Annotated in this window: 56 protein-coding genes, 1 pseudogene and 1 riboswitch (2 of these 58 cut by a window edge); of the genes and pseudogenes, 17 read left to right on the top strand and 40 right to left on the bottom strand. The window is 61.9% G+C overall.

Annotation, left to right across the window (positions count from 1 at the left end; translation table 11 throughout):
* The 7 genes from HJC00_RS14265 to HJC00_RS14235 all read right to left on the bottom strand — a co-directional run.
* Window positions 1–960 carry the 5' portion of a Gfo/Idh/MocA family protein gene (locus HJC00_RS14265; protein WP_221164224.1) on the bottom strand. The gene continues 174 nt to the left of window position 1, outside the view, so only the first 960 of its 1,134 coding nucleotides appear in the window; the start codon lies at window positions 958–960; its stop codon lies off the left edge, out of view.
* Between the two features lie 8 nt (window positions 961–968).
* A complete protein-coding gene (locus tag HJC00_RS14260) occupies window positions 969–1,730 on the bottom strand; it encodes a sugar phosphate isomerase/epimerase (RefSeq protein WP_210631003.1) in 762 nt (253 codons plus the stop codon).
* A gap of 39 nt (window positions 1,731–1,769) precedes the next feature.
* A complete protein-coding gene (locus HJC00_RS14255; protein WP_221164223.1) occupies window positions 1,770–4,229 on the bottom strand; it encodes a glycosyl hydrolase 2 galactose-binding domain-containing protein in 2,460 nt (819 codons plus the stop codon).
* Between the two features lie 326 nt (window positions 4,230–4,555).
* Window positions 4,556–5,662, bottom strand: a complete 1,107-nt coding sequence (locus HJC00_RS14250) for an ABC transporter ATP-binding protein (RefSeq protein ID WP_210631001.1) — start codon at window positions 5,660–5,662, stop codon at window positions 4,556–4,558.
* Window positions 5,663–5,666: 4 nt separating this feature from the next.
* The gene (locus HJC00_RS14245) at window positions 5,667–6,611 is read right to left on the bottom strand and encodes a carbohydrate ABC transporter permease (protein ID WP_221145257.1); all 945 of its coding nucleotides are present in this window, start codon (window positions 6,609–6,611) and stop codon (window positions 5,667–5,669) included.
* Window positions 6,604–7,509, bottom strand: a complete 906-nt coding sequence (locus tag HJC00_RS14240) for a carbohydrate ABC transporter permease (RefSeq protein WP_097599962.1) — start codon at window positions 7,507–7,509, stop codon at window positions 6,604–6,606. The genes HJC00_RS14245 and HJC00_RS14240 overlap by 8 nt, the downstream gene beginning before the upstream one ends.
* A gap of 149 nt (window positions 7,510–7,658) precedes the next feature.
* Entirely contained in the window at window positions 7,659–8,891 is a 1,233-nt protein-coding gene (locus HJC00_RS14235) for an ABC transporter substrate-binding protein (RefSeq protein ID WP_210630999.1), read from the bottom strand.
* A gap of 453 nt (window positions 8,892–9,344) precedes the next feature.
* Between HJC00_RS14235 and HJC00_RS14230 the strand changes: the two genes are divergently transcribed.
* The 3 genes from HJC00_RS14230 to HJC00_RS14220 all read left to right on the top strand — a co-directional run bounded on the left by HJC00_RS14230 (window position 9,345) and on the right by HJC00_RS14220 (window position 12,649).
* Window positions 9,345–10,388 carry a LacI family transcriptional regulator gene (locus tag HJC00_RS14230; protein WP_210630998.1) on the top strand — a complete coding sequence of 348 codons (1,044 nt, stop codon included), beginning with the start codon at window positions 9,345–9,347 and terminating at the stop codon, window positions 10,386–10,388.
* Window positions 10,389–10,924: 536 nt separating this feature from the next.
* Complete coding sequence (locus tag HJC00_RS14225; RefSeq protein ID WP_221164222.1) at window positions 10,925–11,539, top strand: C39 family peptidase; 615 nt, start codon at window positions 10,925–10,927, stop codon at window positions 11,537–11,539.
* Between the two features lie 33 nt (window positions 11,540–11,572).
* Window positions 11,573–12,649, top strand: a complete 1,077-nt coding sequence (locus tag HJC00_RS14220; protein ID WP_221164221.1) for a D-alanine--D-alanine ligase family protein — start codon at window positions 11,573–11,575, stop codon at window positions 12,647–12,649.
* Window positions 12,650–12,660: 11 nt separating this feature from the next.
* On the opposite strand, the gene HJC00_RS14215 is transcribed toward HJC00_RS14220, so the two are convergent.
* From HJC00_RS14215 to gndA, 4 genes and pseudogenes are all read right to left on the bottom strand, one after another.
* Window positions 12,661–13,278, bottom strand: coding sequence for a trans-aconitate 2-methyltransferase (locus HJC00_RS14215; protein WP_221164220.1), 618 nt, complete (start codon window positions 13,276–13,278; stop codon window positions 12,661–12,663).
* A gap of 98 nt (window positions 13,279–13,376) precedes the next feature.
* Window positions 13,377–13,880, bottom strand: a pseudogene (locus HJC00_RS14210) (GNAT family N-acetyltransferase).
* Between the two features lie 23 nt (window positions 13,881–13,903).
* Window positions 13,904–14,398 (bottom strand): GNAT family N-acetyltransferase, encoded by a 495-nt coding sequence (locus HJC00_RS14205; RefSeq protein ID WP_210630994.1) that lies wholly within the window; start codon window positions 14,396–14,398, stop codon window positions 13,904–13,906.
* Between the two features lie 181 nt (window positions 14,399–14,579).
* Window positions 14,580–16,031 carry an NADP-dependent phosphogluconate dehydrogenase gene (gene gndA / locus HJC00_RS14200; protein ID WP_221164219.1) on the bottom strand — a complete coding sequence of 484 codons (1,452 nt, stop codon included), beginning with the start codon at window positions 16,029–16,031 and terminating at the stop codon, window positions 14,580–14,582.
* 204 nt (window positions 16,032–16,235) lie between these two features.
* Between gndA and HJC00_RS14195 the strand changes: the two genes are divergently transcribed.
* From HJC00_RS14195 to HJC00_RS14185, 3 genes are all read left to right on the top strand, one after another.
* The gene (locus HJC00_RS14195) at window positions 16,236–17,027 is read left to right on the top strand and encodes a helix-turn-helix domain-containing protein (protein ID WP_210630992.1); all 792 of its coding nucleotides are present in this window, start codon (window positions 16,236–16,238) and stop codon (window positions 17,025–17,027) included.
* Between the two features lie 69 nt (window positions 17,028–17,096).
* Window positions 17,097–17,495, top strand: coding sequence for an SRPBCC family protein (locus tag HJC00_RS14190; protein ID WP_221164218.1), 399 nt, complete (start codon window positions 17,097–17,099; stop codon window positions 17,493–17,495).
* The gene (locus HJC00_RS14185; protein WP_210630990.1) at window positions 17,496–17,855 is read left to right on the top strand and encodes a VOC family protein; all 360 of its coding nucleotides are present in this window, start codon (window positions 17,496–17,498) and stop codon (window positions 17,853–17,855) included.
* 108 nt (window positions 17,856–17,963) lie between these two features.
* On the opposite strand, the gene HJC00_RS14180 is transcribed toward HJC00_RS14185, so the two are convergent.
* The 7 genes from HJC00_RS14180 to HJC00_RS14150 form a co-directional block, all read right to left on the bottom strand.
* Window positions 17,964–18,656 (bottom strand): PAS domain-containing protein, encoded by a 693-nt coding sequence (locus tag HJC00_RS14180; RefSeq protein WP_210630989.1) that lies wholly within the window; start codon window positions 18,654–18,656, stop codon window positions 17,964–17,966.
* 180 nt (window positions 18,657–18,836) lie between these two features.
* Window positions 18,837–19,772: a lipid A biosynthesis lauroyl acyltransferase gene (locus tag HJC00_RS14175; RefSeq protein WP_210630988.1), complete on the bottom strand. Its 936-nt coding sequence runs from the start codon at window positions 19,770–19,772 to the stop codon at window positions 18,837–18,839.
* Between the two features lie 6 nt (window positions 19,773–19,778).
* Complete coding sequence (locus HJC00_RS14170) at window positions 19,779–20,807, bottom strand: zinc-binding dehydrogenase (protein ID WP_210630987.1); 1,029 nt, start codon at window positions 20,805–20,807, stop codon at window positions 19,779–19,781.
* A 56-nt stretch (window positions 20,808–20,863) separates the two neighbouring features.
* Complete coding sequence (locus HJC00_RS14165; protein ID WP_221153532.1) at window positions 20,864–22,150, bottom strand: beta-ketoacyl-ACP synthase; 1,287 nt, start codon at window positions 22,148–22,150, stop codon at window positions 20,864–20,866.
* A gap of 10 nt (window positions 22,151–22,160) precedes the next feature.
* Complete coding sequence (locus HJC00_RS14160; RefSeq protein ID WP_210630985.1) at window positions 22,161–23,366, bottom strand: beta-ketoacyl-ACP synthase; 1,206 nt, start codon at window positions 23,364–23,366, stop codon at window positions 22,161–22,163.
* Window positions 23,363–23,845: a 3-hydroxyacyl-ACP dehydratase FabZ family protein gene (locus tag HJC00_RS14155; protein ID WP_210630984.1), complete on the bottom strand. Its 483-nt coding sequence runs from the start codon at window positions 23,843–23,845 to the stop codon at window positions 23,363–23,365. The genes HJC00_RS14160 and HJC00_RS14155 overlap by 4 nt, the downstream gene beginning before the upstream one ends.
* A gap of 117 nt (window positions 23,846–23,962) precedes the next feature.
* Window positions 23,963–24,241 carry an acyl carrier protein gene (locus tag HJC00_RS14150; RefSeq protein ID WP_003540486.1) on the bottom strand — a complete coding sequence of 93 codons (279 nt, stop codon included), beginning with the start codon at window positions 24,239–24,241 and terminating at the stop codon, window positions 23,963–23,965.
* A 287-nt stretch (window positions 24,242–24,528) separates the two neighbouring features.
* Between HJC00_RS14150 and HJC00_RS14145 the strand changes: the two genes are divergently transcribed.
* On the top strand, window positions 24,529–25,248 hold the full coding sequence (locus HJC00_RS14145; protein ID WP_221164217.1) for a Crp/Fnr family transcriptional regulator: 720 nt from the start codon (window positions 24,529–24,531) through the stop codon (window positions 25,246–25,248).
* 42 nt (window positions 25,249–25,290) lie between these two features.
* On the opposite strand, the gene HJC00_RS14140 is transcribed toward HJC00_RS14145, so the two are convergent.
* The 6 genes from HJC00_RS14140 to cobA form a co-directional block, all read right to left on the bottom strand.
* Window positions 25,291–25,719, bottom strand: a complete 429-nt coding sequence (locus HJC00_RS14140; protein WP_221153529.1) for a L,D-transpeptidase — start codon at window positions 25,717–25,719, stop codon at window positions 25,291–25,293.
* 149 nt (window positions 25,720–25,868) lie between these two features.
* Entirely contained in the window at window positions 25,869–26,069 is a 201-nt protein-coding gene (locus HJC00_RS14135) for a hypothetical protein (protein WP_210630981.1), read from the bottom strand.
* 92 nt (window positions 26,070–26,161) lie between these two features.
* Window positions 26,162–27,142: an adenosylcobinamide-phosphate synthase CbiB gene (cbiB, locus tag HJC00_RS14130; protein ID WP_221164216.1), complete on the bottom strand. Its 981-nt coding sequence runs from the start codon at window positions 27,140–27,142 to the stop codon at window positions 26,162–26,164.
* On the bottom strand, window positions 27,139–28,146 hold the full coding sequence (cobD, locus tag HJC00_RS14125; protein ID WP_221153527.1) for a threonine-phosphate decarboxylase CobD: 1,008 nt from the start codon (window positions 28,144–28,146) through the stop codon (window positions 27,139–27,141). The genes cbiB and cobD overlap by 4 nt, the downstream gene beginning before the upstream one ends.
* Entirely contained in the window at window positions 28,143–29,450 is a 1,308-nt protein-coding gene (locus HJC00_RS14120) for a cobyrinate a,c-diamide synthase (protein ID WP_221153526.1), read from the bottom strand. The genes cobD and HJC00_RS14120 overlap by 4 nt, the downstream gene beginning before the upstream one ends.
* Window positions 29,447–30,286 carry a uroporphyrinogen-III C-methyltransferase gene (gene cobA / locus HJC00_RS14115; protein WP_221153525.1) on the bottom strand — a complete coding sequence of 280 codons (840 nt, stop codon included), beginning with the start codon at window positions 30,284–30,286 and terminating at the stop codon, window positions 29,447–29,449. The genes HJC00_RS14120 and cobA overlap by 4 nt, the downstream gene beginning before the upstream one ends.
* Window positions 30,287–30,572: 286 nt before the next feature.
* Between cobA and HJC00_RS14110 the strand changes: the two genes are divergently transcribed.
* Window positions 30,573–31,016, top strand: coding sequence for a DUF805 domain-containing protein (locus HJC00_RS14110; protein WP_221153524.1), 444 nt, complete (start codon window positions 30,573–30,575; stop codon window positions 31,014–31,016).
* Window positions 31,017–31,130: 114 nt separating this feature from the next.
* On the opposite strand, the gene HJC00_RS14105 is transcribed toward HJC00_RS14110, so the two are convergent.
* Both HJC00_RS14105 and HJC00_RS14100 read right to left on the bottom strand, forming a co-directional pair.
* On the bottom strand, window positions 31,131–32,081 hold the full coding sequence (locus tag HJC00_RS14105; protein ID WP_221153523.1) for a nucleoside hydrolase: 951 nt from the start codon (window positions 32,079–32,081) through the stop codon (window positions 31,131–31,133).
* A 70-nt stretch (window positions 32,082–32,151) separates the two neighbouring features.
* Complete coding sequence (locus HJC00_RS14100) at window positions 32,152–32,571, bottom strand: cobalamin biosynthesis protein (protein WP_210630974.1); 420 nt, start codon at window positions 32,569–32,571, stop codon at window positions 32,152–32,154.
* A 99-nt stretch (window positions 32,572–32,670) separates the two neighbouring features.
* Here HJC00_RS14100 and HJC00_RS14095 point away from each other — a divergent pair, with 99 nt between their 5' ends.
* The 3 genes from HJC00_RS14095 to HJC00_RS14085 all read left to right on the top strand — a co-directional run bounded on the left by HJC00_RS14095 (window position 32,671) and on the right by HJC00_RS14085 (window position 34,715).
* Window positions 32,671–33,456 carry a TSUP family transporter gene (locus tag HJC00_RS14095; protein ID WP_221153522.1) on the top strand — a complete coding sequence of 262 codons (786 nt, stop codon included), beginning with the start codon at window positions 32,671–32,673 and terminating at the stop codon, window positions 33,454–33,456.
* Between the two features lie 99 nt (window positions 33,457–33,555).
* Entirely contained in the window at window positions 33,556–33,921 is a 366-nt protein-coding gene (locus HJC00_RS14090; protein ID WP_247241727.1) for a nuclear transport factor 2 family protein, read from the top strand.
* Entirely contained in the window at window positions 33,921–34,715 is a 795-nt protein-coding gene (locus HJC00_RS14085) for a helix-turn-helix domain-containing protein (protein WP_210630971.1), read from the top strand. The genes HJC00_RS14090 and HJC00_RS14085 overlap by 1 nt, the downstream gene beginning before the upstream one ends.
* A gap of 5 nt (window positions 34,716–34,720) precedes the next feature.
* On the opposite strand, the gene cobO is transcribed toward HJC00_RS14085, so the two are convergent.
* The 4 genes from cobO to cobU are packed head-to-tail and all read right to left on the bottom strand — an operon-like array spanning window position 34,721 to window position 41,103.
* Window positions 34,721–35,356, bottom strand: a complete 636-nt coding sequence (gene cobO / locus HJC00_RS14080; RefSeq protein ID WP_210630970.1) for a cob(I)yrinic acid a,c-diamide adenosyltransferase — start codon at window positions 35,354–35,356, stop codon at window positions 34,721–34,723.
* A complete protein-coding gene (gene cobN, locus HJC00_RS14075; RefSeq protein ID WP_221153520.1) occupies window positions 35,356–39,516 on the bottom strand; it encodes a cobaltochelatase subunit CobN in 4,161 nt (1,386 codons plus the stop codon). The genes cobO and cobN overlap by 1 nt, the downstream gene beginning before the upstream one ends.
* Before the next feature lie 3 nt (window positions 39,517–39,519).
* The gene (gene cobW / locus HJC00_RS14070) at window positions 39,520–40,575 is read right to left on the bottom strand and encodes a cobalamin biosynthesis protein CobW (protein WP_221153519.1); all 1,056 of its coding nucleotides are present in this window, start codon (window positions 40,573–40,575) and stop codon (window positions 39,520–39,522) included.
* A 6-nt stretch (window positions 40,576–40,581) separates the two neighbouring features.
* A complete protein-coding gene (gene cobU / locus HJC00_RS14065) occupies window positions 40,582–41,103 on the bottom strand; it encodes a bifunctional adenosylcobinamide kinase/adenosylcobinamide-phosphate guanylyltransferase (protein ID WP_221145282.1) in 522 nt (173 codons plus the stop codon).
* A 331-nt stretch (window positions 41,104–41,434) separates the two neighbouring features.
* Window positions 41,435–41,832: riboswitch (cobalamin riboswitch) on the bottom strand.
* Between the two features lie 226 nt (window positions 41,833–42,058).
* Between cobU and HJC00_RS14060 the strand changes: the two genes are divergently transcribed.
* Entirely contained in the window at window positions 42,059–43,849 is a 1,791-nt protein-coding gene (locus HJC00_RS14060) for a chloride channel protein (protein WP_221153518.1), read from the top strand.
* Window positions 43,850–43,855: 6 nt separating this feature from the next.
* Here the strand turns inward: HJC00_RS14060 and HJC00_RS14055 are convergent, their stop codons facing one another.
* Together HJC00_RS14055 and HJC00_RS14050 are read right to left on the bottom strand one after the other, a co-directional pair.
* Window positions 43,856–45,034: an adenylate/guanylate cyclase domain-containing protein gene (locus tag HJC00_RS14055; protein ID WP_405048789.1), complete on the bottom strand. Its 1,179-nt coding sequence runs from the start codon at window positions 45,032–45,034 to the stop codon at window positions 43,856–43,858.
* A gap of 265 nt (window positions 45,035–45,299) precedes the next feature.
* Window positions 45,300–46,754 (bottom strand): cobyric acid synthase, encoded by a 1,455-nt coding sequence (locus HJC00_RS14050; protein ID WP_221164215.1) that lies wholly within the window; start codon window positions 46,752–46,754, stop codon window positions 45,300–45,302.
* 646 nt (window positions 46,755–47,400) lie between these two features.
* On the opposite strand from HJC00_RS14050, the gene HJC00_RS14045 reads away from it, so the two are divergent.
* On the top strand, window positions 47,401–48,399 hold the full coding sequence (locus HJC00_RS14045) for a glycine betaine ABC transporter substrate-binding protein (protein ID WP_210630964.1): 999 nt from the start codon (window positions 47,401–47,403) through the stop codon (window positions 48,397–48,399).
* A 32-nt stretch (window positions 48,400–48,431) separates the two neighbouring features.
* A complete protein-coding gene (locus HJC00_RS14040) occupies window positions 48,432–48,779 on the top strand; it encodes a hypothetical protein (protein WP_210630963.1) in 348 nt (115 codons plus the stop codon).
* A gap of 45 nt (window positions 48,780–48,824) precedes the next feature.
* Here HJC00_RS14040 and HJC00_RS14035 read toward each other — a convergent pair whose 3' ends face one another.
* Both HJC00_RS14035 and HJC00_RS14030 read right to left on the bottom strand, forming a co-directional pair.
* Complete coding sequence (locus tag HJC00_RS14035; RefSeq protein ID WP_011425752.1) at window positions 48,825–48,980, bottom strand: entericidin A/B family lipoprotein; 156 nt, start codon at window positions 48,978–48,980, stop codon at window positions 48,825–48,827.
* Between the two features lie 99 nt (window positions 48,981–49,079).
* On the bottom strand, window positions 49,080–49,979 hold the full coding sequence (locus HJC00_RS14030; protein WP_210630962.1) for a LysR family transcriptional regulator: 900 nt from the start codon (window positions 49,977–49,979) through the stop codon (window positions 49,080–49,082).
* A 114-nt stretch (window positions 49,980–50,093) separates the two neighbouring features.
* Between HJC00_RS14030 and HJC00_RS14025 the strand changes: the two genes are divergently transcribed.
* A complete protein-coding gene (locus HJC00_RS14025) occupies window positions 50,094–50,306 on the top strand; it encodes a hypothetical protein (RefSeq protein WP_210630961.1) in 213 nt (70 codons plus the stop codon).
* 100 nt (window positions 50,307–50,406) lie between these two features.
* On the opposite strand, the gene HJC00_RS14020 is transcribed toward HJC00_RS14025, so the two are convergent.
* Window positions 50,407–51,015, bottom strand: a complete 609-nt coding sequence (locus HJC00_RS14020) for a LysE/ArgO family amino acid transporter (RefSeq protein ID WP_221153516.1) — start codon at window positions 51,013–51,015, stop codon at window positions 50,407–50,409.
* 100 nt (window positions 51,016–51,115) lie between these two features.
* Here HJC00_RS14020 and HJC00_RS14015 point away from each other — a divergent pair, with 100 nt between their 5' ends.
* Window positions 51,116–52,009, top strand: coding sequence for a LysR family transcriptional regulator ArgP (locus tag HJC00_RS14015; RefSeq protein ID WP_221145292.1), 894 nt, complete (start codon window positions 51,116–51,118; stop codon window positions 52,007–52,009).
* A gap of 137 nt (window positions 52,010–52,146) precedes the next feature.
* On the opposite strand, the gene greA is transcribed toward HJC00_RS14015, so the two are convergent.
* Window positions 52,147–52,629: a transcription elongation factor GreA gene (gene greA / locus HJC00_RS14010; protein WP_221153515.1), complete on the bottom strand. Its 483-nt coding sequence runs from the start codon at window positions 52,627–52,629 to the stop codon at window positions 52,147–52,149.
* Between the two features lie 242 nt (window positions 52,630–52,871).
* Here greA and HJC00_RS14005 point away from each other — a divergent pair, with 242 nt between their 5' ends.
* Window positions 52,872–53,591 carry an MgtC/SapB family protein gene (locus HJC00_RS14005; RefSeq protein ID WP_221164214.1) on the top strand — a complete coding sequence of 240 codons (720 nt, stop codon included), beginning with the start codon at window positions 52,872–52,874 and terminating at the stop codon, window positions 53,589–53,591.
* Between the two features lie 23 nt (window positions 53,592–53,614).
* On the opposite strand, the gene HJC00_RS14000 is transcribed toward HJC00_RS14005, so the two are convergent.
* The 4 genes from HJC00_RS14000 to HJC00_RS13985 form a co-directional block, all read right to left on the bottom strand.
* The gene (locus tag HJC00_RS14000; protein ID WP_210630956.1) at window positions 53,615–53,800 is read right to left on the bottom strand and encodes a DUF3008 family protein; all 186 of its coding nucleotides are present in this window, start codon (window positions 53,798–53,800) and stop codon (window positions 53,615–53,617) included.
* Window positions 53,801–53,885: 85 nt separating this feature from the next.
* Window positions 53,886–54,047, bottom strand: coding sequence for a DUF2945 domain-containing protein (locus HJC00_RS13995; protein ID WP_405048788.1), 162 nt, complete (start codon window positions 54,045–54,047; stop codon window positions 53,886–53,888).
* A 50-nt stretch (window positions 54,048–54,097) separates the two neighbouring features.
* Window positions 54,098–54,331, bottom strand: a complete 234-nt coding sequence (locus HJC00_RS13990; RefSeq protein WP_210630954.1) for a DUF2171 domain-containing protein — start codon at window positions 54,329–54,331, stop codon at window positions 54,098–54,100.
* Between the two features lie 458 nt (window positions 54,332–54,789).
* A protein-coding gene (locus HJC00_RS13985; RefSeq protein ID WP_221164213.1) for a hypothetical protein crosses the window boundary here: on the bottom strand, window positions 54,790–55,345 show its 3' portion. The gene runs 71 nt beyond the window's last position; only the last 556 of its 627 coding nucleotides appear in the window; its start codon lies beyond the right edge, outside the window; it ends in the stop codon at window positions 54,790–54,792.

Genomic DNA, 55,345 nt, shown 5'->3' with positions numbered 1-55,345 from the left:
CATTGCCATATCGGCAAGGCCAGCCGTGCGGTAATTGGCCCGCGAGCCGCTCGGACTTTCCTGGTTGATCTTGCCGAAGGGGTGCTCCCAGGGCTCGAGCGGCTTGATGTCCTTGTCGCGACCGCTGGCCTCTACGGTGCCGCCGAAGAAGTTCGGGTCCGGTACGTAGAGAGAGCCGTCGGTGCCGTAGAGTTCCATATTCGCATGGCGATGCGACCACACATCCCAGCTTGCCGACAGCGTCACCGTGGCGCCGCTGACGAATTCGAGCAGCGCCTGGATCGTCGTCGGCGTTTTGACCGGGATGATTTCGCCGTGGCGCGGCTGGCTGGTGATCGTCCGGGTCGCCGATGCCATCGAGGTCATGGCGCCGACGCGCTTCACTGGGCCGATCAGGTTGATCAGATTGGCGATGTAATAAGGACCGAGATCCAGGATCGGGCCGCCGCCCGGCAGGAAGAAGAAATCCGGGTTCGGATGCCACATCTCCATACCGGGGCTCATGACATAGCAGGCTCCCGAGGTCACCCGGCCGATGCCGCCATCGTCGATGAACTTGCGGGCGAGCTGATGGGCGCCGCCGAGGAAAGTGTCCGGCGCGCAGCCGACGGCAAGGTTCTTCGCCTTGGCGATGCGGCGAAGCTCTTCGCCCTGCTCCAGCGAAAGCACCAGCGGCTTTTCCGAATAGACGTGTTTGCCGGCTTCGAGGATCGCCTTCGACACCGGAAAATGCGCATCCGGGATCGTCAAGTTGACGACGACGTCGATCTCGTCATTGGCGAGAAGCTCGTCGATCGTCTGTGACTTGACGCCATATTCCTTGGCGCGGGCCTCGGCGGCCCGCACGTTGATATCGGCGCAGGCCAGCACCTTCAGCCCCTTGAAGAGCGGTGCCAGCGAGAAGTAGGTGGTGGAGATGTTGCCGCATCCGATGATGCCAACGCCAAGTTCCCTGGTCATGATTTGCCTCAATAAGTCTGGAAGGATGCAATCGAACGGCTGATGTTGCGGTCGATGTCTTTCGGATTGTCATGTTCGACGACGAAGTGCTTCGCCTTGGTGCCGCGCAGTGTGGCAATCAGCTTGGCCCATTCGACCTTGCCGTGGCCGACATCGGCCCAGCCGTCTTCATCCGTCGCTTCACCGGCCGGCGCGATGTCCTTGACGTGGACTGCGGTAATGCGCGAGCCGAGCGTGTCGATCCAGGCAAAGGGATCGGCGCCGCCCCGGATAACCCAGGCAATATCGGCTTCCCAGGAAATGTCGGGCGCGCCTTCGAAGATGCGCTCGATCGGCAGCGAGCCGTCAGCCAGCTTGACGAATTCGAAATCATGATTGTGCCAGCCGAACTCGTAGCCGGCATCCTTATAGGGCTTGCTCATTTCCTGTAGACGCTTGCCGAAGGCGAGCCAACCGGCTCCGTCCGAGGGGCGCTGGTCGGCCGCCAGATGCGGGGCATAGATCGAATCCATGCCGAGTATCCTAGCGATGTTGAGCGACTTCTGGACTTCCTTCTCCAGAAAGTCGGGACTGAAGTGTCCGCTCGCCATCACCAGGCCGTTCTTGTCGAGATCGGCGCGAAGGCTCTTCAGTCCCGCATCGTCGAGATCGGCATAGATGCCGCCGAACCCCTCGACCTCCGCATAGCCTGATTTGCCGAGCTTTTCGAAAATCACAGAATAGGGCTGGAAGTTGCGCGCACTGTAGAGCTGGTAGCTGAGTTTCGTCATCTTATTCTCCTTGGGCCTCGTGCCCATTTCTTGGAAGGATCAATCCGCCGATTGGCAGGAATGCAGGTCGTAGAAGCGGAATTCCGGCGGCTTGCCACGTTCGAGCTGATGTGCCGGGGTGAAGGTGATACGACGGCTCTCGCCTGCTGCAAGGTCGAAGGCGTTGTCGGAATATTTGCCGTCCGTCTCGCTTTCGATCATCACGAAGAGCGCAAGTCCCCTGGCGGTGACACTGATGTCGACGACGCCGCTCGCCTCGACATATTCATGGGTGACGGTCAGGCCCGAGGGTTCCAGCTCCAGCGCCTTATAGGTGCCGTTGACATGGTGCCCCCCGCCGCCCATGCCGTTCGACGCGGTGAAATGCCAGGCAAGCAGCGTTCCCTCGGCAATCTCGGACACGTCGATGGTCGCAGCCGTCACCGCCGCGTCCGGCGAACACAGGGCTTGCACGTCTTTCAGGTGCTTCCGCTCGCCCTTCATCGTCAGAAGCGAGATCGAAAGATCGACGCTGACATCGTTGAGCGTGTCATTGACCAGCGAGAAGCGGATCGTCTTGCCGTCGTCGGCGGGAATGGCCGCGACCGCCACCGGCTGGAAGAAGCGTTTCACCAGGTAATGCATCGCCTTCCAGCGCCCGCCATAGTCGAGGCTCGACCATGAGGCGACAGGCCAGGTATCGTTAAGCTGCCAGTAGATCGTGCCCATGCAATGGGGCTTCAGCGACCGCCAATATTCCACCGCGGTCTTGATCGCCAATCCCTGTTGAATCTGGCTGAGATAGACGAAGTTCGGGAAATCCTTGGGGAAGCGGAAATAGCGGAACATCGTGCCGGCGATGCGCTCGTTGCCGCCCGCATTCTTCTGGTGCAGCTCCATGACGGGGGAAGCGACGTTCATGTCCTTCTCCTCGGCATAGGTTCTGATGACGGGCAGCGAGGTATAGGACTGGAAGCCGAATTCCGAGCAGAAGCGCGGCCGCACCGTACGGTAATTGTCGAACGATTTGTTCTCGTGCCAGACCGACCAGTAATGCATGTCGCCGGAGCCGTCGGCATGCCAGGCATCGCCGAAATCGAGATAGCCTGATGCCGGGCTCGACGGCCACCAGAGCGCCCCCGGCAGCGCCTTCTTCACCGCCTGTTCGATCGTCCGGTTGAGGCGGTCGTAGGAGACGAGGTAGCGGTCGCGGTCCTTCCGCGATTCCTCGAACCATGTCAGCGCGCCCACCAGTTCGTTATCGCCGCACCAGAGCGCGATCGAAGGATGCGAAGAGAGCCGGCGCACCTGGTAATCCACCTCGATCGCCACATTGCCAAGGAAGTCTTCGGTCGAGGGATAGAGGTTGCAGGCGAACATGAAGTCCTGCCAGACCATGAGGCCCAGCCGGTCGCAGAGATCGTAGAAATAGTCCTGCTCGTAGAAACCACCGCCCCAGACGCGGATCATGTTCATGTTGGCCGCTTTGGCCGATTGCAGTAGGTCCTCGGTCTTTTCGGGCGAAGACAGCGAGAACAGCGCATCGGCCGGAATCCAGTTGGCGCCCCGGCAGAAGACCTCGCGGCCGTTGACCTTGAAAGCGAAACGGCTGCCCGCCGCATCCGGCGTGGTGATCAGTTCGATGGTGCGAAGGCCGAGCTGCTTCGTCACCACCTCGTCGGACAATTCGACGGAGAGCGTATAGAGCGCCTGTTCGCCATTACCGGAGGGCCACCAGAGACGCGGATTGTCGATATGGAAGAGGTGGTGGACATCCGTCTCGCCCTTGACACCGACATCGAGACGGATGCGCTCGCCGTCAAGATCGAAATAGACCTGGGCGATGCCAGCATGCTTGGCAAACAGGCTCGCCGTCACCATGAGGTCGACCGAGCCGTCATTATTGTGGATCTGGCGGGTGACGACATGTTCGATGCGCGCCGTCTCGATCTTTTTCAGCGCGATCGTGCCGTAGAGCCCAAGCGGCGCGATGGCGATGTTCCAGTCCCAACCGAAATGGCATTGCGGCTTGCGCAGCATGTTGCCGTCGGGGATCGGCGAATTGCCGGTGCTGTAGGGAATGTAGAAGGGCTGCTTTTTCTGCCGTTCGGCGCCGACGCCGGGATTAGAGGCAAAGACGATGCGGATCGAGTTGTCGCCCGCTTTCAGCATGCTGGAAACATCAGGCCGGTAGCGGCGGAAGCTGTTGTCGGCTTCGAGCACCAGAAAGCCATTGACATAGACGCTGGCGACCGTGTCGAGATAGTCGATATCGAGATACCAGTCGCCCTCGACCTCCTGCAGCGTGAAGCTGCGCTCTACCGTCCATTCGCGCTGGGCAACCCACTGCACCTTCTCCTCGTTCCGGCCGAAATAGGGATCGGGGATCAGCCCTGCCCTATGCAGCGCCGTGTGCACGTCGCCGGGCAAGGTGATTGCGCTCTTGATCCCGCCATCAACAGATGTGAGCTGCCACGAACCGCAAAGGTCGATGCTGGAGAGGGTCGATTGTTGCGTCACGATATCATTTCCGATTTACGATTCTAGAAGAAGCGGCGCGTGCGCCGCTGCCCTGCCGCCTTGTCGTTCGCAAGGGGCGCTTCACCTCTCCTCCCTCATTCCTGTCCTCGGGCTTGACCCGAGGGATGTCACAGGAATCCAGTGCGCCCAAGTCTTTGGGCGCGGGAGACACTTCACTCGAAAGAGAGCCTGTGACATCCCTTGGGCGAAGCCGGAAGGCCACAGCAATGAGGGAGCATGGAGCACTGGTCGAACTCATACAAATAGCCTTGCAGCCAAACAGAAAGCAGACGGCACCATCTCCGACCCCGCCCGCGAAAATCTCCCTAAAGACGCAACTCACTCTCGGCGTCGAACACCGAAGCCAGCGCCATGTCGAAGCTCAGCTTTACCTTGGCCCCGACATCAAAGCGGCGTGCGCCGTTGACGCGGACCGACATCGTATGACCGGCATGTTTCAGCCACAGAAGATTGTCCGCCCCCATCGGTTCCTCGATATCGACGGTAGCGTCATGTTCTTCGCCGCCGGCATTCTCATTGACCTTGATGTGTTCGGGGCGGACGCCGAGCACCACCTTGCGGCCAGGCTGCAGCGTCTCGTTGGCGTCGTAGGCGGCGAGCGAGAAATTGACGCCGTTAGCGGTAAAGGCGATGCCGTCACCTGTTTTGACCAGTTCGCCGCGCAGGAAATTCATCGACGGCGAACCGATGAAGCCGGCGACGAAGAGATTGCGCGGCCGGTTGTAGATCGTCGTCGGATCGTCGAGCTGCTGGATGATGCCGCTCTTCATGATGGCGATGCGATCAGCCAGCGTCAGCGCCTCGATCTGGTCGTGCGTCACATAGATCATCGTATTCTGCAGCGACTGGTGCAGGCGCTTGATTTCGACGCGTAGTTCCGAACGCAGCTTGGCGTCGAGGTTGGACAGCGGCTCGTCGAACAGGAAGACGTCGACATCGCGCACCAGCGCCCGGCCGATTGCCACGCGCTGGCGCTGGCCGCCGGATAGTTCGGCCGGCTTGCGCTTCAAAAGCGGCTGGATCTGCAGGATCTCGGCCGCGCGCGCGACGCGCTTGTCGATCTCGGCCTGCGGCACCTTGGCGACGCGAAGGCCGAAGGAGAGGTTCTTCTCGACCGTCATCTGCGGATAGAGCGCGTAGGACTGGAAGACCATGCCGATGCCGCGGTCCTTCGGCTCTTCCCAGGTGACGTTCTTGCCCTTGATGAAGATCTGCCCTTCCGAAGCGTCGAGCAGGCCGGCGATGCAATTGAGCAAGGTCGACTTGCCGCAGCCGGACGATCCGAGCAGCACCAGGAATTCGCCATCGTTGATGTCGAGGTTGAGATCCTTCAGCACACTGACGGCGCCGAAATTCAGCGACAGATCCCTGATCGAGACGCTCGAATTGGAGACAGTTGAATTCATGTTCATGTGATCACCCCTTCACTGCGCCTGCGGCAATGCCGCGAACGAAAAGCCGTCCGGAGACGAAATAGACGATCAGCGGCACCAGGCCCGTGAGGATCGTCGCTGCCATGTTGACATTGTATTCCTTCACGCCCTGGACGGAATTGACGATGTTGTTGAGCTGCACGGTCATCGGATAGGTATCCGGCCGGGTGAAGACCACGCCGAACAGGAAGTCATTCCAGATGCCTGTGACCTGCAAGATCATGGCGACGACGAAGATCGGCAGCGACATCGGCATCATGATCTTGAGGAAGATCTGCCAGAAGCCCGCCCCGTCGACACGCGCCGCCTTGAACAGTTCCTCCGGCAGCGACACGAAGTAGTTGCGGAAGAGCAGTGTCAGGATCGGCATGCCGAAGATTGAATGCACGATGACGAGACCGGTCAGCGTGCCGTAGATGCCGATTTCACGCAGGATGATGACGATCGGATAGATCATCACCTGATAGGGAATGAAGGCCCCGATGATGAGGATCGAGAAGAATAGCTCGGAACCTTTGAACCGCCAGTTTGCCAGCGCATAGCCGTTCACCGAGGCGATCGCGATCGAGATGATCACCGACGGCACGGTGATGCGCACCGAATTCCAGAAACCGCGCGACAGGCCATCGCAGTTCAAGCCCGTGCAGGCCTCCGCCCAGGCCTTGACCCAGGGTTCGAAGGTGATCTCCATCGGCGGCGAGAAGATGTTGCCGAGACGAATTTCAGGCATACCCTTCAGTGACGTCACGACCATCACATAGAGCGGCAGCAGATAATAGAGCGCTGCAACTGTCAGCGTTCCATAGAGCATGATGTTGCGCGCTGACAGCGTCGGGCGCGGCTTCGGACCGCTCGGACCGTCGCCGAGCCTCTGTGAGACGGCGTCGAGGCCGGCAGCCGTGGTGTTGAGAGTTTCGATATCAGCCACGCTTGCGCCCTCCTCCGAACTCCAGATAGGCCCACGGAACGATGATGATCGCGACCGTGACCAGCATCATCGTCGATGCGGCGAAGCCCTGACCCAGATTCTGCGCCTGGAACATGTAATCGTAGACATATTTGGCTGGCACTTCCGATGAGATGCCGGGACCGCCCGAAGTCTGCGCCACCACGAGGTCGTAGACTTTGACGATGCCGGAGGCGATGATGACGATCGTCGTGATGAATACGGGCCGCATCATCGGAATGACGACGAGCAGGTAGGTCTTCCACATCGGGATGCCGTCGACGCGGGCCGCTTTCCAGATATCCTCGTCTATGCCGCGCAGGCCGGCAAGCATCAGACACATGACGAGGCCCGTTCCCTGCCAAAGCGCCGCAATCAGAATCCCGTAGATGACGATTTCGGGCGTATAGAGCGGATTGAAGGTGAAGCTTGTCCAGCCGAGCGATCGCACCACCGACTGGACGCCGAAGTCCGGGTTCAGAACCCACTGCCAGACGAGACCGGTCACGATGAAGGACAGCGCGAATGGGTAGAGAAAAATGGTGCGAAAAGTGTTTTCGAAACGGATCTTCTGATCCATGAGCGCGGCGAGCACAAATCCGATGACCAGGCTGAAGATCAGCGAGAGGACGCCGTAGAGCGCCAGATTTTCGATTGCAGTAACCCAGCGGGGTGCCGCCCAGAGACGGTGATACTGGTCAAAGCCGACGAAGCTCAACCGCGGGAGGAGCTTGGAATTGGTGAAGGAATAAAAGACCGTCCAGAACGTGCCGCCGACAAAGATCACCAGCGCTGTCAGGATCATCGGAATGGACGCAATCTTGGCGTTCAGATTGCGCAGTAACTTGTTTGGCCGGCCTGCTTGCGCTTGACCCGTCATGAAACCTCTCCTCAAATCGCAGCTGCGGCCGGTAGCGGCCGCTCTCACCCCCGCCCGCGGGATCCGCCGGAAGGGCCGGCAAGACCATCGAAACTTGCGGGAGGATCCGGCTCCGGGGAGCCGGATCGCACGGGCAGCGAACCTGCCGATCAGTCAGCCGAAGCGATGATCTCGGCGAAACGTTTCTGAGCGTCTTCCGGCGTCATCGACGGGTTGGCGAAGAATTCGGAGAAGAGATCTTCCTTCTGCTTCTGGCTGTCGGCCGAAAGCAGCTGGTCGGTGCCCTGAATCACGTTACCCTTCGCCAGGATGTCGAGGCCCTTCTTCATGCAGTCGTTGGCGGCGGCAAGATCGACGTCGCCGCGAACCGGCAGCGAGCCCTTCTTCAGGTTGAAGGCAACCTGGGTCTTGGGGTCGAGCAGGGTTTTGGCGAGCACGGCCTGTGCCTTGGACTTTTCCTCATCCTTCAACAGCGGGAAATAGAAGGCGTCACCACCCGTCGAGATGATTTCGTTGACGCCGAGACCCGGCAGGCAGGTATAGTCGGTGCCGGCCTTCTGACCGGCGAGCGCGAATTCGCCCTGCGCCCAGTCACCCATGATCTGACCGCCGGCCTTGCCCGTGATGACGAGGTTGGTCGCCTGGTTCCAATCCTGGACGTTACTGCCCTTGGACATGCGGCGGGCGTCGTCGGCAGCCTTGAAGACCTTGGCGATCTCGGGTCCGGCGGCGACCTCTGCATCCTTGTCCTTGAAGACCTTGTTGAACACGTCCTTGCCGGCGACCGCGACCATCAGCACGTCGAAGGCGCCTGTCGCCTGCCATGGCTGACCGCCGACAGCGAGCGGAATGATACCGGCCTTTTCGAGAGCCGGAGCGGCAGCGACGAATTCGTCCCAGTTCTTCGGAACCTCGACACCGGCCTTCTTGAATGCGGCGTTCGAAAGCCACAGCCACTGCCAGGAGTGGATGTTGACCGGAGCGCAGTAGATCTTGCCGTCGATCGTGCAGGAATCGAGCAGGCTCGACGGACGAATAATATCCTTCCAGTGCTCTGCGGTCGCGACATCGGTCAGGTCGCGCATCAGGCCAGCCTGAACCAGTTCCTCGGCCTGGCGGCCGTGGTTGAACTGGGTGGCGCCCATCGGGTCGCCGCCGGTGATGCGGCTGATCATGATCGGGCGCGCCGTGCCGCCGGAACCGGCGATAGCGCCGTCGACCCAGTGGTTGCCGGTGGCGTCGAATGCCTTTGCCAACTCGGCGACAGCAGCGGACTCGCCGCCAGACGTCCACCAATGGGTGACTTCGAGATCGGTGGCGCTGGCGCTGATCGGAAGCGCAGCGGAAGCGGCAAGCATGGCCGCCATCATACGAATTTTCATGAGTTCTCCTCCCTCACTGAAACGTTGCCGGAAAAACTTAGATCAATCGATTTCCCCACGCAACTGCCCGCCCGTAAATTTTTCTTTAAAGATCAGGATTACCACTTCTGACTGTTTCGGAAGACCGCCCCACACCCGGTGAATCGGCAGTCGGGCAGACTTTTCCGCAGGCGCTTCCTCAGATTATTACGGTGAAATTTAACGATAATTTTCAAATTGCAGTTTCGAACTCCGCATTACCTTTTTCGCACCTGCAGAAAAATCTCGTCGGAATAACCGATTCAACCTATGCGAATGATATTGCGACGCACACAAGAAAAACTGCTCGACATTTCTACTGTATCGTTACAGATTGACTTCTTCAGGGAGGCGCGATTTTGGCAGGCGGCGGGCTTACGGCGCCTGAAAAAGCCTCTATAAGCGAGACCAATTCGCGCAAGGCGGCCTACAGGGATGGAAAACAAGGGAAATTTCGGACAGGCGACATCGACGGCGGTGACGCGCGAGCGCCCGACGTTGAAGACGATCGCCTTCATGACGGGCCTCGGCGTGACGACGGTATCGCGTGCGCTGAAGGACGCGCCGGATATCGGTGCCGAAACCAAGGAGCGGGTGCGCATGGTCGCCCGCCAGCTCGGCTACCAGCCGAACCGGGCGGGTGTGCGCCTGCGCACCGGCAAGACAAACGTTATCGCCCTCGTCCTCAGCATCGATGAAGAGATCATGGGCTTCTCCAGCCAGATGGTCTTCGGCATATCCGAAGTGCTGTCCGGCACGCCTTATCATATCGTCGTGACACCGCATTCCCACAGCAAGGATCCGATGCTGCCAGTGCGCTATATCCTCGAGACTGGCTCGGCCGACGGCGTCATCATCTCGCGTATCGAGCCGGACGACCCGCGCGTGCGGCTCTTGTCCGAACGCGGCATGCCCTTTGCCACGCATGGGCGCACCGATGCAGGTCTCATCCACCCCTTCCACGATTTCGACAACGAGGCCTTCGCCCATCAGGCGGTGGAACGCCTCGTCAAACGAGGTCGGCGCCGCATCGCCCTGCTGCAGCCGCCAAGCAAGCTCACCTATTACACCCATATCCGCATCGGCTTCCAGACCGGCCTGCACGATTACGGCGCCGAAGAAGTGCCGCTGCGCGTCAATACCGACGCGCCGCTCGCCGATATCCGCGACATCATCGAAGTGATGATGCGCTCGGCCAACGCGCCTGACGGGATCGTCTGCTCGGCCGGCAGCGCCGCGATCGCCGTCAATGCCGGCATCGAGGCCGCCGGCAAGGCGCTCGGCCGCGATCTCGACATGGTCTCCAAGCAGTCGGTGCCGATCCTCAACTGGATCCGTCCCGAAATCATCACCGTCCAGGAAGACGTGCGCCAGGCCGGGCGCGAAATGGCCAAGGCCGTCATCGCCCGGATCGACGGCGTCGAACCCGAACTGCTCCAGAGCATCAGCCAGCCGATCTGGCCGGAGGGTGACAGATAGGGCAGTGGCGAGCGGGACGACAACTAGCGAAACAATGCCAACATCGAAAACATACATGATGTAACGCCCGCCCTATCCCTAAGCGCGGCATTCCCCAACATCCCTCATCCCGAAGGCGCGCAGGCCGAATGCCGAAGCCTCGAAGGGCACACCGCAGCGCTCCTCCTTCTATCAATGTTCCCGCCATGCCGAGCACCCGCCCCGTCCTTCGAGGCCCCTACGGGGCGCCTCAGAGTCTGTGAATCTTTTGGATTTTCGTCCGTTTTGCGAGAATTAGGTCATTGATTTAACTAGCTAAAAATCGCAAAATCATAGATTCACAGGCTCTCAGGATGAGGCTTTCTTGGGTGCCCGCGCAATAGCCGGACGGAACCGGCTGTTCCACGTCACCATTGAGGATATGCTATCATCCCGTCCTTATTTTAGTGGCCCGAAGAAAAACGAGCCCTACCCTCGGATTCGCAAGTGGGCATCGGCTCGAAAAAAGCCAAGATTGGCCGCCATCTCACGAAACGTACCGCGGAGATGTCGACAGGATGCAGCAGAGCAGCGTGCCTTATTTCAGCCAATGGGAAACGCCCGGCATGACGCTGCCGGTGCTTGCCGAGGGTTCGCAGGCGCTGCTCAGGGATCCGCTCTGGCGCCAGTCGGGAGCCGCGACCATCGAAGAATATGCGCGCTGGGCGGTGAATGTCTGCGGCATGGCCTGCCTGAAGATGATCCTGGCCGCGCGCGGCGAGATCCATCCTACTCTCGAGCTTGCCCGCGCCTGCACTAGATATGGCGGTTATGTCGTCAACGAGATCGATGCCTCGATCAAGGGGTTGATCTACGCCCCGTTCGTCCGTTTCGCCGCCGAGCGTTTCGGTCTCAGCGCCGAGGCAATGACCAACGTCGAAACTTCAGCCATCCCGGAACTTCTGTCGAAACGCCGGTTCTTCATAGCCTCGGTGCATTCGGCCATCCGCTGGCCGGAGCGCGAGCCGCCGGCAAAGGGCGGTCATCTCGTGCTGGTGACATCAGCCTTGCAGGAGACGATCCATTTCCACAATCCGTCCGGCCATGACGCGGCAAGCCAAGCCGATGTCACGCTGCCACTTGCCGTCTTCGATCGTTTCTTTGCCAATCGCGGCATATTGGTCGAGGCCTGATCTTTCCGACATCCCATCGCTTCGGAGGCTTTCATGACCCCTTCCCCCAATAGGCTGCGCATCGCCGTGCTCTTCGGCGGCCGTTCGGCCGAGCACGAAGTTTCGATCCTCTCGGCGACCAACGTCATGGCCGCGCTGGAGCCGGAGAAATATGATGCCCTTCCCATCTTCATCACCCGCGAGGGGCAATGGCTGCTGAGCAGCTTCGAGGACCGCCGGCTGGCGACACCCTCGTCAGGCACGGAAATCTGCCTCGTGCCGGGCGGCCACGGGCGCATGCTGGCGATGTCAGCCCATGGCGCGCCGCATGAATTGCCAAGGATCGACATCCTTTTTCCCGTGCTGCACGGCCCGCATGGCGAGGACGGATCGGTGCAGGGCGCAGCTGAAGTGGCGCGCGTGCCGCTCGCCGGCTGCGGCATCCTCGGTTCAGCCGCAGCCCTCGACAAGGATATCGCCAAGCGCCTGCTGCGGGCGGCGGGCCTGCCGGTGGCCCGCGCCGTGACGATCCATGAGGGTGCGGCCCCTTCACTCTCCGCACTCGAAGGCGAACTCGGCCTGCCGCTCTTCATCAAGCCGGCACGACAGGGATCGTCGGTCGGCGTCGCCAAGGTCCATGCCAGCCAGGAATTCGCCGCAGCGCTCGAGCAGGCCTTCCGTCATGACAGCGTCCTGCTTGCCGAGGAATTCGTCGCCGGCCGCGAGATCGAATTCAGCGTGCTGGAGGATAGCGACGGCAAGCTCTTCGTCTCCCGCCCGGGCGAGGTCGTACCCGCGGAAAGCCACGGCTTCTACAATTACAACGCCAAATATATCGATGAGAACGGCGCTGGCTTGGAAGTGCCGGCCGACCTGCCGGCGGAGATCGAGGCTGCCATGTGCGATATGGCTGCAAGAGCTTTCCGGGCCGTCGGCTGCGACGGCATGGCGCGCGTCGATTTCTTCCTGACATCGGACATGCGCTTCGTCATTAACGAGCTCAACACTATTCCCGGCTTTACCGATATCAGCATGTATTCCAAGGCAATGGCGGCAAGCGGCGTCAGCTATGCCGAGATCATCGACCGTCTCGTGGCACACGGCATGGCGCGCGCCAGCCGCGCGGCCTGAAGGCAGAGCGTTCAGCGCCGCCTAAAGATACACCACTGGAAAGACTGCCGGCCGCCGCCGGGGGTCGTGTGCTCTTCGCGCCAGTCGCGCTCCAGCATGAAGGCCGGCGAGAACTCCGCCTCCAGCGCGGCCGCGTCGTAACGCTGGACCGGCAAGCCGCTGCACCGTTCCGGCCCGTCCGGCGCGAAAGTCGCGAAGATCACGACGCTGCCCGGCGCCGTGCCGGCTTCGAGCGCATGGCGATAGGCAAGCCGCTGCTCCGGCGCGGTGAGAAAGTGAAAGACGGCGCGGTCGTGCCATACGTCGTAGTAGCGCCCGGATCTCCATACGGTGACATCGGCCACCAACCAGGTGACCTGCATGGCGTCGTCGCCCAGCCGCACCTTCGCGACGTCGAGTGCCGGTGCGGCGATATCGAGAACGGTAAGGTCTGACCACCCGCGTTCGATGAGACGATCGACGAGGCTCGACGCGCCGCCGCCGACATCGATCAGCGAAGCCGTAGCCGGCAGCTGCAGTGCATCAATCGCCTTGAGGGAAGGTTCCGGGGTCGGCTGATACCAACTGACGCTGTCGGCTGCCTTCGTGCGATAGACTTCGTCCCAGTGCTCACGTGTGCCGTTCGTCATCCTACATCCATTTTGGCAGCGTCCGATCCTGATCCATCAACATATAGGGATTGAGACGTCGTCCCCAACCGCCCCACACGCGCAACCATATGCGCGCTTCAGGAAGGAATGTGGCGGTAAACAAGATCGCTGGGCTCGTTCCGGGGCGCTATGGGATTGAGACGCGCCCCAGCCGCTCGGCAACGGCCACGGATGCCGCATTGCCGGGAGCGATATAGCTCACAAGCGACGGCAGCTTGAGTGTCTCAAAAGCCCAGCCGCGCAACGCAAAGGCTGCCTCGGTCGCATAGCCCCTGCCTTCATCCCCTCCATAAACGAACCATCCAGGTTCCTTTTCCGGAAAGAGTGGCCCGTGGTTGATCCCCACCTGGCCGATACATTCGCCGGTTTCAACGAGATCGATCATCAGCGCTCCGTGCCCAGCCGCCACAGAGCCACGTCGTGCAGAACATCCCCCATGCCGCGCGCGCGTCGAACGGGCCGCCCATTCCGGTGGACCGCGGCGAAGCCATCAGCCGCGCATAGGCGGCGAAGTCATCGATCTCAGGCATATGGAGCCTAAGGCGTGCGGTTCGGAGGGTGATCGCGCCCATTCCGGACATGTCATTGCCTTTCTGCTGAAGATCTAGTTTTCGAACGCCGGAGCGAACCGGAGCGTGCCGCTCGGCGCCGGCCCGCGAAGGACAATGCGCTGGACGAGCCGCTTGTCGAGATCATGATAGCTGAGTTTCCCGTCGCTGCTGAAACCAGCGCCGCGATAGACATCGGGATTGCCGATCAGCGCGCATCCGCTGGCGCCCATCTCCTCCAGCAAAGCGAGCCCCTTTGCAATCAGCGCCTTGCCGATGCCTTGCCGCTGTCTCCCCGGCTTGACTGATATCGGACCCAGTCCGAACCAGCCGCGATGCGCACCGTTGATCGCCACCGGCGAAAACGCGACATGCCCCAGGATCTCGCCTTTTTCCTCGAGGACCAGCGAGATCGTGAGATCGCCGCTCGCGCGAAGCCTCCGGATGATCTCCGCCTCAATACCTTCGCTGTAGGGCATGGCCGCAAAGGCGATCGACGTCAAATCGTGGATCGCATCGATATCTGCGGGCGTCTCATATCGGATTAGCATCCCTACAATCCTCAGGAGCAATGTTCCGCAGATGCTATGAAGGGAAAGTCGAAAATCAGCAAGTCATACTACCCCACCGGGAGCTGCGCTGCGGCGCCACGTCGGCCGGCGCAGCGCGCCATGCACCTAACGAAAAAGCCCGGCACGATGGTCGGGCTTCCTGATTGCTTCTACGCAAACCTCAGAAGGTCGCCGCACCGCTGCCCCAGGGACCGTGGTGGAAATCCTTGCCGTCCAGGCGGTCGAAGCCGTGGGCGCCGAAGAAGTCGCGCTGGGCTTGGATGAGGTTGGCGGTGCCCCGGCCCTGGCGGTAGGCGTCGAAATAGGTGAGCGCGGAGGTCAGCGCCGGCACCGGAAGGCCGGCGGCGAGAGCGGCGGTCACGACGCGGCGAAGCGCTGGGATCGATTCCTTGACCATGGACGAGAAGGCCGGCGTGACGATGAGGTTCGCCGCATCGGGCGCATCGGTAAAAGCCTTGGTGATCTCGTCGAGGAACTGTGAGCGGATGATGCATCCGGCGCGCCAGATCTTTGCAATCGTCGGCATCGGCAGCGACCAGTTGAACTCCTTGGAAGCTTCCGCCATTACAGCGAATCCCTGCGCATAGGCGCCGATCTTGGCGGCAAACAGCGCCAGTTCCAGATCCTTGTTGAGCTCGGGGCCGTAGGCGATCGGGAAGGAGACGGCCTGCGTGCCGAAGATCCTTTCGGCGGCTTCGCGCTGCGACTTCATTGAGGAGAGGCTACGAGCGGCGACCGCGGCTTCGATCGCCGTTGCCGGAATGCCCATGTTCTGCGCCTCGATCGCCGACCACTTGCCGGTGCCCTTCTGGCCTGCCTTGTCGAGGATCATGTCGACCATCGGCCCGCCGGAAACCGGATCGGTCGCCGCAAGCACCTTCTCGGAGATCTCGATCAGGTAGGAGTTCAGCCGGCCCTTGTTCCATTCGCCGAAGATGCCGGAGATTTCGGAGGCGCTCTTGCCGAGACCGTCGCGCAGGATGCCGTAGATTTCGGCGATCATCTGCATGTCGGCATATTCGATGCCGTTATGGATGGTCTTGACGAAATGGCCGGCGCCGTCATTGCCGAGCCAGGCGACGCAGGGCTCGTCATTGTAACGGGCGGCAATCGACGTCAGCACCTTCTCGACACGCTTCCAGGATTCTTCCGTGCCGCCGACCATGATCGACGGGCCGTGGCGCGCACCTTCTTCGCCGCCGGAAACCCCCATGCCGATGAAGGTCAGCTCCGTATCCTTGAGGCGGTCGAAGCGGGCGACGGTGTCGCGGAAATTGGCGTTGCCGGCATCGATCATGATGTCGCCCTTAGTGAGATGCGGGCGCAGCGCCTCCATCTGCTGATCGACGGCGTCGCCGGCCTTGATCATGATGATGATCGGACGCGGCGGCCGGATCGCATCGACGAACTCTTCGATGGTCTTGCAGGGAACGATCTGCTTCTTCAGATCGCCGGCGCTTTCATAGAATTCATCGGTTTTCTCGGGCGTGCGGTTGAAGACCGCGATTTTATTGCCTTTCTCCGCGATGTTGAGCGCCAGGTTGGAACCCATGACCGCAAGGCCGATCAGTCCGATTTCTGCCTTTTCCACGACAAACCTCCGATGTGTCATTTGGACCGGTGTTGTGGCACTGTCTCGCTCAAACGGCAAGTCTCGCGAGGGTCTAATCGGTTCGCAAAAGCCAACGAAATGCGGCTTTGATCGCCTGACTTGTCCGACAACCTCTCATCTGCGGCCGATCCGGAAGCCGCAAATTTTCGCGATCGCCCGTGCCGCCCTATCTCATGTTATCATGCGGACCTCGGGAGATATCGTTTGGTTTCGAAAAGACGAAAAGACATGGCGCTGCTTGCGGCCCGCGCCGGCCGCTACCGCGAATATGCGCCGCCGCCCGCCTTGTGGCGCCATTTCAGCCGCCTCTGGTCGCATACGCTGAACGATGGACCGCCGGCGAGGGTGGCGATCGTGCCGGATGGTTATTGTGATCTCCTCTGGATTAACGGAAGGCTTGAGGTCGCCGGGCCCGACAGGACGGCAGCCTTCCCTGTCATAAGGCCAGACGCGACCGTTATCGGCGCGCGCTTTGCTCCGGGCGCCGCAGCATCCTGGCTGAAGACGCCGCTCTCGGCGCTGGTCGGCCTCTCGGTGCCGCTTACCGACATCGGCCGGAAGGACACGAGCGACTTCGAGGCGCGGCTGCAAGATTGCCCGGAACCCGAGGCCGCCGCGACGCTGTTCGGCCGTCTGCTTGAAGAGGCCACGCGCGACGAGGAGGAGCCCGCCCGCGACGCCGCCATGATCTTCGCCGCCGCCGACAGCAACCGCCCGGTCTCCGGCCTGCCGGACCGGCTCGGCATAAGCGAAAGGCAGCTGCGCCGCCGCTGCCACCATCATTTCGGCTATGGCGCCAAGACTCTGGAACGCATCCGCCGGTTCCAACGTTTCCTCGACCTCTGCCGCAGGGCGGGTGCGACGCCACTAGCCGGCCTCGCGCTGGAAGCAGGCTTTGCCGACCAGGCCCATATGACCCGCGAGGTCCAAGAACTCTCGACGCTGACCCCCGCGATCATCCTCGACCAACTCGGCGGGCGGAAAAGGTCGGGCTGACCGTTTTGTTCAAGACACCGCCAGCCGGCCTTATTATTTCAGGGAAACCAAAATACAAGGACCTGCACCATGGCGACAATGCCTGCAAAAATCATCCACCAGTCGATCGAGCGCGACTGGCGGGATGTCTACGACTTCGCCGGCAAGCCGGAAAACATGCCGCTCTGGACCTCCGGGCTAGCCACCGGCTTCGAGCCCGACGGCGCGGACTGGATCGCCCACGGTCCCCTCGGCGTCATCAAGGTGAGCTTGGTTCCCGCCAATGAATTCGGCGTGATCGACCATACGGTGACGATCGAATCCGGACTCAGGGTTTATAATGCCCTGCGCATCGTCCCGAACGGCGATGGCTGCGAGGTCATGTTCACGCTGCTGCGCCTGCCCGGCATGACAGACGCGCAATTTGCCGCCGATGCCGCGCATATCGAGAAGGATCTCGTCATGCTGAAAGCCCTGATGGAGAGATAGATGGCTCAAAACTCCGAACACAACGATCGCCGCATCGATTATGTCGAATTCAACGTCTCCGACATCGCCGCCGCCAAAGCCTTTTACGGCTCGGCCTTCGGCTGGCGCTTCACCGATTACGGCCCGAATTACTGCGAATTTGATGATGGCCGGCTGAAGGGCGGCTTCACCGATTTCGGCCCCGTTCGGCCGGGCGGCCCGCTGGTCGTTGTCTACGCCAGGGATCTGGAAGAGGTGCTGACCTCGGTCGAACGCGCCGGCGGCACGATCTGCCGGCCGATCACCGATTTCCCCGGCGGCCGCCGCTTTCATTTCCTCGACCGCGACGGCTACGAGCTCGCCGTCTGGGCGACGGCGTAAGTTAGAGCAATTCCAGCAACAGTGTGCAGCGGTTTTGCGTCCGGAATTGCGTGAAAACCAAGCGATAGAACAATTCCGTGATTCGAAGAAAAACAGAATTGCTCTAGACTACCGATCCATCACGATCAGAGCGCCGATCACCGTCGCGCCCGCGTCGCGCAGCGGCGACATGCGACAGCGTATCTGCCGCGATGCGCCGCCGCCAGCCTGGCGCTCATAGGTGTAGTCGATCTCCTCGCCGGCAAAACACGCGTCCAGCCTGTGCTTGGCGCATTCGGCGAAGCGCTCCTCGCCGATGAATTCGGAAAGGTGACGCCCGATCAGTTCCATTGGCTTCCTGTCGAGATGGACGCTGTTGGCCGCGTTGGAATAGAGGTAGCGGTAGTCCCTGGTCAGCACCGCGACACGGCCCGGCAGGCTTTCGAGGATCGCCGCGTTGAGGAATTGGCCGTTGTCGGTGTCGGGCACATAGGCTGCCGGCGGCTCGATGCGCACATCCTGCGGCGAAGGCACCCGCCAGTCCGGCGCATGCGTGCCGAAATAGCAGTCGAGCAGATGGGAAAGCACCGCCGCATGTTCTCTGACGCTGGCGCTGTCGTCCGCGTCCCGAGCGACAAGATGGCTGACGAACTGTAGCTGCATATAGACCTCGAGCAGATTGGCCGCCCGGCAGGCCAGGATAGCCTCGACCAGCGGCTCGACGTGACGGTCGAGCAACATGACGCGTTGATCATCGCCCAGACGTATGGCTTCCTCTATTTGCGCGCAGCGCAAGGAAAAGGCTCGAAAAAGCTCCAGCAAGACGCCTCCCACTCCCATTGTCCCAAGTGGCGTGTCCAAATTGTGTGGCAGCACTTTCCCAAATGCGCCCTAAGGTGGCTGTTATTCGCGCCTTGGTGGTGACGGCTAACATGAAGTTTACTCGGTTTCAATCCGAGAGCACCTGCCGCTTTTCACCGCTGATAAATCAGGGTTTGATTTTCAAGGCGCGAGCGTCTTCTTGATCTGCCAGCGGTCGTGATACCAGAGCCATTGTTCCGGATATTCCCGCACCCAGCTCTCCACCTTGTCGTTGAGTAGCTGGGCGGCCGCCGGCAGGTCGAGATAACCTTTAGCGTCGCGCGGCATCTCCAGCCGCGGCTCGATTTCCAGCCGATAGCGATTACCTGGCAGGCGGATGCAGCGTGCCGGATAGACCTCGCAATCGAACTGGCGCACCAGCTTCGGCAGCAGCGGATTGGTCTTCACGTCTAGCCCGAAGAAGGTGCCCTTCAGCCCCTTGCCGAATTTCTGGTCGACGAGCACGCCCACCCCCTGGCCCGCCTCCAACTGGCGTGCGAGCGCGAAGGAGGAGCCGGCATGCGAAGGCACCAGCTTGCCCATGCGGGCGCTGCGGAAGTCGAATACCTTCTTTGCGACATAGGGATTGTTCGGCGGCCGGAAAAGCACGGTGACTGTGAGCCCGAAGGCCGCGCCCGCCACCGGCAGCAGCTCGAAATTGGCAGTATGGCCGGTAAAGACGATGAAGGGGCGCGGATTGTCACGCAGGTCGAGGAAAATGGGGATGCCCGACACCTCCACTCTGCCCGGCTCCGGCCGTTCGGGGTCGTAGTCGAAGAGCTGGTCGAGAAAGACGTATTCGGCCGCGAGCCGACCCATATTTCCCCAGCTGCCGAGCGCGATCTCTTCGATCTCGGCCTCGCTCTTCTCAGGGAAAGCGTTGCGCAGATTGACGAGCATCAGCTTATGGCGGCGGGTCCGCCGGCCGAGGCGGCGCATCATCCGGTCGGCGAAGCGAATCGCGCCATCGGCCGGAAACAGCTTCAGCACGTTCAGGAAGCCGAACATCGCCTGCGCCACCAGCCATTGCTGGAAATTTCTGAGCGCCAGAACGACCCGGGTAATGAACAGCTTCACGTGAGGTCAGTCCATCTTCAGAATGATCTTGCCGAAGATCTGGCGGCTTTCCATCCGCTCCAGCGCCCGGTCGATATCGTCGAAGCCGACTTCGGTGTCGATGACCGGATGGACGAGCCCGCGGCCCATCTTCTGCATTGCATCGGCCATGTTCTCCATGCGGCAGCCGAACGAGCCGAAGAGCTTCAGCTGCTGCTGGAACAGCATCATCAGGTTCATCTCTGTGGAAACGCCGGAGGTCGAGCCGCAGGTGACGAGACGCCCGCCGCGCTTCATGCAGAGCATCGAACCCGCCCAGGTGTCTTTGCCGACGTGTTCGAAGACGACGTCCACACCCTTCTTCTTGGTGAGCTTGCGCACCACGCCTTCGAAGCGGTCGGTGCGGTAGTTGATGACGTGATCGGCGCCGAGAGCTTTGGCCTTGTCGATCTTGTCATCGGAACCGACCGTGGTAATCACGGTACAGCCGATCTTCTTGGCCAGTTGAATTGCCGCCGTGCCGATGCCGGAGCCGCCGGCATGGACGAGGATCGTTTCGCCGGGCTCGAGCTTGGCGTTGTCGAACAGCATGTGCTCGACCGTGCCGAAGGTGACGGGAGCGAGTGCGGCGCCGATCGCATCCACACCGGGAGGTGCGGGAACGAGCAGACGCGCCGGCAGGTTCACCTTCTCCTGCGCGAAACCATCGAGATGGAAACCATGCACGCCGGAAACATGCTCGCAGAGATTGTCTCGGCCTTCGCGGCAGGGCCGGCAGAGGCCGCAGGTGCGCGCGCCATAGATCGAAACCAGCTGGCCCGGCAGCACATTGGCGACCCCGGGACCGATCGCTTCGATGACGCCGGAGGCTTCCGCGCCGATGACGAGCGGCATCTTGCGCTTGGCGAAAGCCATGCCGCGCCAGCCCCAGACGTCGATATGGTTCAGCGCCACCGCCTTGACGCGCAGCGTCACCTCGCCGGCGGCAGGTGCCTCCGGTTCCGGCAGGTCGGTGATCTCAAGCTTGCGGTCGTCGATCAGTTGCAAAGCGCGCATGGCAAAATCCCTCGCCTCGGAGGCGTTCGTCTCGTCTTGAAATTGTCGGGAACCGCTTAAGCCGGTTCGAGCGCCATGACAAGGCTGGCATTCTGCCCGCCGAAGCCGAAGGAGTTTGAAAGCACGGCCGAAACCTGGCCCTCCCGCTTCCTGTTCGGCACGACATCGAGCACGATCGACGGGTCGGGATTGGCGTAGTTGATCGTTGGCGGCAGCGTGCCCGTCAGCATCGTCTGCAGCGAGAACACCGCCTCGACCGCGCCCGCCGCCGTCAGCGTATGGCCGATCATCGATTTGTTCGACGACACCGGAATGGCGACGAGCCGTTCGCCAAAGACGGCCGACATGGCGCCATATTCCATCTTGTCGTTCTCGGGTGTCGAGGTGCCGTGCGCATTGATGTAGCCGATGCCGCTCTCGTCGATGCCTGCGTCGGCAAGGGCCGCGCGGATCGTCGCGATCGCCGGACCGCCGTCGGGCGAAGACCGGGTGCGGTGGAAGCTGTCGGCCTTGTCGCCGGCGCCCTTCATGATGCCGAGCACCTTGGCGCCTCGGGCGACCGCCGCTTCCAGCGATTCCAGCACCAGCGTCGCCGCACCCTCGGCGATGACGAAGCCGTCGCGATCCTTGCTGAACGGCTTGGAGGCCTTGGTCGGCGGATCGTTTTGCGTCGAAAGAGCCGACAGAAGCGAAAAGCGGATCAGCGCCTCGGCGCTGAGCGACCCGTCGGTCGCAACCGTCAGTGCGCGATCGGTACGGCCCTGGCGGATCGCCTCGATGCCGAGCTGAATCGCAGTGACACCGGAGGCGCAGGCCGTCGACAAGGTCACGGGAAGGCCGCGCGTGCCGAACCGGTCGGCAAGGCGCTCGGAAATCGCGCCGAACAAGGCCGCCTCGTGGAAGGCCGGGTCCGGGCGCTGGCGCAGCGCCGTCAGGAAGCGCTCATAGGCATCGCCCGGATGATCGGCGGCCGGCGAGCGGTCTGCAAGTTCGAAACGGGCGCTCCATTCGGGTTCGATCGGCGGCGCGGCAAGGAACAGCGGGCCGTTGAAATCGCCTGACAGACCGGCATCGGCTAGTGCCTCGATGGTCGTCTCGCGCGCAAAGGCATAGGAACGCTCGACGGCATTCGGCACCGGAATGTCTATGAAATCGACAGTGCCGGCAATCCGTGTCGAGAGACCCTCTGTGGGAAAGCGATTGATCGCATGGATGCCCGAGGTGCCGGAGGAAAGAGCTGCCCAATTGTCCTTCAGCCCCTGGCCGAGCGAAGTGATGATGCCCATGCCGGTCACTGCGACGATCGGCCGACCGAGGTGATCCCTGTAAGCGGAAGCTGTCATATCTCTCTCCTCACGCCTCTGCGGAAAGAACGGCGACGCCCTCGCCGCGCTGGTGTCCGACCGTCGTTACGACGGCCGCCTTGGTGCCCGCCTTCATCGGCGCTTCATGGGCAGCGTCGAAGGGTGGAACCTTTGCGTTGGCATCGATGGCCAGGGCTGCGAGCGCCAGCCCCAGCGGGAATTGCGCCTCGATCGTGTGACCGGAAACGCCGCCGAAGCCGCGGATCGCCGCACCCGGAAGCTGATGTTCCAGCACCGCCTTTTCGCGGGCGGCGATCTCGTGCATGCCGGTCGAACCGGAGAAGATCGCCATGCTCTCTGCCGGCAGCTCGGCGGCAGGCTTCAGCAGCCGTTCCATCCGCACTTCGAAATTGCCGGCAGCGCGATTGCCGCGATCGCCCTCAACGGCGCTGATCGTCGCATAAATATGCGCGCCGCGTTCTTGCGCATGCTTGCGCGATTCCAGCACCAGGAAGGCGCCGGCGGAACCGGTGATCATGCCGCCGCCCTCGAGGCCGGAGCGCGACCAGAGTGGCGCCCATTCGCCGCGCGTGTGCGCGCCGATCGCTTCGGTAAGCAGGATCATATCCGGGCGCTCGGCAGCAAAGGCGCCGCCAACCAGCGCATGGGTGGATTCGCCGGAGCGAATGCGCCAGAACGCCGTCTCGACGGCGGAAACGCCCGACGCTTCTTCGCCCATGAAGGTCCGCGAGGAGCCGGTGACCTTGTGAACGATGGAAATATTGCCGGCAAGCAGATTGGAAAGCTGCGCCAGGAATAGCGTCGGCCTGAGTTCCGTCGTCAGCTTCTCATTGAGCAGCAGTTCGCGGTCGTTGCGCTTCAAGCCCTCGTCGACGATCAGCGTGTCGACGTTGATGTCGCGCTCGCCGCCGCCGGCCGCCACGATCATGTCCATCGTGCCGCAGGCCTCAATATTGTCCTTGAAGCCGGCATCGTCGAGCGCAAGACCCGCGGCGAAGACGCCGATGCGCTGCCAGTTCTCCATCTGGCGCTGGTCGCCGCGCTTGGGGATCTGCTGCGACCAGTCGATCTCAGGCAGCGGATGCACCGGATAGGGTTTGAATTTCTCTGTCTCGACGATCGCCTTCGGCGCGCTCTCCGCCGAAAGCAGCGCGATATGCGCCTCCTTGCCGACGCCCTGACAGGTAACGATGCCGACGCCTGAAATGACGACGTCGTTTGCAGCCTTGCTCATCCAACCACTCCCTGCGCTGCGATCGCTTTGAGAAGCCCGACCTCGCCGGCGCGTTTTTTAACGATATCGCCGAGCGGAACTTCGCTGAAGGGCATGGTGCGCAGTTTCAGCTGCGCATCGCAGACCTTCTTGCCGCCGCTGGTGATCTTGGCCTTGGTGACCGCGAAACCCGACCCGTCATGCTCCAGCACCGCCTCGATATCGAGCACGGCTTCCGGCTCGACGAAGGTGCGCATCTTGGCACCGTCGACCGACATCAGGAAGGGCATGGCGGCAAAGTCGGTCACGGCAAGCACCAGCATGCCGGAAGCCTGCGCCATGGTCTCGATCAGGAGCACGCCGGGAACGAGCGGCATACCGGGAAAATGGCCCTCGAAGACGGGGCTCTTGGCCGGTACGACGGAACGCGCCGCAAGCGTCCCCTTCTTCAGGTCCACCGCTTCGACGCGGTCAATCATCTGGAAATATTCCAGCAGCATTCGGATCCTCCGGCCCGGCAGGCCAAATCCGCCCGCTGGTGACGCCTAATTAGGAACGAAACCGCCCGGCCGCCATACTCAGGGCGGCAGGGCGTTCAAAAAAGACTGGTGTGTCGCTCAGGCCTTGGCCGCTTTGAGCTCGTCGATTTTGGCGCAGAGGTTCTTCAGCACGAAATATTCTTCCGTAGAAACCTTGCCTTCATTGACCTCCTGCGTCCACTTTTCGAGCGGAATCTTGATGCCGAATTCCTTGTCGATCGCAAAGACGATGTCGAGGAAATCGAGGCTGTCGATACCGAGGTCGTCGATCGTATGGCTCTCCGGCGTGATCGTGGCGCGATCGATCTCGCTGGTTTCTGCAATAATGTCGGCAACTTTATCGAATGTAGCGGTCACGCGCTGTACCTCATGAAATGACGATTTAAACCCCCTCATAGGCAAATCCTTTTCAAAAGCCAATGCTTTCGTCCGGGCGTTACGGCAAATTGACAATAAGGTGTTGCCTAAACAGCAATGGAACACCGGTGAGTGCAGGCGCCGAAAACAGGATGCGGCTGTCCAACATCCGCACCGGTCTTTGATCTGAATCAAATTATGCGCGCTGGCATTTGATAATCATCAAGCCGCGCTGGAAGGAATTGCGATTGCGTTCCACGTGTCCGGCTTTTTGAAGGATCCCGACGATGGACGTTGCCAGCAGCGAGATTTTCGAGACAGGCACGCCCGTCGCATGTCGTTCCTGTCAGGCGCGGCACGGCGTCGTCTGCGGCGCCCTGTCGAACGCTCAGTTGAAGGAGCTCAACCGCCACTCCCTGCGCCGCAAGATCGAGGCCGGCTCGGAGATCATTGCGCAAGGATCGGAAAGTTCGTTTTATTCGAACATCATGCGCGGCGTGGTGAAGCTCTGCAAGATGATGCCGGACGGACGCCAGCAAATCGTCGGCCTGCAGTTCGCTCCCGATTTCGTCGGCAGACCCTTCATGCGCGAAAGCACACTGTCGGCGGAGGCGGCAACCGACGCCGAAATTTGTGTCTTCCCGCGCAACCTGCTCGACCGCATGATCGCGGAGACGCCGGAGCTGCAGCGCAGGCTGCACGATCAGGCGCTCAACGAGCTCGACGCCGCGCGCGAATGGATGCTGACGCTCGGCCGCCGCACGGCGGAAGAGAAGGTTGCAAGCCTGCTCAACCTCATCGCGACCCATGCCGAGCCGCAAACCGCGATCAGCACCGCCTTCGATCTGCCGTTATCGCGCGCCGAGATCGCCGATTTTCTCGGGCTGACGATCGAAACCGTCAGCCGGCAGATGACCAGGCTGCGCAAGCGGGGTGTTATCCTGATCGAGAACTCCAGACATATCGTCGTTCCCGATCTGGATGAACTGGAAAGAATCAGCGCGTAACAGGATCAGACGTCGCATTCGGAGTCAGGCGCTGATCCGGGATCAGCGCGTGATGACGACGCGGGTATTGGCAAGACCCGCCTGCCGCGTCAATGAGAAGAACTCGGCCGCATTGTCAGGATGCAGGCGAACGCAGCCATGCGAGGCCGGTGTGCCGAGACGCTTCAGATCGAAGGTGGCGTGAACGGCGTAACCGCCGTTGAAAAATACGGCGTAAGGCATCGGCGCATTGTCGTACTTGCGCGAGCGATGATCGCGCGACAGCCATTTGGCGCTCCAGGAGCCGGTGGGCGTGACATAACCATTGCGCGCGGTGGAAACCTTCCAGCGATATTTGACGAAGCCGTTCTCGGTGACGGTCATCGTCTGCTTGCCGATGCTGATATTGGCAACCAGCGCTGCTGCCTCAGCCGCAGCCGGAGAAAACTGCAGTAATAAGCTTGCCGCCGCGGCGGCAAAAATCGTCTTCATGATAATCCCTCTTCGCGCCCGCGCATTTGATTGCGCCCTCACGACAGAGAGACTACGACGATACTTGATTACATAGCTTTAACCCGAATGGTAATCACAATTCTAACAGGGCAATGACCGGTTTAAGCGCCGCAGGACGGCCGCTCCCCTCACTGAAGCTTGCGCCCCGCCGGCCTCTGCTTGAGTTGCTGATAGGCCTTGTTCATCCTTTCACGGATGGAGGCCATAGTGCCGAGATTATGGCCGCAGGCCGCGCAGCTTATGATGTCCGTCTCCCGGATCTCGGGACGCTCGAATTTCATTTTGGTGCTTTTGCACTTCGGGCACGGTAGTTCAACCTGAACTGTCATCGCTCTGCTTCCGGTCTGATGGATTTGAGGCGTTTCGCATAAACGTTTGCGGCGTGACTGTCCACCGGGGGGTGAGCTATGGCGCAAACCCCTCACAGGAAGCACAAAAACAATCCGAACGTGATGCCGGCAAGCACCATGCAACTCGCCTGATAAACGGAGACACCGTCCTCGATGTCGCCGGATGTCGCGACATCGCGCCCGGGATTGTTGATCATCGGTTCGGTAACGAGCACGCCGCCGTAGATGCGCGGTCCGGCAAGCTGGACATTCAGCGCACCCGCCATTGCCGCTTCCGGACGGCCGGAATTCGGCGAACGGTGCAAGCCGCCGTCGCGCATCGCTACCCGGATCGCCTCGCGGCAGGCGCTGGTGCCGCGCCGGATCCAGGCGCCTGCAGCAATCAGCAGGATGGAGAGGCGCGCGGCCGGCCAGTTGGCGACATCGTCGAGCCGAGCGGCCGCCCAGCCGAAATCGATGTATTTTTCCGATCTATGGCCGATCATCGAATCGGCCGTGTTCAGCATCTTGTAGGAGAAAAGCCCTGGCAGGCCGAAAATGGCATACCAAATCGCCGGCGCGACGACGCCATCGGAGAAGTTCTCGGCAAGGCTTTCGATCGCCGCGCGGCAGACGGCCGGCTCATCCAGCGTCTCGGGATCGCGCCCGACAATGCGGGCAACGGCCGCCCGTCCACCGACAAGCCCCTCCTCACGCAGGGCGACGGCAACGGCGGCGACATGGTCGGCAAGGCTCTTCTGCGCCAGGAAGATCGCCACCAATCCGGTCTCCAACAGGATGCCGGCGAGGCCGAACAGCGCGAAAAACCGGTTGAACACGAAGCCTGCCGCCAGGGCCAGCAACAGCAGCGCTACGATGGCGGCGACGCCGTTCATCCGCCGTTGATGGCCCGTGAGGCTTGAAGGATTGAGCTGCTGGTCGGCATAGGAGATCACCGCTCCGAAAATCGCAACGGGATGCGGCACGCGCGACCAGAGCCATTGCGGATCGCCGACGATCCGGTCGAGCAGCAGCGCCAGAAGCAGCACGAGAAGGTTTAGGTCGATCGTCATCGCTCAAATCTCTGAAGGACTTCGCCAAGCCTCCGGTCCGCCGCCGGATCAGGCGTCAGCCCGAAACGCAGCCATCCGGGCGCATAGTCGAACTTGCGGACGAGAATATGATGCCGGCAGAGATGCGTGTAAATGTCGCTCGCTCTGGCATCGTCGACAAGGGAAAACAACGCCGTTCCCCCTGCGATCTGCAGCCCGAGCCCGGTCAGCACCGCATGAAGCCCGACGCCGCGTTCATCGATGAGCTGGCGGATGGGGGAAACGTCCGAACGCAGCAGCGAGCCTGCTATCGAAAGCGCCGGCCCGGACACGGCCCAGGGTCCGAGCCATCCCTCGAAACGCTGGAGAATATCATCACGCGCAATCGCAAAGCCGAGCCGAAGGCCGGCGAGCCCGAAAAACTTGCCGAAGGAGCGGAAGATCACCAGATTTGAGAGCCGCTGCGCGTGGCCGGCGAGACTGAGTGCCGGATCGGCGTCGCCGAAGGCTTCATCGACAACCAGAAGTCCATTGACCGCCTTCATCCTGTCATGCAGGCCAATCAGCGTTTCCACGGGCCATGTCAGCCCATCGGGATTGTTCGGATTGACAACGACCGCAAGCCGATGCTCAACTCCGATCGCAGCGACATGACCGACGGTATCGACGGCAAAACCGGCTGAATTAAAAGCGCGCGCATACTCGCCATAGGTCGGCGCCACGACGGCGACCCTGGCGCCCTCATCCTTTGTCAGCAACCGCGGCAGAAGTTGGATCACCGATTGCGTGCCGGGCACCGGCAGCGGCAGGATCTCGCCGCTCCCATAGTAATCGCGCGCCGCCCACCTTGCCTCTTCGGCCAGATGGCTGTCCGGCAGGCGGTGCCAAGCCCTTGCAGGGATTTCCGGCAGGGCAGCCGGGCACGGATTGATCCCGGTGGAAAGGTCGAGCCAGTCCTCCGGCCTGCCGCCAAAGGCGGCAGCAGCGGCAGTGACTCCGCCACCATGGACGATCGGCGCGCTCACGCGGCAATCCCGGCAAGATCGATCAGATGCATGTAGGAACCCGCCACCTGCCCGCGCCGGAGCCCCGCCGGGCCAAGATCGGTTCCGAGCGCATCTCGGACCTGAAACAGCCGTTCGCCCTCGCCTTCGGAGATGAGGGTGGAATAGTGGAATTCATGCGCCGTCATCGCTCGTTGAAAGATCGCGCCGTCGAGCGGCATGACGCGGCGATAACCGAGATGGCGTTTTCGCGCGGCATAGCTGGTGACAACGGGCAGCAGACCGAGCATCTCGTGACGGATGCCCTCTGCGTCGATCAGCCCGTCGCCGAGCACCATGTAGCCGCCGCACTCGCCATAGATCCGGATGCCGCGCGCCGCCGCATCGAGAAGGCCTGCGCGAAAATTCGACGCCTGGGAGAGCGTTCCGGCATGCAGTTCGGGATAACCGCCAGGCAGATAGATCGCATCAGCATCGGCAGCGGGCGCCTCGTCGGCCAGCGGCGAGAAGAAGGAAATCGCACCCCCCCGCCGCCGCCAGCCAAGCAGCATATGCTCATAGGAAAAGGCGAAAGCGATATCACGGGCCACCGCAATGCGACTGCCGAGTGGCGGCAGGCGATCGATATTGGCAGCCGACGGCCGGTTGAGGCCCTGCCTGGCGATGCGCAGCAGAAACTCGAAATTGCATTCCTCGGAGACGGCATCCGCCGCATGCTCGATGAAACCTTCGAGGCTTGCATGCTCACCGGCCTGAACAAGGCCGAGATGGCGATTCGGCAGGACAAGCGCCTTGTCGGCGCCGATCACGGCGATCACCGGCATCCGAATCGCCTCGAGCGCCTGACGCAGCATCGCCTCGTGGCGTTCGCTGCCGACCTTGTTGAGGATGACGCCGGCAACGCGAACATCCGCGCGGAAGCCGGCAAAACCCGCCACCAGCGGCGCGACCGATTGCGACATGCGCGAAGCGTCGATGACCAGCACCACGGAAAGGCCGAGCTGGGCGGCCAGATCCGCTGCCGTCCCCTTCCCGTCGGCCGCTCCGTCGAACAGCCCCATCATCGCCTCAACGACGAGAATGCGGTCGCCGGAGCGGTGCAGCGTCGCATTGGCCGAGATCAGCTCCGGCCGCATCGCCCAGGGGTCGAAGTTCAGGCAGGGCGTGCCGCTTGCCGCCGCATGGAAGGCGGGATCGATATAGTCGGGGCCGGCCTTGCCGGGCGCGATCGCGATGCCGCGCCGACGCAAGGCTCTGAGCAGGCCGAGCGTCACCGTCGTCTTGCCGACGCCGGAAGAAGGAGCTGCGATCAGGAGGCCGCTCATGCCAGCACCTGGCCGGACTGGCGGAACGGATCCGGCTGCAGCCGTCGTCCGGCGAGAGCGCCGAGCCAATCGAGCGAGGCTCGGAGCCGCACCACCTCGCCGATGACGACCACCGCCGGCGGCTCGAGCCGGGAGGCGGTAACAGCCTCGGTCGCTTGCCCGAGCGTCGTCTCCAGCACCTGCTGCGCGCCGGTCGCCGCATTGCAGACGAAAGCCACGGGCTCGGATGGCGAGCGGCCCGAAGCAATGAGTTTGGCGCTGATCTGGGCGATGTGCTTCATCGCCATGTACATGACGATCACCGGCGAACCCTTGCCGATCGCTTCCCAGTCGATCCTGTCCGGCACGATGCCGGAGGAATCATGGCCGGTCAGAAACGTCACCGCATGATTGATCTCGCGATGCGTCACCGGAATGCCGGCATAGGCAAGCCCGCCGATACCGGCAGTGATGCCCGGCACTATGCGGAACGGAATATTGTGCTCGACCAGCGTCAGCGCCTCCTCGCCGCCGCGCCCGAAGACGAAGGGATCGCCCCCCTTCAGCCGCAGCACCCGCTTGCCGGCGCGCGCCAGTTCCACCAGGCGCAACGAAATATCCCGCTGCTTGGCCGAGGGTTTGCCGCCGCGTTTGCCGGCATATTCGAGTTCGGCGCCGGGGTGCGCGAGCCTCAGGCAGTCCTCATTGACCAACGCGTCGTGGACGATCACATCAGCCTCGGCGAGCCCCCTGGCGGCCAAGAGCGTCAGCAGGCCCGGATCACCCGGACCGGCCCCGACGAGCCAGACGCTGCCCGGCTCCAACGCCGGCAAATGGGAGAATAAACTATTCCACATTTTGTTGATCTAGGCCCAGCGAGAGCCAAGGTCAACGCCGCCTGCGCCACCTCACTTGAAGTTGCTGAGATGACAATGACTCACTTTGCAAACGAGCGGATTCGATATCGCAGGAAAGCGATGCAGCAATATGAATACACTATGATATTACCCTCGCGACCGGCCGCGCATGGAGTCGGTCAACTCCGCTTTCTTCCTCGCCAAAAAAGAACTACGATAGTTTTTCAATTGCCGTTTGACGCTGCTTCAATGCAACCGTCTAACTATGAGCGCGAGTAAGGGGACAATGCTCAGAATATTCTCGTTACGGGGCAGGCTTGGTCGTCTTCGCTATTTCCTGTTCAACGTGGCAGTCATTGCTGTCGCCGCGGCCGTGGTATTCGCTCTCACTCACTTACTGACGCTGGTCGGAACTCGGGAAGCGATTTCAAGGGTTAAGGAGTTAATCGCCCTAACCTATGCGCTGGCGCTCATCACCTGCCTTTGCCTAATGGTGATGCGACTGCATGATTTCGATCAGAGCGGCTGGTGGACCGCTTCAGTCTTCATGCTTCACCTGCTCTACGGCTATTACGAAGCAGTTGGCTCCCTGACCGCAGTAATTCTCATGAGCATCTTTCTGCTGGCGGTCCATCCTGCAATCATCCTAACTCCTGGCTCGAAGGACCCCAACAGGTTTGGCGAAGTGCCCGGCTCCGCCGGCGCCCGCTTAGGTTTGCTCGGCGGATAATGGCCCGCCGCGAGAGGTTGCGGAGATCCGGGCGTATCGCTGTGGCCTGTGCCGAGGATGACGCCAGGCGACGCCTGCTGTGGTGAAATACATTCCAATCGGCGTTGAAGACACTCAGCCGCGAAGCAGCGTATCGCGGATCAGCGTCAGGACCTTTTCCGACTCGATCCCTGTGGTGACGATCTGGCTCGGCCGATCATCCCAATCGCCGGGCGGGAACCGGCGATTGTCCGGCTTGACGATCGTCTGGCCGTCGGCAATGCCGCCGCAGACGACGCGCACCGCACCTGAGATGGACGAGAACAGCTCCGGCGCCACGACGTAGACTGCGGCGCAGCTGTCATGCACCATCATGCCGTCCTCGACCGCATGCTTGTAGAAGTCGATGTAGGATTGCGAGAGTGCGTCGAGCAGTTTCACGGCACCATCTCCCTCGGCCGCCATCCTGCCGAGATAACTGCGGCTCATGGTGGTGATCGAGGTGACGTCAAGGCCGATGACTGCGACCTTCCAGGGCGCGGTCATGACGATGTCGGCGGCCTCGGGATCGCCATGAATATTGGCCTCGGCGACCGGCGAGACATTGCCGGGCACATAGAAATTGCCACCCATGATGACGACGTCCTTGACCAGGGTCGCAATCTCCGGGTCTTCCTTCAACGCCCGCGCCAGATTGGTCATTCGCCCGACCGCGACCAGGCGCACCTCGCCGGGATGGGCACGCACGGTGTCGATAATGAAGCGGTGCGCCGGGCGCGGATCGAGCGGCAGGTCGATCGACGCTGGCACCTCGATATCGCCGAGGCCGTTGTCGCCATGCACCATGGAAGGCCACTCCCGCTCCGCGCGCGAGGCATCGATGGTGACGCTGGCGCCTTTGGCGACGGGTGCAGGAATATTCCATTCACGCTTGAGGAAGAGCGCATTGCGCGTCGTCGTCTCGACCGAGGCATTGCCGAACACGGTGGTGATGCCGATCAGGTCGATTTCGGGATGCCGATGCAGGAAGAGAAGCGCCATGGCGTCGTCAACGCCCGGGTCAGTGTCATAAATGACCTTGTGCATGATTTTTCCTCTAGATGTGAATCGCGAGGCTGCCGGGTGGCGCCGCGAATTGCCGCCACCATAGCGACCATCAGGCTTTCTGCAACCCGCCACGGGCAACTGCCGCCGTTGCATGCGCCGATTTGATTTTGCCAAGCATCAGTTCGGCATTATCACCGGTCGCCGCAAGCGCTGCCGATTCCGCCACCCCATGGCAGCCGACCCGAGCAAAGACGACGGCCGACGGATTTTTGAGCCGCGGCGTTTCCCGCTCCAGCCGCGGCGCGTCGAAGAATACGGCCGGCACGCCAAAATGCCTGGCGACCGCGAGGATAGCCGCCTCCTTACGGCGGCTGTCGATAGAAGCAATAGCGGCGAGTTCCTCCGCACCGATACCGGCCGCCGCCAGGGCCGCAACGGCCAGCGCCTGCACCTCGGCGACCGGCGTCCCGCGCTCGCAGCCGAGCCCGAGCACATGGCGCCTTGTCGCATCGAAAGAAATGTCGCTCATGGAGGCAGCCGAATGTACCCCTGCTGTGTCCTTGCAGCCATTGCAGCTTGGAGGGGGAAATGCAACAAGACCCGTGAAAGATCCTTCTGGAATAGCATCTTGCCTGACATCGCCCTTGATCTGCTTCTGCTGCTCTGCGCGGCCGCCTTCTTCGCCGGTTTCGTCGATGCCATTGCCGGCGGCGGCGGTCTGATTACGGTTCCTGCCATGCTGATCGCCGGCATCCCGCCGCTGCAGACGCTCGGAACCAACAAGGTGCAATCGATCTTCGGCGCCGCTTCCGCGACGCTCGCCTACGCCCGCAAGGGCCATGTGGAGCTTTCCGAACAGCTGCCGATGGCGCTGATGTCCGTCATGGGCGGGGCACTCGGCGCCGCTCTTGCGACGATCGTACCAGGACAGGTGCTTCAAGCGATCATGCCTGTGCTGCTGCTGGCAATCGCGATCTTCTTTGCTGTCAAACCGAATCTCAACGACCTCGACAAACACCGTCTCATCACGCCCTTCGCCTTCGGCCTGACGCTGGTGCCGGCCATCGGCTTCTACGACGGCGTCTTCGGCCCCGGCACCGGCTCCTTCTTCATGCTCGCCTTCGTCACCCTCGCCGGCTTCGGCGTGCTTAAGGCCACCGCGCACACCAAACTTCTGAATTTCGGCTCGAACCTCGGTGCGCTGATCGTCTTCGCAAGCTTCGGCGCAATCCTCTGGAAGATCGGCCTGTTGATGGGCGTCTGCCAGTTCCTCGGCGCACAATTGGGCTCACGGCTCGCCATGCGCATCGGCGCAAAGCTCATCAAGCCGCTGCTCGTCATCGTCTGCGTCGCCCTTGCGGTGAAGCTGCTCGCCGATCCGGCAAATCCGCTGCGTGTCTGGCTTGGCATCTGAGCCAGCGCCCATTACCTCAGGCGTAATTGATAGGGTGCGCCACCTTCCCGCATGATCGTGCTGCCTGGAACTGACGGGCGATCAAAAGGAGATGACCTGATGAACGACGCAAAGACCAAAGCCGAGCGCTACCTCGCCGTCTGGAACGAGACGGATGGCGCTCGCCGCCGCGCTCTCATCGCCGAGAGCTGGGCGGAAGCGGCCACCTATGTCGATCCGCTGATGCGCGGCGAAGGTCACGAGCAGATCAATGCGCTGGTCGAGGCCGTGCAAAGCCGTTTCCCCGGCTTCCGCTTCGAACTGATCGGCGCGGCCGACGGCTATGGCGACAACCTGCGCTTTTCCTGGAGGCTCGGGCCCGAAAACGGCGAAGCGCTGATCAAGGGCACGGATTTCGCCGAACTCGACGGCGGCAAGCTGAAATCCGTGCGCGGCTTCATCGACCAACTGCCGGCAGCCACCTGATGACGCCGGCCGCCCGCTCCCTCGGAGATCACCTGCGCGAGTGGCGCCAGCGCCGCCGCATGAGCCAACTCGACCTGGCGCTGGAGGCGGAGATCTCGCAGCGGCATCTGAGCTTCATCGAGAGCGGGCGCGCGACACCGAGCCGCGAGATGCTGCTGCATCTTGCCGAACGCCTCGGCGTGCCCCTGCGCGACCGCAACCCGCTGCTGCTGGCGGCGGGTTTCGCCCCAATCTTTGCCGAACGCAAGCTTGATGATCCTGCCCTTGAGGCGGCGCGACGCGCCGTCGACATGGTGCTGAAAGGGCACGAGCCCTTCCCGGCACTGGCGGTCGACCGCCACTGGACCCTGGTCGCCGCCAACGCTGCGATCGCTCCCTTGCTGTCAGGCGTTGCCGATCAGTCGCTGCTCGCGCCGCCCGTCAACGTGCTGCGCCTCAGCCTGCATCCGCAGGGGTTGGCGCCGCATATCGTCAATCACGGTGAGTGGCGCGGCCACCTCCTCGACAGGCTGCGTCAGCAGATATCGGCCTCAGGTGATCCTGTTCTGGAAAAGCTGTTGAAGGAGCTCCGGTCCTATCCGGCGTCGGACCGGCCCGGCGAAAACCACGCCGACTATGCCGGTATCGCCGTTCCCCTCCGGCTTGCGAACAAAGCGGGCTTGCTGTCGCTGATCTCGACAACGACGGTCTTCGGCACGCCTGTCGATATCACCCTGTCGGAGCTCGCGGTCGAATCCTTCTTTCCGGCGGATGAGGAAACGGCTGCCATCCTGCGCAGCCTGGCACTCAACTGAGTGGCTCAGAACTCCACGCCGGGCTGGCCCTTGATGCCCGACCGGAACGGATGTTTGACGAGTTCCATCTCGGTGACCAGATCGGCGATCTCGATCAGTTCTTCCTTGGCGTTGCGCCCCGTCAGCACGACATGGGTCATAGGGGGCTTCTCGCTCTTCAGGAAGGCGACGACCTCGTTGATGTCGAGATAGTCGTAGCGCAGCGCGATGTTGATCTCGTCGAGCAGCACCATGGAATTGCGCTCATCGCGGATCAGTTCCTTGGCCTTTTCCCAGGCCGCCGAGGCGGCGGCGATGTCGCGGGCCCGGTCCTGCGTTTCCCAGGTGAAGCCCTCGCCCATCGTGTGGAACTGGCAGAGATCGGAAAAATGCTTCTCGATCAGGTCGCGCTCGCCGGTCCACATCGCTCCCTTGATGAACTGCACGACGGCTGACGGCTTGCTGTGGGCGATGTGGCGGAAGATCATCCCGAAGGCGGCTGACGACTTACCCTTGCCCTTGCCGGTATGGACGATGATCAGGCCCTTGCCGTCCGTCTTGGTCGCCATGATCTTGTCGCGCGCAGCCTTCTTCTTCGCCATCCTCTCGGCGTGGCGGGCATCGTCCTTGGTCGATTCGTTTTCTGGGATCTCGTCACTCATCAGTGCACCTCATTCAGTTTCGTAGCAGCCAGGTCGAACCGGGCCGAATTGCTGCGCGGCGTCCAGAGCCCGCGATCGATTGCCTCGCGCAGCCGCTCCTTCATCTCGTCGAATGCCGCCGGGTTTTTCTCGATCATGAAACCGCGCAGGTCCGGATCGGCGACGAAGGCCTGATAGACCGCCTCGAAATGATGCGCGCCGACCGCGCCCGTCGTCGCAGCGAAGGCGAAGAGATAATCGACGGTGGCGGCGATCTCGGCGGCTCCCTTGTAACCATGGCGCATGACGCCCGATATCCATTTCGGATTGACCACGCGCCCGCGCACGACGCGGCCGATTTCCTCCTCGAGCGAGCGGATCAAAGGTCGTTCGGGCCTGGAATGATCGTTATGATAGATCGCTGGACGTGTACCGGCGAGCTGCTCGGCCGCAGCCGCCATGCCGCCCTCGAACTGGTAATAGTCATCACTATCGAGCAGGTCATGCTCGCGATTGTCCTGGTTCTGAATGACGGCCTGCACCGAGCGCAGCCTCTCCTCGAACAGGCCGCGTTCGGCCCTGCCCTCCTCGCCGGCGCCATAGGCATAACTTCCCCAGACGAGATAGGCTTCGGCAAGATCGGCACGCCGCTCCCAGCCCTTTTCATCGATCAGTGCCTGCAGTCCCGCGCCGTAGGCGCCGGGTTTAGAGCCGAAGACGCGGTAACCCGCCCGCTTCACCGCCGCCTTCTCATCGAGCCCGGCAGCGGCCAGCCGAGCCGCCTCGCCGCGCATGCGCCCGGCAATCGGGTTGTCGGCAGCATCCTCATCCAGTGCCCCGACGGCGCGGATCGCCATGTCGAACAGGGCGATCTGCTCGGGAAAGGCGTCGCGGAAGAAGCCGGAAATCCGGAGCGTCACATCAACGCGCGGCCGCCCGAGCACTGTTTGCGATATGATCTCATAGCCGGTGACGCGGCGCGAACTCATGTCCCAGAGCGGCTTGACACCGATCAGCGCCAAAGCTTGGGCGATATCGTCACCACCCGTGCGCATGTTCGACGTGCCCCAGGCCGTCAGCCCGAAGGAGACCGGCCACTCGCCATGATCCTGAACATAGCGGCGCACCAGCAGTTCCGCGGATTTTCTGCCGAGCTCGTAGGCGGCCGGCGTTGGCACGGCGCGGCTGTCGACGGAGTAAAAATTCCGCCCCGTCGGCAGCACATCCGGCCGCCCGCGCGTCGGCGCGCCGGAGGGGCCTGGGGCGACGAACCGGCCGTCGAGGCCGCGCAGAAGGCCGGAGATCTCCGCCGGGCCGCAGGCGAGAATGGAAGGCTTGAGCCGGGATTCGATCTCGTCGAGCACCGTTCTGGTTTGGGACCAGAGGGTTGGGCACCCCATGTCACCGGAAACGAGCTTGGCGGCGAGCAGTTCGATGCGCTCGACGGTGTCGCCGTTGCTGCGCCAGGGGGCGTCGAGGACATCTGCGAGAATAGCCGGACGCGGGCCCGTCCAAAGAGTCGCCATGTCGCAGTCGAGTGGGTCAAAAGGACGCTGAAGCGCGCGGCTCACCTTCTCCCCGGCGGGGAGAAGGGGGGCCGAAGGGTCAGATGAGGCGGCCGCAGACTCGGCCTCGCTTGCGCTCAGCCGCCCGCTCCTGCCGTCGCTCGCCCCCTCATCTGTCCTGGCGGACATCCTCTCCGCGCTGGGGAGAAGGGGGAAACTCAACCTAGCATCCGCAGCAATCGCTCGCTGCAAACTCGCATCACAGCCCTCTCCCAGCCCGCGCGGGACCCGCGCCAACGCCACGGTCAAGTCCGTCAGCAGCCGCCCCTCCGGCGACACGCCGAACACATGCAGCCCGTCACGGATCTGCATCTCCTTCAGATCGCAGAGATAGGCATCAAGCTTCTTCAGCGCCTCACTTTCGCTCTCGCCTTTCGCAATCCCCGCATCCCGATCCAGCCCGATATCGGCGACGAGATCGAGGATCTGGCGGCTGAGCAGCCGGATGCGGCGGGGATCGCCACCCGAAGCTTCGTAATATTCATCGACCAGCGCCTCCAGATCCTTGAGCGGTCCATAGCTTTCGGCCCGCGTCAACGGCGGCGTCAGGTGGTCGATGATGACGGCGGCGGTGCGGCGCTTCGCCTGCGTGCCCTCGCCGGGATCGTTGACGATAAAGGGATAAAGGTGCGGCAGCGGCCCGAGGATCGCTTCCGGGTAACATGTCTCAGACAGCGCCAGCGCCTTGCCCGGCAGCCATTCGAGATTGCCATGCTTTCCCATGTGGATGACGGCGTCGGCGCCAAATTCGCGCCGCAGGAAAGCATAGAAGGCAATATAGCCATGCGGCGGCACGAGATCCGGCGAATGATAGCTCTCCTTCGGATCGATATTGTAGCCGCGCGCCGGCTGGATGCCGACCAGGACGCCGCCGAAGCGGGCGAAAGGCAGGGCGAAGACGCCGTCGCGAAAATGGGGGTCGTTCTCTGGCTCGCCCCAGCGCGCCCTCACCTCATCCTGAATCTTTTTGGGAAGAGATTCCAGGAAGTTTTTGTAGCGACTGAGCGAAAGAGCCTCGCGGATGACCCGGCCGTCATGCCGGGAATTGGTCGGCCCCTCCATAAGATGCCAGATCAGCGCGTCGCCATCGGCCGGAACATCGGCGACCGGGTAACCCGTACCCGCCATCGCCCGAAGCACCTCGATGCTGCCGGCCGGCGTGTCGAGTCCGACGCCGTTGCCGAGTCGGCCGTCGCGGTTCGGATAATTCGCCATGATGAGGGCGATGCGCCTCCTATTGGCGGGCGTCCGGCGCAGCCGCACCCAACTGGCGGCGAGCTCCGCCGTATAGCGGAGCCGGCCGGCGTCGGGCAGGCTTGCCACGATGTTCGCCTCGACAGCCGCGTCGTAACGCGCCGCCGTCTTGAAGGACACCGCCCGCGCCAATACCCGCCCGTCGACTTCGGGCAGCGCCACATTCATGCCGAGGTCGCGCGCCGACAGACCCTGCGACGAGGTCACCCAGGCCTCCCGCGACGAAGCCGACAGGATTGCCTGCAGTACGACTGCGCCATCCGTCTCCAGCACAGTCGGTTGCCGGTCCGCGCCCGGCGCGGAGACCGCAAAGCCCGTTGTGTTGATGACGACATCCGGTTTCAACGCCGAAAACACGCTCTCGAGAATGCCTGTCGAAACGGGATCCTTTAGGCTGTAGGCAAAGACCGGCAGCGGCCGCAGGCCAAGTGCGGCCAGGGCCTCGACCAGCGCCTCGACCGGCCCGGTCTCGCCGCTCTGGACGAGGGCACGGTAGAAGCTGATGGCGACGATGGGGGACGTGGGTTCGAATTCCACCTCTTCTGTCGAGCTTGGTGTACCCCCCTCTGTCCTGCCGGACATCTCCCCCACAAGGGGGGAGATCGGGGATGCGAGGCTTCGCTCCATCTCTTCAGCCGAAAGTGCGGCATTCTCACGCATTTTTTTTGTTGGAAGTCCGAGCGACTTGCTGATCTCCCCCCTTGTGGGGGAGATGTCCGGCGAGACAAAGGGGGGGGCCCCACGCTTGACGGACGACGTTGGCGCGACATGCGAACCGACGACCCGCCGCCACTCTTCGACCCCGATCGCCCCTCGCCCCGGCCACCAGATCCCCGCCTTCATCAAAGGCACTGCCAGCGCCGGCTTCTCCGCGCCCGATAGCATCGCCGAGGCATAAGCAAGGAAGCTCCGCGTATTGGCGTCGCCGCCCTCGATCAGATAGACCCAGAGCGCGTTGAGATCGTCGAGGTCAACATTGGAGAAAGGAACCAGCCCCGCATCTGGCTTGGCATCGCCAGGCAATACTGCAATCAGTGCGCCGTTGCGGGCGGCAACGGCGTGCAGCGCCTCCAGCGCATAATGGAAATAGCTGGCGCCGCCGAGCGCACGCACGACGATCAGCTTGGCGTGCCGGGCCGTTCGCTCGACATAGGTATCGACTGACATCGGATGCTTGAGGCTCATCAGATTCGCGAGCCTCAGCGAATGCGGCATTCCCTCGCAGCCGCGATAGGCGGTAGCGACCGCGGCAAGTTCGGTGTCGGCAGCCGAAAGGAACAGCATATCGCCCGGCGACTGGCCGAGGTCGATTGCCTCTTCGCCGTCGCTGATCGTTCCCTGCTGGGCCAGAAGCAGATGCATCGATTATCCTTGAACGAGCGCTTCAATCGCCTTGCGCACCGCGCCCTGGTTCATTTCGTGCAAGCCGATGACGACGAGGCGCGTGCGGCGCGCCTCGCCCGCTGCCCAGGCGCGGTCGAAATACTGGTCGATGCGGCTGCCGACGGCCTGCAGTTGCAGGCGCATGGGCTTGCCCGAGACGTCGATGAAGCCCTTGAGGCGCAGCACATCATGCTCGGCGATGATGCCCTTCAGCTTCTCGACAAAGCCTGTCGGATCGGAAACAGCGCCGAGTTCGACAACGAAGCTGTCGAACTCGTCGTGGTCGTGTGGCGCCCCATCCTCGTGCTCCAGCTCGTGATGGGATTTGCGGTTGGCGATATCGTCTTCCGCGCCGATGCCGAGGCCGAGCAACACGCCTGCCGGCACCTCGCCATTCCTGGCCTCGATCATGACCGGCTTGCGGGCGATGCGGGAGGCGACTTCGTTCTTCACGCGGCCCAGGCCATCCCCATCGATCAGGTCGGTCTTGTTGAGGACGATGAGATCGGCGCATGTGAGCTGGTCTTCGAACAGCTCCTCGATCGGGCTCTCGTGATCGAGCGAGTCGTCCTCGACGCGCGCCGCCTCGACAGCAGCATGGTCATCGGCGAAACGGCCGGCGGCAACGGCCGCACTGTCGACAACCGTAATGACGCCGTCGACGGTCACCTGGGTGCGGATATCAGGCCAGTTGAAGGCGGAGACCAGCGGCTGCGGCAGGGCGAGGCCGGAGGTTTCGATGACGATATGGTCAGGCCGCTGTTCGCGCTCCAGGAGCTTCGTCATCGTTGGAATGAAATCGTCGGCGACGGTGCAGCAGATGCAGCCATTGGTGAGCTCGATAATGTCGTCCTCGCTGCAATTCTCCGCGCCGCAGCCCTTCAGCACCTCGCCATCGACACCGAGATCGCCGAATTCGTTGATGATAAGCGCAATCTTTTTGCCGCCGGCATTGGTGAGCAGGTTGCGGATCATCGTCGTCTTGCCGGCGCCAAGGAAGCCGGTGATGACGGTTGCGGGGATTTTCTGCTGGATCATGGAACTTCAACCCTTCATTTTCAGCGGCAGACCGGCCGCGATGAAATAGACTTCGTCGGCCTGCGCCGCGATTATTTGGTGCAGCCGTCCGGCATGATCGCGAAAATCGCGCGCCATCCGATTGTCAGGCACGATGCCGAGGCCAACCTCGTTGGAAACGAAGACCAGCCGCGCCTTGGCGCCAGGCAGGAAATCAGCGAGCGCGGCAAATTCCACAGCCATCTCGCGCTCCGCCATCATCAGGTTGGTCACCCAGAGAGTCAGGCAATCGACAAGCACAATGCGCCCCTCGCCGTCGATCGCGGCAAGCACGCCGAGAAGATCGAGCGGCTCCTCATGCGTCGTCCAGGAAGGGCCGCGATCGGCCTTGTGCTGGGCAATACGCGTCTGCATCTCCTCGTCCCAGGCACGGCCGGTGGCGAGGTAGTGGCGCTCGTCGCCGCTTGCCATAACGAGATTTTCGGCAAAACGGGATTTGCCGGAACGGGCGCCGCCGAGGATGAGGGTGTGGGAGGGGGCAGCCGTCATGCCCAGACAGTCCTATGACCGGATGCGGTACCCCGCCCCACCTCATTCCTGTGCTTGTCATAGGAATCCAGCCACGGCGCGTCGGCGCCGTGAATAATTCTATGCTGCCGTGAAGGGATTCTCCTGTGCCCAAGGACTTGGGCCCGCTGGATTCCTGTGACAAGCACAGGAATGAGGGAGGAAAGGAAACTCCTTCCCAGCGGCCCCGTGCCGGACGGCGGCGGCATCTGCAAGTCACCTTCCAAGCGCACCACCAGAGGCGGCGCTGAATTCAATCGTTCAGCCAAAACAACCTCCGTGCTGGCAGCGGGTCTCTTGCCCAGGGTTGGGCTTTTCGCCCGGCACGGAAGGCAGGTCTCCTGGCTCGCGGTTATCGGCGGCGATCGGGGCGAACCGGAAGTCCGGTCGCCCCTGATCGTGCCAGCGGATCTGCCTCGCCTTCCCGGCTGCCTCGGTGAAAAGGTGGACGATTCGTAGAGATAGAGGCGTCCGACCCCGGTTGATCACCATGCATTTCCAGTGGCTTTTCCGGCATGCCGCCCATCCCGCCCGCCTGCACGATTGCAGCCCGCCGGCCGAAAGGGTTCGATGCCGGATGGAAGACCCTGACCGCTCTACAGTCGCGGGGTCGGCTGTGATGAATGCGCCCGATGTGGGTCCGCCCCGTCACATTCCCTTTTCATCCGGAAGGCGAAATGCCGATCCGGAACCATCCGTTATCCCTGGGATGGTTAGGCAAGCCGGGGGGTGAAGTCAACCGACCTTCGAAACCGCTCCAGCTCCAGACTGCGCAAAAGATCGGCCAACACCACTGACCCTACCGGAAATATCGTCTATTATCAGCGGCTTACGTCATAAATATTTGACCCGACCGTCGGCTTTTCGCCGCAATTGCGTTGCAAGGCGACTGCACCTCCGCCCTTGACCCGGCCTCTCATCGCCTAGTTGTCTAGCCATGCTTATGAAATTGGATCGGCGGCGCCTGCGCACGCTGCGTGTTTTCTTCGATCCGGGCCGGCTGCGCGCCCTGACGCGCCGCAGCGAAGTTGGCTTGTCGCTGGCAGGCGCCATCGTCGGCATCGCCTCGGGTCTTGCCGTGACCGGCATGAGCTATGTCTCCAACGAGTTGCACCAGCTAGTTTTCGGCATCGCCGACAGCGAAAGGTTGAGCGCGTCGGTCATCGAGGACAAGATGCTGCTGCTTACCGCCCCGGTCATCGGCGGTACCCTGCTCGGCCTGCTGCTTCTGGTCCTCGCCAAACGGCGCAAGAAACCGATGGTCGACCCGATCGAGGCGAATGCGCTGCATGGCGGCCGCCTCTCGTTGACCGACAGCATCATCGTTGCCGTACAGAACCTGATCTCCAACGGCTTCGGCGCCTCCGTCGGTCTGGAGGCCGGCTATACCCAGCTCGCCGCCGGCATTGCCTCCAAATTCGGCCTCAAGCTGCAGCTGCGCCGCTCGGACCTGCGCATACTCGTCGGTTGCGGCGCGGCCGGCGCCATCGCCGCCGCTTTCAACGCGCCGCTGACGGGCGCCTTCTACGCCTTCGAGCTGATCATCGGCACCTACACCATCGTGTCGTTGACCCCGGTCGTCGTCTCCGCCCTCGTTTCAACCCTCATCGCAAGGTTGCTTGCCGAGGGCGATTTCACCATCGATATCGGCAGCTTCGGCTCGGTCGTGCCGGCCGATTATATCCCGGCGCTGCTGCTCGGCGTCTTCTGCGCCGGCGTTGGCATTCTCCTCATGCAGGGCGTGGCCTTCGTCGAGGAGGTGGCGCGCAAAAGCTCGATTGCCCCGCCCTTTCGCCCGGCGCTCGGCGGCATTATCGTCGGGCTTCTGGCGATGATTTCGCCGCAGGTGCTCTCGGCTGGCCACGGCGCGCTGCATCTGAACCTCTCCCGCGACGTGGCAATCCCGGCGCTGATCGGTCTCTTCCTCCTGAAATCCCTTGCCTCGGCGATCTCGATCGGCTCCGGTTTCAGAGGCGGGCTGTTCTTCGCCTCGCTGTTCATGGGCGCCCTGCTCGGCAAGCTCTTTGCTTATTGCGGCCCCTATTTCGCCGATGCGACATTGACGCCGGTCATTTATGCCGTGGTCGGGATGAGTTCCCTGGCGGTCGCCGTCATTGGCGGGCCATTGACGATGACCTTTCTGGCGCTCGAAATCACTGGCGATTTCCCGATCACGGCACTGGTTCTTGCCGCCGTCATCACCTCCTCGCTCGTCGTGCGCTCGACCTTCGGCTACTCCTTCGCCACATGGCGCTTCCACCTGCGCGGCGAAAGCATCCGCAGCGCCCACGACGTTGGCTGGATCCGCAATCTGACGGTGAACAAGCTGATGCGCGCCGACGTGAAGACGGCAAAGGCCGATATCTCGCTGGAAGACTTCAAGAAGGCCTTCCCGATCGGCTCAACCCAACGCGTCATTCTCACAGAGGAGAACGAAAAATATGCTGGCCTCGTGCTCGTGCCCGAGATCTACGCCAATCCGACCGACGCCCAGGACGAGAGCCAGAGGCTTGCCGATTTCGTCCGCTACCGCAATGATTTCCTGCAGCCGCAGATGAATGCAAAGCAGGCGGCGGCGATCTTCGACAGGAGCGAAAGCGAAGCGCTCGCCGTCGTCAACAATCTGATCGAGCGCAAGGTGGTGGGACAGCTCAGCGAAAGCCACACGCTGCGCCGCTACAGCGAAGAACTCGACCGGCGCCGCCGCGAGGTGTCGGGCGAGATTTGAGCGAGCCTAAGAAGCGGCGCGGGCAAGCCTGTAAACGTCGGCTCTCTTCGAAACGCCGCGCAGATCGAAAGCGCCGAGATAGTCGCAGGGCACGGCGCAGGTCGCTGCGAAGCTTTCTGACAACAGCAGGGGCTGCTCAAGCGTTCCGCACAGCTTTTCAAGCCGCGACGCCTCGTTGACGGCCCTGCCGATCACGGTGAAGTCCAGCCGGCCCTGGGCGCCGACATTTCCGTAAAAAACCTCGCCGAGATGCAAGACGACATCAATACCGATATCGGGGCCACCATCCAGCGTCCGTTCGCGATTGAGCTCCTCGTTTGCCCTCAGCAGGTTCTGCGCCGAAGCCAATGCGGCCTTGCAAGCCCTTTGCGGATCCTCGGCGTCCGTCGGAAAGATTGCCAACACGCTATCGCCCATGAACTTGAGGATCTCGCCGGAATTTTCCTCGACGTGCCGGTCGATCAGTTCGAAGTGCTCGTTGAGAAAGCCGACGATCTCCCCCGGCTGATAGGCCTCGGTCAGCGCCGTGAAGTTGCGGAGGTCGGCAAGCAGGATGGCAGCATCGATGGAGCCGCCCATTCCCCTGCGGGTTTCACCGGCAAGGATGCGCGCGCTCGTCCTGGCGCCGGTATAGACGGCGAGGATATCGGTCGCGGTCTTGGAAACCGCGACACGGTAAGCGGCAAGCCCCAGCGCTGGGAACAGTTCATCGATGATCGCCAGCTGATCATCTGAAAATCCGCCCGGAGAATCGCTCGTCAGAGAGAAACCGAGCCCGCGCAGCGCGACTTCCTTCGGGAACTCGAAAAGATTGACCACATGGTCCGTGCCACCGGCAAGCGCAAATTCGTGGAGCTCGCCATAGTGGAGACCCTCGCCTTTCGCCAGGTTCCATCGCCCCGTCTTCTCACCGCGGTTCAGAAGATAGAATATCGGCGTCTTCTCGAAGTTGCGCTCGGTCTCGCTGCCGTGCTCCGCATTCTCGAGAACAGTCTCACCGCCCCGCATGAAATTGGCCGCGACGCCGCGATACATCGGATGCAGGGACGGCATGCGGATGCTTGCCCGCCAGATCGGAAACCCGTCCGCAATCAGCCGTTCACACAGGCCGGCGACGAGATCACCAATATGCTCGCTGGTGATTCCCTGCTCTATAACCCACTGGATATGATCTTTAATTTCCAAGCCTCCGCGTGAGGATCAACAACCTTTTATTAGCCTGCTTCGCATCGCGATTCTACTCTTGAGCGAATTAAGTAATGCAGCACGACCGAAGATGCGCCTATCCTCTGAGACTCCGACCTCCGGCCAACGTGTTTTCGAGCGGGCCTCTCTCGGCCTTTCTGATTGGCAGCGAAATCCGGTACTCTCAAATGGCCCCTTGCGCGACCTTCTTCAACGCGCCGCACCCGAGACGCGAAACCGCAGGCGCGGCCTTGATGGGTGGCGGCTAATCAATCAGCCCGGCCAGCCAGTGTGGGTCGAGGCAACGTTGCAATTCCCCGGCGATCTCATCGAGCGCCTGCTCCACGCCTTGACGATAATTCGTCCGCCCGCCCGATAACCCAAAGCTTTCCAGCAGTCGGGTGCGGTAGGCGTCACTGCCGAAGAGCCCGTGCAGGTAGGTGCCCATGATCCGGCCGTCGGCCGAAAGCGCCCCGTCGGGCGCACCGTCGATGATCGCCGAAGGCCTGATACAATCCGGGCCGCCGGTGACGCCGAGATGGATCTGGTAGCCGGCAAGCGGCACGTCATATTCGGTCGAGCGGGCCTGGCTGTTGCGCACGGTCTTCTCCGACGCCATCTCGGTCTCGACGTCGAGCAGCGCCAGCCCCGGCGCCTCGGAGGTTCCGCCCTCGATTCCCAGCGGATCGCGGACCGTGCGTCCGAGCATCTGGTAGCCGCCGCAGATGCCGATCACCCGGCCGCCGCGCCGGACATGCGCCGCAAGATCGCGGTCCCAGCCTTTAATTCTGAGATCGGCGAGGTCCGCTATCGTCGATTTCGAGCCCGGAAGAATGACGAGGCTCGCATCGGCAGGCAGCCGCTCGCCTGAGCGCACGAATACCAACTCGACATCCGCCTCCGCCTTCAGCGGATCGAGATCATCGAAATTGGCAATGCGCGGCAGCATCGGCACGGCAATCTTCAGCGCTCCGGCACCGCCCCTCGCCAGTCGTTCGAGGACGACCGAATCCTCGGCCGGCAGGCGCGCGGCAGCCTGCAGCCACGGCACGACGCCGAAGCAGGGCCAACCGGTGAAACATTCGATGGCGCGGATGCCGTCGTCGAAGAGCGAGACGTCGCCGCGGAACTTGTTGATGAGATAGCCCGCGATCATCGCTCTATCGCCCTCGTCGAGGATCGCCTGCGTACCGACCAGCGAGGCGATGACGCCGCCGCGATCAATATCGCCGACGAGCACGACGGGCACGCCCGCTTTCGTCGCAAAGCCCATATTGGCGATGTCGCCGGCTCTGAGATTGATTTCTGCCGGCGAGCCGGCACCCTCGACGACGACGAGATCGGCGCCGGCAGACACCTTTTCGAAGCTTTCGAGCACGGCGCCGAGCAGTTGCGGCTTCAGCCGCTGATAATCCCGCCCCTTCGCCTGCCCGAACACCCTGCCCTGCACGATGATCTGGCTGCCGCTTTCCGATTGCGGTTTGAGCAGCACCGGGTTCATATGCACCGAAGGCGGCGTGCGGGCGGCGAGCGACTGCAGCCATTGCGCCCGGCCGATCTCGCCGCCGTCATCGGCGACCGCCGCGTTGTTCGACATATTCTGCGGCTTGAATGGCCGCACGGTGAGCCCGGCATTGGCCGCCAGCCGACAGAGACCCGCCACCAACACCGTCTTGCCGACATCCGAGCCGGTTCCCTGCAGCATGATCGCTCTTGCCATGGCGGCCGCCTTTCCCTAGGGCACCGCGCTTCCGAAAATCGATTCAGATTTTTTCGGGCCGATGCACTAGCCGGAGGCCTACAATGGCCGCCGATCCCGGGTCAAGACTTCGGATATTCTCGCGAAAGCGCGAAAACCGCGCAGGCCTTGGCTCTGCGCGGTTTGCCGAAAACTCAGGCGCCTTCGCCCCTACACGGCGAAGCTCGCTTTCTCCGGTACGCACTACCTGAACCGGAGAAGCAGCGGTCGTTGCCGCTACATCCCAACTGATAACGGCACATTCTTACCGGAGAGTTATTGAAGGCTTACGCAAATGTTAATTTTGACTTTTTTTGATCTGCACGGCGGAATTTCCGCCGCCACTGCGCCGGCGTTCCCAGACGGCGTCAATTTTCGATCTGGGGAAATATTAGCTGCGAACTATATTCTTCGAATTCAATAATTTAGTTCCGCAACCACGAGCAGAAGACGGTTGATTTCTCCGAGCGAACGCGTAGGCTTCGACAAAATAAGCCATTGCTAAACATGGTCTGCGACGAGTTGCCGGAGCCGGTGGGACGGCGCCCGTGAACGGGAAACGCCTGTTGCGGGATCGCCCCAGGTGAATCCCGGCAGCACGTTGTCTAAGAAGAATTCGGGGAAGACGATGAAGACGCTTTTGATTTCGGCCGTCTTTGCCGCGGCTCTTTTGAGCGCGATCGTGCCGGCCGAAGCCGCCGAATGCGGCAAAGTATCGATCGCCGAGATGAAATGGGCCTCGGCCGGCATTGCCGCAAACTTCGACAAGTTTATCCTGGAAAACGGCTACGGCTGTTCCGTCACCATCGTCGACGGCGACACCCTTCCGACCTTCGCCTCGATGAATGAGAAAGGCACCCCCGATATCGCATCGGAATACTGGATCAACTCCGTCAGGGCTCTGCTCGATCAGGCCGTCAATACCGGCCGGCTGGTGCAGGGCGCCGAGATACTCGCCGATGGCGCGGTCGAGGGTTGGTTTATCCCAAAATTCATTGCCGACGCCAATCCCGATATTCGCTCGGTCGAGGACGCGCTGAAGCACCCCGAGCTCTTTCCTGCCGAGGATGATCCGTCGAAAGGCGCGGTTTACAACTGTCCCGCCGACTGGAGCTGCCAGATATCGACCACCAACCTCTTCAAGGCCCTGGCCGCCGACAAAAAGGGCTTCGAACTTGTCGAGACCGGCAGTCCCCAGCGGCTCGATGCCTCGATCGCCCGGGCTTTCGACAATAAGATCGGCTGGCTCGGTTATTACTGGGCGCCGACCGCCATCCTCGGCAAGTACGACATGACGCGGCTGAGCTTCGGCGTCAGTCACAACAAGGCCGAATGGGATCGCTGCACTGCGGTTGCCGGCTGCATCAGGCCTGAGCTCAATTCCTATCCGGTCTCGCGCGCCTTCACGCTGATGACCAGGTCTTTCGCCAGCCGCGCCGGACCTGTCACGACCTATCTCAAGACCCGCAAATGGGACAATGAGACGATCAACCAGGTGCTCGCCTGGCAGGATGAAAATCGCGAAAGCAATGAGGATGCCGCTATCTATTTCCTGCGCAATTACGAGAACTTGTGGGTGAAATGGGTGCCCGCCGATGTAGCCGAAAAAGTCAAAGCGAGCCTATAACGGCAGATGGCACCTACCATCGGACGATTCGAATGACAGGCAACGTTCCCTTTCCCGACCGCGATACCGTTGCGGAAAAGCTCGCCGCGCTATCGGAAGCCGATAAATCATATCTGGCTTTGCTCATGGAAAATGCCGCCCAGGACGACAACCTGCTCGACGGCCTGCGGCGCCATCTCGACCTTGCGGCGAAGTCGCATTTCCTGAACTCGCTGAAGCTTGAAAACCTTGGATCATGGCTCGGGACCCAGGCGCCGGATCGCCTGCAGATACGACTGATGGAAACCGCTCGCTCGAGCCAGCATCCCGCCTACCAAGCCTTCCGGACCGGTCTCAGCCGATCCGGCGGCCTCGAAAAGGCATATCCTCCGGTGCCTTGATCCGGCCGCGGATGGCCCGTTCAGCCCGGCAAAGCTGCCGGCCGATTACTTCCTCGCAGCCCTGTCGACCGAGCGACCGGCGTCCTGTGTGGCGTTGACGGCGTTCGCCGTATCTTTCCCCATGCCGCGGATCGTGTTGCCGCAGGAGGAAAGAGCAAGAAGAACCATGAAGGCTGCGGCAATTTTGGCCGTTGTCGTCATTTCGAATATCCTTGTTTGAAATCAACCCCGAACGGCACTCGTGCCATCCGCGCCGATAACGCACAAAGGAACAAAAGGTTCAGCGGGAGAAAGACGTCCTCAGGCGGCGACCGCCTTCGCTCTCTCGGCGAAAGCACTGCGGATGCTGTCGGCCACCGTCTCGATCGGTCCAGACATCTGCGAGGCGGTCAGCAGCCGGATATCGAAGGAGCCGAGCTCCGGCAGCCCTTCCTGCAGCCCGAGGATCGACATGTCCTCGCTGACATAGGAGAGCGGCAGCGGCGCGATGGCGAGATCGGAAAGCACGGCGGCGCGTTGCGCCATCGTGTGGCCGCTGAGATAGGCGACGCGATACGGCCGCTTGTTGCGTTCGAGCTGCGATAGCGCCTCCTGGCGCCAGATGCAGCCGTCCTCCCAGATCGAAATCGGCAGGGGATCGCGCCGATGCGCCGAACCGCACCTTGCGCCGGCCCAGACCAGCCGCTCGCGAAACACCACTTCGCCACCGGTCGGAAACGGCCGCGTCGCGCAGTTGATCAGCGCCAGGTCGAGCCGCTGCTCCTCCATGCGCTTCTTCAGCCCGACGCTCATGTCGATCGTCACGTCGACCATGATGCCGGGATAGCTTTCGGCAAAACTCTTGAGGATCCTCGGCAGCAGCCGCTCGCCGATATCTTCAGGCGCGCCGAGCCTGACGACACCGGTGAGCTCCGGCATGATGAAGCGCGACACCGCCTCGTTCGACAGGGCGAGGATGTTGCGGGCGTAGGAAAGCAGCATCTCGCCGTGGCGTGTCAGCGTCACCGAGCGGGCGTCGCGCAAAAACAGGGTCGCGCCGAGCTGTTCCTCGAGCTTCTTGATCTGCATCGACACTGCTGACGGCGTGCGGAACACCGCTTCGGCGGCAGTGGAAAAATTGCCCGTCTCGGCGATGGCGACGAAGGTACGCAGCACATCGTTGTCAAGCAAAGGAATGGGACGGCGAAAGGGAAGGCTCATCGTCGCATCTTTCAATTTTTCTGATCTTTAACCGCATATCATTTTGTTTGATTGAATGTCAATCGCTCCCCATAGTCAGCGTGTCGCCAACTAGCGCAGCAAAGGAGGCTCGACATGGCGCAATCAAGCACCTGGAATATCCTACAAGCCCTTTCAGCATTCAAGTCGCATCGGCGCAGGGATGCGAACCACGAACATGCGCTGCGGGAGTTGAAGCGATTTCCGTCGCACCTGCTGGCTGATTGCCAGCGTGAAATGGAATTGCCGCCCCTCAACTCGGTCGCTCGACCGAAGCGGGTTCTGAGGATCGTGGAATCGCGTGCATAATGCCGATCTCTGGATGGGATCAGGACACTCAGGTCTTCGGACGACATTGCCGTCGAACTCGGCAACACGGGCCCGGGCCGATGGCCTCACGGCGATCGGCTCATATCCCACCTATCAGCTTGAAAGCTATAATCCACATCGTCGCCGCGACGAGCGTCTCGAGCATCCGCCAGGAGGCTGGCCTGGAGAAGATTGGCCGCAGCCACATTGCGCCATATCCGAGCGCAAAGAAAAACAGGAAGGAGCCGGTCACGGCGCCTGCGGCAAACGAAGCCTGCTGCCCCGGATACCGCGTCGATATCGTACCGAGCAGCACCACCGTGTCGAGGTAGACATGCGGATTGAGCCAGGTCAGCGCGAGGCAGGTCGCAAGCGTACGGCAAAAGCCTGTCGTTTCGGCTTCCGCCGCTGTCAGCACAGCGGACGACCGTAAGGCGGAATAGAGGCTCTTGGCTCCGTACCAGGCCAGAAACGCGGCTCCCCCGTACCGCATGACCGGATCGAGCCAGGGCACGAAGCCGACGATCTGCTGGAGGCTGGTGACGCCGAGCATGATCAGTGCCGCGTCGGATAAGGCGCAGGTGAGGCAGACGGCGAAGACATGTTCATGGCGCAGGCCCTGGCGAAGGATGAAGGCGTTCTGCGCGCCGATCGCCACGATCAGGCTGAGCCCCATCATCAGGCCTGTAACATAAATCGAAAAATTCATCGTTTCAGCAACACGTCTCAGCTTCGATGAAGTTGCGGTATCGCCTGAAATTGGCTTAGTCTAATTAATCTGTCTTATCCCAATTAAGAGAAATTAATCCATGCTCGACTATCCCGCTCTTCGCGCCGTTGCAACCGTCGCCCAGACCGGCAGCTTCGAAAGGGCGGCGACCCTGTTGAACGTGACGCCTTCGGCGGTCTCGCAGCGGGTCAAGCAGCTCGAAGAACGCCTCGGCGTCATCCTGATCGCCAGAGGCACCCCCTGTACCGCAACCGAAAAGGGTGAATGGCTCTGTCGCCACATCGAGAATGTCGGCATGCTCGAGGCCGAGCTTTTCGGGCAGCTGCCGGCTCTTGTCGATCCCGACGAGCCACGCCAAAGGGTCACGCTTCAGATCGCGACCAACGCCGACAGCCTCGGCACATGGTTCGTGGAGGCCATGTCGAATTTCTCCAAAACCTCGTCCTATCTGTTGAATGTCGCCGTCGACGACCAGGATCACACCGCCGAATGGCTGCAGCGAGGACGGGTGATCGCAGCCGTCACCAGCCTGGAGAAGCCGATCCGGGGATGCCGGCGTTTCGCGCTTGGAACTCTCCGTTACAACGCCACCGCGACACCCGATTTTGTCGCCCGCCACTTCCCGGACGGCGTGACGTCGGAGGCGATCCGCAACGCTCCGGCCCTGACCTTCAACCAAAAGGACAGGCTTCAGAGCAACTGGGTAAGGCAGACTTTCGGCCAAGATCTGGACTACCCCACACATTGGCTGCCCTCGCCGCAAAGCTTCGTCGAGGCCACCCTTTCCGGCATGGGATGGGGAATGAATCCGACCCAGCTCACCCGCGAACATTTCGCATCAGGACGGCTGGTCGAGCTTGTTGCCGACACGCCGCTGGACGTCCCACTCTACTGGCAGATAAACCGCCTCGCCGCCGACCGCCTGGCGGAGTTGACGCGCGAAGTCGTCGCCGTGGCGAAGCGCTGTCTTTAATTCCGTCAGGCATGCCTCTTCTTCAGGCTCCACCGCGGCAGAGATACTCTTCGATTGGAGCGATCACACGTAGGCCGTGCGGCTGCCGAGGTTCGACGAAATTCTTCGTACCGATCCGCTCGCTTTGACGAGCTTCTCTAGGAGATGGCGATGATCTCCAGCTCCTGGCCGCTTGTCTCCATCACATCGCCGACAGCCCTCCCCATCAGCAGCTGCGCCACCGGAGAGACGTAGGAAATCGATCCGGCCTTGGGATCTGCTTCGTCTTCGCCGACGAGCCGATAGGTCTGCACGCGTCCGTCGTCGCGGCTGAAAGTGACCGTACTGCCGAAGGCAACCACGTCGGCTGACGTTGGGTCAGGCATGAGTTGGGCCGTGCGAAGTCTGGCCGATAAGTATCGGAGATCACGCAAAGGATTGGCAGCTTGGCGCCGCCGTTCGTTTACGTCTTCGATGGCGCTCGTCGCATCATAGGCCGTGCGCGCCTGTTGAAACTGCAGTTCGAGAGCCTTCAACCCGGCTTGCGTGACGAGGTTCGGATGCAGCGAAATTGCCCGGTCCGGCAACAGGGTTTCCGAAGCGGTTTCGAAACTCTCTTCCTTGGTGAAGGCAACAGCCAATCAATGACTCCATTTTAGACGCTACGCGCTCTTATGGTTAGTGTGGATGGTCCCAGTCCGGAACGATACACCGATGGCCGACAAACCGCCAATCTTGCCCTGTTGCAAACGTCTACGGCCCAGAGGCGCCCCGGGAACGTCCGGGCCGACACCGCGTTTATCTCAACCGGATGCACTGTAGCGCAGGAGGAACGAATGCCCGGCCAGCAGCGAAAGAGCGGCGACACAGTCAGGATCAGACCATGCCTTCATTCCTGACGGAAGCGATGCCGCTGACGCCAAGCTGGTGGGAGATCGCCTTGCGGATCATACTGACGGTGATCGCGGGCGGACTGATTGGCCTCGATCGCGAGCGCGGCGGTCACCCGGCGGGCTTCAGGACTACTATCCTGGTGGCTCTTGCCGCCTGCCTGGCGATGATCCAGGCAAACCTCCTTCTATCGACCTACGGAAAAACCTTTAGTTATTTCACGCAGATGGACGTCCTGCGCTTTCCCCTCGGCGTGCTGACGGGCGTCGGCTTCATCGGCGGCGGCGCGATTCTGAGACGTGGCGACACGATGACCGGCGTCACCACGGCCGCTACCATGTGGTTCATGACCGTCGTCGGTCTCTGCTTCGGCGGTGGCCAGATCCTGACCGGGACGGTGGCGACCGCCGTCGCCTTCATCGTCTTGTCGCCAATGAAGCAGCTGGATATGTGGCTGCGTTGCGAACAGAAGGCAACACTCGTCATTCACAGATCCGAAGCCGACTTGCCGGAATTATCGGAGGTGCTTGGACCGCTAGGTTGCGTTGCGCTGTTCGTTTCTTTTGGACAGACCAGCGAGGGCCGCCCTGGCGTCACGTTCGAACTGCGATGGATGTCCAAAAACCGCGACGCCTCCGCCCGCGCGATTTTCGATGCTGTTTCAGAGTCCTATCATGTCGCAGGATTTTCCATGCATTCGACTTCGACGTAACGAACTCGCAGGCTGTCGCACGATCATTTGGAAACATGCTGGGGTTTGCCCTTTGTCTTGGTCGATGCGAATTCCTCGAGCTGTTTTTCGCTCATGCTTTTTTCCATCTGCTTCGAAGCACCCTTGAGTTCTTTCTTGGGCGTCTCTCCGCGTTTGGCTGAAAGTGCGGCGCCCGCCGCCTTTTGCTGGGCCTTGGATTTGGCTGGCATTTCAATCTCCTCTCGTCCAGACGAGGCATGCCGACATCAATGTTTCCTGAGTTCCTCAGACTTGTGAGCGGCGCACTTCCCCGATTTATCGCTCTCGAACGATATATCGCGGGCTTTCCGCCGACGCCTTCACCATATGGCACTTGATCTTCGTCTGGCTGGTCTGTTTACTGGTCACTCTGTCCTCGGTGCTTCCCTGGCTGGTATCCCAGCTCACTTTGTCGCCCTTCTGCAATTGTCGCGTCATGGCGGCTCCTTGGAGAGGAAGCTGCGACCTGAGCCGCAGCCTGCCACTCCTCAATTGATGGTTGCCCACTGGCTGCGGACATCTCTGGCGTTCTTCGACAGGTGGACATGGGCATCGACGTGATCGACCCAGTCAATCGGGATCAGATGGTGTTTGCCGTCCTCCGAGTCGGACTTCGTCAACTTGATGCGGGTCGGACCATCAAGATGATCCACCGTCCCGACGTGGGTGCCGTCAGCCGTCAGAACTTCCATATGTTCACGGATCTGGTCTGCGGAAATCATCATTTCCTCCTTTGCGTCACTGGCAGTTACCTGTCGCAACGATGGGGAACGGAGTTGGTTCCAAGCCATATCGCCGCATACCGAAGGTGCAGTTGAATGCTTCATCCCCCGTGACAACGAGTGCGGCGACCGGCGAGATAGCAGATCGCGCCGGGAAAATTCCAGTTGGCTGTGGTTCGGCATGTCAGCTCAGTTTGGCTCATTGGAGTGATGGGCAAGGCTGAGCGCTGCGCTAACCGTTTTCCCGCGGCTACCTGGGGCACTCTTCATTACACGATCGACAATTGCTTCTCGGCCTTACCCCAGGAGGACGACGCCAAGATCCTACGTCCCAAACATGGAAAAGACGCTCGGCGATGCCTACACCGAGCCGGCCACCGATGTCCGCGGTTACATCAGCGACGTGAAGGCGCAAGATTGGGCGCGTCCCCGCCCACGACCGCGGTCACAGCACAGGTTCATTGGACGAGAAGCGCGATGCCGGTCGCGCTCAGCGCCACGGTCCAGAGGCGATCAAAGTTGATCCATGCCGAGCGGAGTGCCGCAAGGCCGAGCCATTCGAAGACGGCGATCGCCACCACCGCGACGACGGCCAGCATTGCCGCGCCATGTACGGCAACGGCGGCAAGCGCGATCGGCAGCGAACTCGCGGTCGCAAGATCTCCCGCTCGATCCGCCACGCATAGGCTGAGTACCGCGGGAACCAGCATCAAGCCCGCCCCGTGGCTCGTTGCCATCAGGAAGGACCAGAGGCCAAGGCCTGCCATGCCGGCGCGCATGCCGACCCTCACCCGGGGGCGGTGCCCGTAAAGCACGCCGTAGGCAGCGACGCTGAGAATGAGCAGTGCCGCGACGAGCCTGAAATGGTGCGGCTCTAATACCGCGCCGAATGTGACGACCACCACCAGTGTGAGAGCGGCGGAGATGGCATGACCCACGGCAATTGGAGCAAGCGACAACCAGACGATCCGGCGGCTCTGGCGGTGAAGCCCCAGGGCGACCGCAAAGAGCCAG

The sequence above is a fragment of the Rhizobium sp. NLR22b genome, assembly GCF_019685295.1.
GTDB lineage: Bacteria > Pseudomonadota > Alphaproteobacteria > Rhizobiales > Rhizobiaceae > Rhizobium.
This window is presented reverse-complemented; position numbering and strand designations above follow the sequence as displayed.

What these genes read in the sequence shown, in the direction of transcription:
- HJC00_RS14230 (WP_210630998.1), top strand. Translation starts at nt 9,345, where the DNA reads ATGGAAAACAAGGGAAATTTCGGACAGGCGACATCGACGGCGGTGACG.
- HJC00_RS14170 (WP_210630987.1), bottom strand. Translation starts at nt 20,807, where the DNA reads ATGCGCGCTTTGCAACTGATCGACGACCGCAAGCTTGAGATCACCGAC.
- HJC00_RS14040 (WP_210630963.1), top strand. Translation starts at nt 48,432, where the DNA reads ATGACAGGCAACGTTCCCTTTCCCGACCGCGATACCGTTGCGGAAAAG.
- cobU (WP_221145282.1), bottom strand. Translation starts at nt 41,103, where the DNA reads ATGACGGCTGCCCCCTCCCACACCCTCATCCTCGGCGGCGCCCGTTCC.
- gndA (WP_221164219.1), bottom strand. Translation starts at nt 16,031, where the DNA reads ATGACACATCGGAGGTTTGTCGTGGAAAAGGCAGAAATCGGACTGATC.
- HJC00_RS14000 (WP_210630956.1), bottom strand. Translation starts at nt 53,800, where the DNA reads ATGCCAGCCAAATCCAAGGCCCAGCAAAAGGCGGCGGGCGCCGCACTT.
- HJC00_RS14085 (WP_210630971.1), top strand. Translation starts at nt 33,921, where the DNA reads ATGACGCCGGCCGCCCGCTCCCTCGGAGATCACCTGCGCGAGTGGCGC.
- HJC00_RS14155 (WP_210630984.1), bottom strand. Translation starts at nt 23,845, where the DNA reads ATGCTGCTGGAATATTTCCAGATGATTGACCGCGTCGAAGCGGTGGAC.
- HJC00_RS14165 (WP_221153532.1), bottom strand. Translation starts at nt 22,150, where the DNA reads ATGACAGCTTCCGCTTACAGGGATCACCTCGGTCGGCCGATCGTCGCA.
- HJC00_RS14225 (WP_221164222.1), top strand. Translation starts at nt 10,925, where the DNA reads ATGCAGCAGAGCAGCGTGCCTTATTTCAGCCAATGGGAAACGCCCGGC.
- HJC00_RS14045 (WP_210630964.1), top strand. Translation starts at nt 47,401, where the DNA reads ATGAAGACGCTTTTGATTTCGGCCGTCTTTGCCGCGGCTCTTTTGAGC.
- HJC00_RS13990 (WP_210630954.1), bottom strand. Translation starts at nt 54,331, where the DNA reads ATGATTTCCGCAGACCAGATCCGTGAACATATGGAAGTTCTGACGGCT.
- HJC00_RS14240 (WP_097599962.1), bottom strand. Translation starts at nt 7,509, where the DNA reads ATGACGGGTCAAGCGCAAGCAGGCCGGCCAAACAAGTTACTGCGCAAT.
- HJC00_RS14205 (WP_210630994.1), bottom strand. Translation starts at nt 14,398, where the DNA reads ATGCTAATCCGATATGAGACGCCCGCAGATATCGATGCGATCCACGAT.
- cbiB (WP_221164216.1), bottom strand. Translation starts at nt 27,142, where the DNA reads ATGACGATCGACCTAAACCTTCTCGTGCTGCTTCTGGCGCTGCTGCTC.
- HJC00_RS14100 (WP_210630974.1), bottom strand. Translation starts at nt 32,571, where the DNA reads ATGAGCGACATTTCTTTCGATGCGACAAGGCGCCATGTGCTCGGGCTC.
- HJC00_RS14250 (WP_210631001.1), bottom strand. Translation starts at nt 5,662, where the DNA reads ATGAACATGAATTCAACTGTCTCCAATTCGAGCGTCTCGATCAGGGAT.
- HJC00_RS14025 (WP_210630961.1), top strand. Translation starts at nt 50,094, where the DNA reads ATGGCGCAATCAAGCACCTGGAATATCCTACAAGCCCTTTCAGCATTC.
- HJC00_RS14140 (WP_221153529.1), bottom strand. Translation starts at nt 25,719, where the DNA reads ATGAAGACGATTTTTGCCGCCGCGGCGGCAAGCTTATTACTGCAGTTT.
- HJC00_RS14030 (WP_210630962.1), bottom strand. Translation starts at nt 49,979, where the DNA reads ATGAGCCTTCCCTTTCGCCGTCCCATTCCTTTGCTTGACAACGATGTG.
- HJC00_RS14260 (WP_210631003.1), bottom strand. Translation starts at nt 1,730, where the DNA reads ATGACGAAACTCAGCTACCAGCTCTACAGTGCGCGCAACTTCCAGCCC.
- cobW (WP_221153519.1), bottom strand. Translation starts at nt 40,575, where the DNA reads ATGATCCAGCAGAAAATCCCCGCAACCGTCATCACCGGCTTCCTTGGC.
- HJC00_RS14145 (WP_221164217.1), top strand. Translation starts at nt 24,529, where the DNA reads ATGGACGTTGCCAGCAGCGAGATTTTCGAGACAGGCACGCCCGTCGCA.
- HJC00_RS14120 (WP_221153526.1), bottom strand. Translation starts at nt 29,450, where the DNA reads ATGAGCGGCCTCCTGATCGCAGCTCCTTCTTCCGGCGTCGGCAAGACG.
- HJC00_RS14005 (WP_221164214.1), top strand. Translation starts at nt 52,872, where the DNA reads ATGCCTTCATTCCTGACGGAAGCGATGCCGCTGACGCCAAGCTGGTGG.
- HJC00_RS14110 (WP_221153524.1), top strand. Translation starts at nt 30,573, where the DNA reads ATGCTCAGAATATTCTCGTTACGGGGCAGGCTTGGTCGTCTTCGCTAT.
- HJC00_RS14105 (WP_221153523.1), bottom strand. Translation starts at nt 32,081, where the DNA reads ATGCACAAGGTCATTTATGACACTGACCCGGGCGTTGACGACGCCATG.
- HJC00_RS14035 (WP_011425752.1), bottom strand. Translation starts at nt 48,980, where the DNA reads ATGACGACAACGGCCAAAATTGCCGCAGCCTTCATGGTTCTTCTTGCT.
- HJC00_RS14215 (WP_221164220.1), bottom strand. Translation starts at nt 13,278, where the DNA reads ATGACGAACGGCACACGTGAGCACTGGGACGAAGTCTATCGCACGAAG.
- HJC00_RS14190 (WP_221164218.1), top strand. Translation starts at nt 17,097, where the DNA reads ATGGCGACAATGCCTGCAAAAATCATCCACCAGTCGATCGAGCGCGAC.
- HJC00_RS14135 (WP_210630981.1), bottom strand. Translation starts at nt 26,069, where the DNA reads ATGACAGTTCAGGTTGAACTACCGTGCCCGAAGTGCAAAAGCACCAAA.
- cobN (WP_221153520.1), bottom strand. Translation starts at nt 39,516, where the DNA reads ATGCATCTGCTTCTGGCCCAGCAGGGAACGATCAGCGACGGCGAAGAG.
- cobO (WP_210630970.1), bottom strand. Translation starts at nt 35,356, where the DNA reads ATGAGTGACGAGATCCCAGAAAACGAATCGACCAAGGACGATGCCCGC.
- HJC00_RS14235 (WP_210630999.1), bottom strand. Translation starts at nt 8,891, where the DNA reads ATGAAAATTCGTATGATGGCGGCCATGCTTGCCGCTTCCGCTGCGCTT.
- cobA (WP_221153525.1), bottom strand. Translation starts at nt 30,286, where the DNA reads ATGTGGAATAGTTTATTCTCCCATTTGCCGGCGTTGGAGCCGGGCAGC.
- HJC00_RS14050 (WP_221164215.1), bottom strand. Translation starts at nt 46,754, where the DNA reads ATGGCAAGAGCGATCATGCTGCAGGGAACCGGCTCGGATGTCGGCAAG.
- HJC00_RS14060 (WP_221153518.1), top strand. Translation starts at nt 42,059, where the DNA reads ATGCTTATGAAATTGGATCGGCGGCGCCTGCGCACGCTGCGTGTTTTC.
- HJC00_RS14020 (WP_221153516.1), bottom strand. Translation starts at nt 51,015, where the DNA reads ATGAATTTTTCGATTTATGTTACAGGCCTGATGATGGGGCTCAGCCTG.
- HJC00_RS14185 (WP_210630990.1), top strand. Translation starts at nt 17,496, where the DNA reads ATGGCTCAAAACTCCGAACACAACGATCGCCGCATCGATTATGTCGAA.
- HJC00_RS14015 (WP_221145292.1), top strand. Translation starts at nt 51,116, where the DNA reads ATGCTCGACTATCCCGCTCTTCGCGCCGTTGCAACCGTCGCCCAGACC.
- HJC00_RS13995 (WP_405048788.1), bottom strand. Translation starts at nt 54,047, where the DNA reads ATGACGCGACAATTGCAGAAGGGCGACAAAGTGAGCTGGGATACCAGC.
- HJC00_RS14160 (WP_210630985.1), bottom strand. Translation starts at nt 23,366, where the DNA reads ATGAGCAAGGCTGCAAACGACGTCGTCATTTCAGGCGTCGGCATCGTT.
- HJC00_RS14220 (WP_221164221.1), top strand. Translation starts at nt 11,573, where the DNA reads ATGACCCCTTCCCCCAATAGGCTGCGCATCGCCGTGCTCTTCGGCGGC.
- HJC00_RS14090 (WP_247241727.1), top strand. Translation starts at nt 33,556, where the DNA reads ATGAACGACGCAAAGACCAAAGCCGAGCGCTACCTCGCCGTCTGGAAC.